55 protein-coding genes and 2 pseudogenes (1 of these 57 cut by a window edge) are annotated in these 57,671 nt (G+C 47.8%); 51 read left to right on the top strand and 6 right to left on the bottom strand.

Going from position 1 to position 57,671, the window contains the following annotated elements:
• Window positions 1-429 precede the first annotated feature (429 nt).
• The 24 genes and pseudogenes from ACE41H_RS03620 (at window position 430) to ACE41H_RS03505 (ending at window position 20,169) form a co-directional block, all read left to right on the top strand.
• Entirely contained in the window at window positions 430-1,206 is a 777-nt protein-coding gene (locus tag ACE41H_RS03620) for a hypothetical protein (RefSeq protein WP_375353428.1), read from the top strand.
• A 99-nt stretch (window positions 1,207-1,305) separates the two neighbouring features.
• On the top strand, window positions 1,306-1,551 hold the full coding sequence (locus ACE41H_RS03615; RefSeq protein ID WP_375353427.1) for a hypothetical protein: 246 nt from the start codon (window positions 1,306-1,308) through the stop codon (window positions 1,549-1,551).
• 72 nt (window positions 1,552-1,623) lie between these two features.
• On the top strand, window positions 1,624-2,244 hold the full coding sequence (locus ACE41H_RS03610) for a hypothetical protein (protein WP_375353426.1): 621 nt from the start codon (window positions 1,624-1,626) through the stop codon (window positions 2,242-2,244).
• Window positions 2,245-2,402: 158 nt separating this feature from the next.
• Complete coding sequence (locus ACE41H_RS03605; RefSeq protein ID WP_375353425.1) at window positions 2,403-3,665, top strand: M20/M25/M40 family metallo-hydrolase; 1,263 nt, start codon at window positions 2,403-2,405, stop codon at window positions 3,663-3,665.
• Between the two features lie 15 nt (window positions 3,666-3,680).
• The gene (locus ACE41H_RS03600) at window positions 3,681-4,478 is read left to right on the top strand and encodes a DUF3100 domain-containing protein (RefSeq protein WP_375353424.1); all 798 of its coding nucleotides are present in this window, start codon (window positions 3,681-3,683) and stop codon (window positions 4,476-4,478) included.
• Window positions 4,475-4,952, top strand: a pseudogene (locus ACE41H_RS03595) (hypothetical protein). The gene ACE41H_RS03600 and the pseudogene ACE41H_RS03595 overlap by 4 nt, the downstream one beginning before the upstream one ends.
• 283 nt (window positions 4,953-5,235) lie before the next feature.
• Complete coding sequence (locus ACE41H_RS03590; RefSeq protein WP_375353603.1) at window positions 5,236-5,856, top strand: helix-turn-helix transcriptional regulator; 621 nt, start codon at window positions 5,236-5,238, stop codon at window positions 5,854-5,856.
• Between the two features lie 13 nt (window positions 5,857-5,869).
• Window positions 5,870-6,679, top strand: a complete 810-nt coding sequence (locus tag ACE41H_RS03585; RefSeq protein ID WP_375353423.1) for a pyruvate, water dikinase regulatory protein — start codon at window positions 5,870-5,872, stop codon at window positions 6,677-6,679.
• A 58-nt stretch (window positions 6,680-6,737) separates the two neighbouring features.
• Window positions 6,738-7,718: a class II fructose-bisphosphatase gene (glpX, locus tag ACE41H_RS03580; RefSeq protein WP_375353422.1), complete on the top strand. Its 981-nt coding sequence runs from the start codon at window positions 6,738-6,740 to the stop codon at window positions 7,716-7,718.
• 215 nt (window positions 7,719-7,933) lie between these two features.
• A complete protein-coding gene (locus ACE41H_RS03575) occupies window positions 7,934-8,653 on the top strand; it encodes a YebC/PmpR family DNA-binding transcriptional regulator (RefSeq protein ID WP_375353421.1) in 720 nt (239 codons plus the stop codon).
• A 124-nt stretch (window positions 8,654-8,777) separates the two neighbouring features.
• Window positions 8,778-9,203 (top strand): hypothetical protein, encoded by a 426-nt coding sequence (locus tag ACE41H_RS03570; protein WP_375353420.1) that lies wholly within the window; start codon window positions 8,778-8,780, stop codon window positions 9,201-9,203.
• A 5-nt stretch (window positions 9,204-9,208) separates the two neighbouring features.
• Window positions 9,209-9,364, top strand: coding sequence for a hypothetical protein (locus tag ACE41H_RS03565; RefSeq protein ID WP_375353419.1), 156 nt, complete (start codon window positions 9,209-9,211; stop codon window positions 9,362-9,364).
• A 40-nt stretch (window positions 9,365-9,404) separates the two neighbouring features.
• Window positions 9,405-9,692, top strand: a complete 288-nt coding sequence (locus tag ACE41H_RS03560; RefSeq protein WP_375353418.1) for a hypothetical protein — start codon at window positions 9,405-9,407, stop codon at window positions 9,690-9,692.
• A 287-nt stretch (window positions 9,693-9,979) separates the two neighbouring features.
• Window positions 9,980-10,558, top strand: a complete 579-nt coding sequence (locus tag ACE41H_RS03555; RefSeq protein WP_375353417.1) for a TetR/AcrR family transcriptional regulator — start codon at window positions 9,980-9,982, stop codon at window positions 10,556-10,558.
• 176 nt (window positions 10,559-10,734) lie between these two features.
• Window positions 10,735-11,520 (top strand): SDR family NAD(P)-dependent oxidoreductase, encoded by a 786-nt coding sequence (locus ACE41H_RS03550; protein ID WP_375353416.1) that lies wholly within the window; start codon window positions 10,735-10,737, stop codon window positions 11,518-11,520.
• 278 nt (window positions 11,521-11,798) lie between these two features.
• Window positions 11,799-12,551: an SDR family NAD(P)-dependent oxidoreductase gene (locus ACE41H_RS03545; protein ID WP_375353414.1), complete on the top strand. Its 753-nt coding sequence runs from the start codon at window positions 11,799-11,801 to the stop codon at window positions 12,549-12,551.
• 56 nt (window positions 12,552-12,607) lie between these two features.
• The gene (locus ACE41H_RS03540) at window positions 12,608-13,690 is read left to right on the top strand and encodes an alkene reductase (RefSeq protein WP_375353413.1); all 1,083 of its coding nucleotides are present in this window, start codon (window positions 12,608-12,610) and stop codon (window positions 13,688-13,690) included.
• A 268-nt stretch (window positions 13,691-13,958) separates the two neighbouring features.
• Window positions 13,959-14,972, top strand: a complete 1,014-nt coding sequence (locus ACE41H_RS03535; protein WP_375353412.1) for an NADP-dependent oxidoreductase — start codon at window positions 13,959-13,961, stop codon at window positions 14,970-14,972.
• Window positions 14,973-14,982: 10 nt separating this feature from the next.
• Complete coding sequence (locus tag ACE41H_RS03530) at window positions 14,983-15,990, top strand: NADP-dependent oxidoreductase (protein WP_375353411.1); 1,008 nt, start codon at window positions 14,983-14,985, stop codon at window positions 15,988-15,990.
• A 98-nt stretch (window positions 15,991-16,088) separates the two neighbouring features.
• Window positions 16,089-16,250, top strand: a pseudogene (locus ACE41H_RS03525) (TetR/AcrR family transcriptional regulator); the annotation flags it as partial.
• A 502-nt stretch (window positions 16,251-16,752) separates the two neighbouring features.
• Window positions 16,753-17,550: a GNAT family N-acetyltransferase gene (locus ACE41H_RS03520; RefSeq protein ID WP_375353410.1), complete on the top strand. Its 798-nt coding sequence runs from the start codon at window positions 16,753-16,755 to the stop codon at window positions 17,548-17,550.
• A gap of 114 nt (window positions 17,551-17,664) precedes the next feature.
• Window positions 17,665-19,164 carry an alkaline phosphatase family protein gene (locus ACE41H_RS03515; RefSeq protein WP_375353409.1) on the top strand — a complete coding sequence of 500 codons (1,500 nt, stop codon included), beginning with the start codon at window positions 17,665-17,667 and terminating at the stop codon, window positions 19,162-19,164.
• A 6-nt stretch (window positions 19,165-19,170) separates the two neighbouring features.
• A complete protein-coding gene (locus ACE41H_RS03510; protein WP_375353408.1) occupies window positions 19,171-19,596 on the top strand; it encodes a DUF3892 domain-containing protein in 426 nt (141 codons plus the stop codon).
• A 171-nt stretch (window positions 19,597-19,767) separates the two neighbouring features.
• A complete protein-coding gene (locus ACE41H_RS03505) occupies window positions 19,768-20,169 on the top strand; it encodes an NUDIX hydrolase (protein ID WP_375353407.1) in 402 nt (133 codons plus the stop codon).
• A gap of 143 nt (window positions 20,170-20,312) precedes the next feature.
• On the opposite strand, the gene hmpA is transcribed toward ACE41H_RS03505, so the two are convergent.
• Window positions 20,313-21,494, bottom strand: coding sequence for an NO-inducible flavohemoprotein (gene hmpA / locus ACE41H_RS03500; protein ID WP_375353406.1), 1,182 nt, complete (start codon window positions 21,492-21,494; stop codon window positions 20,313-20,315).
• 277 nt (window positions 21,495-21,771) lie between these two features.
• Between hmpA and ACE41H_RS03495 the strand changes: the two genes are divergently transcribed.
• The 7 genes from ACE41H_RS03495 to ACE41H_RS03465 all read left to right on the top strand — a co-directional run bounded on the left by ACE41H_RS03495 (window position 21,772) and on the right by ACE41H_RS03465 (window position 27,841).
• Complete coding sequence (locus ACE41H_RS03495; protein WP_375353405.1) at window positions 21,772-22,593, top strand: ABC transporter ATP-binding protein; 822 nt, start codon at window positions 21,772-21,774, stop codon at window positions 22,591-22,593.
• Window positions 22,565-23,341, top strand: coding sequence for an IucA/IucC family C-terminal-domain containing protein (locus ACE41H_RS03490; protein WP_375353404.1), 777 nt, complete (start codon window positions 22,565-22,567; stop codon window positions 23,339-23,341). Before ACE41H_RS03495 ends, ACE41H_RS03490 begins: the two co-directional genes overlap by 29 nt.
• Before the next feature lie 102 nt (window positions 23,342-23,443).
• Window positions 23,444-24,265: a M15 family metallopeptidase gene (locus ACE41H_RS03485; RefSeq protein ID WP_375353403.1), complete on the top strand. Its 822-nt coding sequence runs from the start codon at window positions 23,444-23,446 to the stop codon at window positions 24,263-24,265.
• A 478-nt stretch (window positions 24,266-24,743) separates the two neighbouring features.
• Entirely contained in the window at window positions 24,744-24,947 is a 204-nt protein-coding gene (locus ACE41H_RS03480) for a hypothetical protein (RefSeq protein ID WP_375353402.1), read from the top strand.
• Window positions 24,948-25,111: 164 nt separating this feature from the next.
• Window positions 25,112-26,590: a protein adenylyltransferase SelO gene (locus tag ACE41H_RS03475; RefSeq protein ID WP_375353401.1), complete on the top strand. Its 1,479-nt coding sequence runs from the start codon at window positions 25,112-25,114 to the stop codon at window positions 26,588-26,590.
• Between the two features lie 309 nt (window positions 26,591-26,899).
• On the top strand, window positions 26,900-27,307 hold the full coding sequence (locus ACE41H_RS03470; RefSeq protein ID WP_375353400.1) for a DoxX family protein: 408 nt from the start codon (window positions 26,900-26,902) through the stop codon (window positions 27,305-27,307).
• A gap of 39 nt (window positions 27,308-27,346) precedes the next feature.
• On the top strand, window positions 27,347-27,841 hold the full coding sequence (locus ACE41H_RS03465) for an SRPBCC domain-containing protein (protein WP_375353399.1): 495 nt from the start codon (window positions 27,347-27,349) through the stop codon (window positions 27,839-27,841).
• An 89-nt stretch (window positions 27,842-27,930) separates the two neighbouring features.
• Here ACE41H_RS03465 and ACE41H_RS03460 read toward each other — a convergent pair whose 3' ends face one another.
• From ACE41H_RS03460 to ACE41H_RS03440, 5 genes are all read right to left on the bottom strand, one after another.
• Window positions 27,931-28,068, bottom strand: a complete 138-nt coding sequence (locus ACE41H_RS03460; protein WP_375353398.1) for a hypothetical protein — start codon at window positions 28,066-28,068, stop codon at window positions 27,931-27,933.
• A 153-nt stretch (window positions 28,069-28,221) separates the two neighbouring features.
• Complete coding sequence (gene isdG, locus ACE41H_RS03455; protein ID WP_375353397.1) at window positions 28,222-28,569, bottom strand: heme oxygenase; 348 nt, start codon at window positions 28,567-28,569, stop codon at window positions 28,222-28,224.
• Between the two features lies 1 nt (window position 28,570).
• Window positions 28,571-29,371, bottom strand: a complete 801-nt coding sequence (locus tag ACE41H_RS03450) for an ABC transporter ATP-binding protein (RefSeq protein ID WP_375353396.1) — start codon at window positions 29,369-29,371, stop codon at window positions 28,571-28,573.
• A complete protein-coding gene (locus ACE41H_RS03445) occupies window positions 29,368-30,366 on the bottom strand; it encodes a FecCD family ABC transporter permease (protein WP_375353602.1) in 999 nt (332 codons plus the stop codon). The genes ACE41H_RS03450 and ACE41H_RS03445 overlap by 4 nt, the downstream gene beginning before the upstream one ends.
• A gap of 5 nt (window positions 30,367-30,371) precedes the next feature.
• The gene (locus ACE41H_RS03440; RefSeq protein WP_375353395.1) at window positions 30,372-31,361 is read right to left on the bottom strand and encodes an ABC transporter substrate-binding protein; all 990 of its coding nucleotides are present in this window, start codon (window positions 31,359-31,361) and stop codon (window positions 30,372-30,374) included.
• 441 nt (window positions 31,362-31,802) lie between these two features.
• Between ACE41H_RS03440 and isdC the strand changes: the two genes are divergently transcribed.
• From isdC to ACE41H_RS03340, 20 genes are all read left to right on the top strand, one after another.
• A complete protein-coding gene (gene isdC / locus ACE41H_RS03435) occupies window positions 31,803-32,570 on the top strand; it encodes a heme uptake protein IsdC (protein ID WP_375353394.1) in 768 nt (255 codons plus the stop codon).
• Between the two features lie 43 nt (window positions 32,571-32,613).
• A complete protein-coding gene (locus tag ACE41H_RS03430; RefSeq protein ID WP_375353393.1) occupies window positions 32,614-33,075 on the top strand; it encodes an NEAT domain-containing protein in 462 nt (153 codons plus the stop codon).
• A gap of 48 nt (window positions 33,076-33,123) precedes the next feature.
• Window positions 33,124-36,216, top strand: coding sequence for an NEAT domain-containing protein (locus ACE41H_RS03425; protein WP_375353391.1), 3,093 nt, complete (start codon window positions 33,124-33,126; stop codon window positions 36,214-36,216).
• Window positions 36,217-36,321: 105 nt separating this feature from the next.
• Window positions 36,322-37,215 carry a heme ABC transporter substrate-binding protein IsdE gene (isdE, locus tag ACE41H_RS03420; RefSeq protein ID WP_375353390.1) on the top strand — a complete coding sequence of 298 codons (894 nt, stop codon included), beginning with the start codon at window positions 36,322-36,324 and terminating at the stop codon, window positions 37,213-37,215.
• A 54-nt stretch (window positions 37,216-37,269) separates the two neighbouring features.
• Complete coding sequence (locus ACE41H_RS03415) at window positions 37,270-38,256, top strand: FecCD family ABC transporter permease (RefSeq protein ID WP_375353388.1); 987 nt, start codon at window positions 37,270-37,272, stop codon at window positions 38,254-38,256.
• Window positions 38,246-39,019, top strand: a complete 774-nt coding sequence (locus tag ACE41H_RS03410; RefSeq protein ID WP_375353386.1) for an ABC transporter ATP-binding protein — start codon at window positions 38,246-38,248, stop codon at window positions 39,017-39,019. Before ACE41H_RS03415 ends, ACE41H_RS03410 begins: the two co-directional genes overlap by 11 nt.
• A complete protein-coding gene (gene srtB / locus ACE41H_RS03405) occupies window positions 39,016-39,831 on the top strand; it encodes a class B sortase (protein WP_375353384.1) in 816 nt (271 codons plus the stop codon). Before ACE41H_RS03410 ends, srtB begins: the two co-directional genes overlap by 4 nt.
• Before the next feature lie 185 nt (window positions 39,832-40,016).
• A complete protein-coding gene (locus ACE41H_RS03400) occupies window positions 40,017-41,918 on the top strand; it encodes a beta-glucoside-specific PTS transporter subunit IIABC (RefSeq protein WP_375353382.1) in 1,902 nt (633 codons plus the stop codon).
• A 91-nt stretch (window positions 41,919-42,009) separates the two neighbouring features.
• Window positions 42,010-42,417, top strand: a complete 408-nt coding sequence (locus ACE41H_RS03395) for a VOC family protein (RefSeq protein ID WP_375353381.1) — start codon at window positions 42,010-42,012, stop codon at window positions 42,415-42,417.
• A gap of 105 nt (window positions 42,418-42,522) precedes the next feature.
• Window positions 42,523-43,044, top strand: coding sequence for a DinB family protein (locus tag ACE41H_RS03390; protein WP_375353379.1), 522 nt, complete (start codon window positions 42,523-42,525; stop codon window positions 43,042-43,044).
• A gap of 243 nt (window positions 43,045-43,287) precedes the next feature.
• Window positions 43,288-43,875: a TetR/AcrR family transcriptional regulator gene (locus tag ACE41H_RS03385; protein WP_375353377.1), complete on the top strand. Its 588-nt coding sequence runs from the start codon at window positions 43,288-43,290 to the stop codon at window positions 43,873-43,875.
• A gap of 53 nt (window positions 43,876-43,928) precedes the next feature.
• Window positions 43,929-45,410 (top strand): DHA2 family efflux MFS transporter permease subunit, encoded by a 1,482-nt coding sequence (locus ACE41H_RS03380; protein ID WP_375353601.1) that lies wholly within the window; start codon window positions 43,929-43,931, stop codon window positions 45,408-45,410.
• Window positions 45,411-45,654: 244 nt separating this feature from the next.
• Window positions 45,655-47,430 (top strand): sensor histidine kinase, encoded by a 1,776-nt coding sequence (locus ACE41H_RS03375; RefSeq protein ID WP_375353375.1) that lies wholly within the window; start codon window positions 45,655-45,657, stop codon window positions 47,428-47,430.
• Window positions 47,408-49,045, top strand: a complete 1,638-nt coding sequence (locus ACE41H_RS03370) for a response regulator (protein WP_375353373.1) — start codon at window positions 47,408-47,410, stop codon at window positions 49,043-49,045. Before ACE41H_RS03375 ends, ACE41H_RS03370 begins: the two co-directional genes overlap by 23 nt.
• 100 nt (window positions 49,046-49,145) lie before the next feature.
• Complete coding sequence (locus ACE41H_RS03365) at window positions 49,146-50,825, top strand: type 2 periplasmic-binding domain-containing protein (RefSeq protein ID WP_375353371.1); 1,680 nt, start codon at window positions 49,146-49,148, stop codon at window positions 50,823-50,825.
• A gap of 327 nt (window positions 50,826-51,152) precedes the next feature.
• Entirely contained in the window at window positions 51,153-52,043 is an 891-nt protein-coding gene (locus ACE41H_RS03360; protein ID WP_375353370.1) for an ABC transporter permease, read from the top strand.
• Window positions 52,044-52,100: 57 nt separating this feature from the next.
• Complete coding sequence (locus ACE41H_RS03355) at window positions 52,101-52,979, top strand: carbohydrate ABC transporter permease (RefSeq protein ID WP_375353369.1); 879 nt, start codon at window positions 52,101-52,103, stop codon at window positions 52,977-52,979.
• Window positions 52,980-53,147: 168 nt separating this feature from the next.
• Complete coding sequence (locus ACE41H_RS03350) at window positions 53,148-54,149, top strand: glycoside hydrolase family 53 protein (protein WP_375353600.1); 1,002 nt, start codon at window positions 53,148-53,150, stop codon at window positions 54,147-54,149.
• 23 nt (window positions 54,150-54,172) lie between these two features.
• Window positions 54,173-55,471: a galactokinase gene (locus tag ACE41H_RS03345; RefSeq protein ID WP_375353368.1), complete on the top strand. Its 1,299-nt coding sequence runs from the start codon at window positions 54,173-54,175 to the stop codon at window positions 55,469-55,471.
• A 273-nt stretch (window positions 55,472-55,744) separates the two neighbouring features.
• Window positions 55,745-57,671: the 5' portion of a beta-galactosidase gene (locus ACE41H_RS03340; RefSeq protein ID WP_375353599.1), read on the top strand. Its footprint extends 80 nt past the window's final position; 1,927 of the gene's 2,007 nt are visible here — the first part of the coding sequence; the start codon lies at window positions 55,745-55,747; its stop codon lies beyond the right edge, outside the window.

The raw sequence follows: 57,671 nt of genomic DNA, 5'->3' as shown, positions 1-57,671 counted from the left end.
GCCTGTCCGTTGTGATCACGGCTGCTAAAGAATTGAAGTTCTGTTCCCACTTGGGCCACTTTTTTTCGTATCTCGTTTCTCGGTTCTCTTTCCTTCCCCTAAGCCCCCTATATCCCAACCCTCAACCCCCGCATTCTGATCGAAAGGGATAATCATGCAAGGCTGTATGAAGAGGCAACAGTCTTCAGGTAACGGACATCAGCATCAAGCGACGGAAGGTTGTAAGGACCTGCATTCGCATCGGTTAGCAGCCGGATAGAGATATGAAAACTATTGAAAATTGAGGGAGTTCCAGTAATGTATAAATGCTATAGAAGGTACCCTTTTCATATTTTATGCATAAAAATAGAAAATTCGTTTTTTGTAATTGACCAGTGGGAAAAAATGCTATATTATCGATGTATATGGAACGGATAGGAGGGAGTAGCATTGGATGATTTACATTTAGACGGTCTAAAAATTGACTCCTTAGTAGACTTACTTAAAGCAGCGTATATTTTAGAAGATTATGATCATATGATTGAGATTGCTGATAAACTTCTTATATCAGCAGAAAGGGTGTATTCAAAGCGAAAACAATCTTTAGAGTTAGGGAAACGATACGTTTATTTGGATGGAAAGCGCCACATCGTCTATTATTTCGGATTCAGCCAACTAATGAAGGGTATTGCATTGGGAAAGAAGGAATTGTACGAAGAATCATTGGCCTGCATAAAAGACTATGCCGATCTGTCTTGGTTAGACGATGGGAGCAAAGAAGCAGGTGAAGAAATATCCGCCTTTAAAATGTTCGCTAAAGCCAATACATTCTCTGTTTCCCTTCTAGATGGAAAGCAGGAATACCTCGACCCTTATGTCCAATTCCTTAAAGAGTCCAGAGTTGAAGAGCTGCTGCCAGGGTTAATGACGATCCTTATTTCAGCAATTAACCACGGTTTTCATGTTGATTCAGTTTTCGATCACTTCAAGGGTAAAATCGGTGAGGCTATCGAGATTTGCAGCAAAAGTGGCGAAGCAATTTACATAACAAAGTTCTTTTATACGCTGTTATCGTATCATTTAAAAATGAAACAACATCATGTTGTATTACATAATGTATTGCAAGCTTTAGAAGCATCTAATAACTTTAAAGATGTAAGTGGATATAAAGTAAATATCTCTGTGAAGGATATCATCGCCATATGTTCCTATGATGGAACAAAGTAAGTTACAAATACTGGAGCAGGTACCCAATCAATAACGCGTATTGTTGCTATTGAGAAATTTGGACAGGTGTCGGTAGGTGCAGAGACGGAGTTCAATATCATGGCCCAAAAAGTTAAAGCAAGTGGTTCATTCTCCGGTGGGAAGAAAACCACTAAGACAACTGCTATCACTTGGACGGTTCCTGCGAAAAGTGTTTATACGCTTCGGGCAGGAAGTGTAACCATTAAAACTAATGGGTACATGGAAGTCGCTAATAGTGCTGGAGTAGTTGTGAAAAGAACTTATAATTCAGGTCATTGGACGACAGCGGATTTTTCAGATTCTATTTTTGTGAAGAAATTATAATTTGCGTATATAAAACTCAAGGAACTCTTATTGCATAAGAGTTCCTTATATCAGTTTGCAGGGGGAGAAAAATTGAAATTTTGGTCTAAATCAATAATTATCTTTAGCATAATGATAGCCGTCTCAGCTTGTTCAAACGGGAAAAATACCGATTCGGAAAATAATCAATCTGAATCAAATAATAGTACACAGGCTGTTAATAATTCCGAAGAACAAAAAAGTCAAATTGAAGGGGCAGAGGAGGAATTTTTAACAGGTGTACATTTTCCGGACACTAATGATTTTTTGGTCCACAAATTCGATATTACTTATGACTCGGCAGCTAACACAATAAATTATGATGTAGTCTATAGTTTTGGAGAGATACCAAAAAAGTATTTATTACAGGGAGAGCATTCGTACTATCTATATTTAGACATCCCGCAAGAATATGCTAAGTTTTTCACTTCTGAATTAACAACGCCTGTAAAAGGAGAGACCCTAATTCAGGGAGATGATAGTTATCGTACTGATAGATATCAGATAAGTATAAAGGCTCCTTTACAGGGGAAATTAACAAACGATATTATTGATTCAATAGTACAACATCCCCAAGGTTACTCTATAACTGTATTTGAAAAACCAGATTATCCTGCCAAGCGAATCGTGGGGGTTTATGAATTCATTGACTACTTGCCTCCAAATTTAAAATAAATGGGGTAACTCCAAATAGGGCTTAACGCTGATTGATAAAAGGCGTTGAGCCTTTTCATTTCTTTATTTCAGAAAGAAAAAATATTGACATATTTTATCACGTTAAAGTAACATCAAATTCATGAAAATGAATAAATAAGCTGAAAACAGGAGGAAATATGGCATTCACAGAGTATTATGACGAAATTTATAGTGTGGCGCGTGATATTTTCGAACATCCAGAGCTGGGTTATAAGGAAAATCGCACCAGCGCGCTGATTGCTGAATTCCTTCGCAAGGTGAACCCGGACATTGAATTGGAGTCGTTCAGCACCACCGGGTTGAAAACGTACTTGGGTGAGGGAAAAACGCTCACTGTCGGATTTATTGCAGAGCTGGACGCCGTTTATGCTCCGACCCATTGGCGTGCCGATCCGGTGACAGGTGCTGCGCATAATTGCGGACATTACAGTCAGGTTGCCATCGCACTGGCCTTGTACAAGCACTTTTACGCGACAGGGCTGTATAAAGCGTTGGACTATAATGTAGCGTTTGTCTTTGTGCCTGCCGAAGAATACCTGGATCTGGAATACCGGCAAAAGCTGCTGGATGAAGGCATGATTTCCTATTTCGGAGGCAAGCCTGAGGCCATGAAGTTGGGTATTTTTGACGATATTGATGTGGGGATATGTGTTCACGCCATGGGCGGAGAATATCCGGTGAGAACGGTGGAGATCAACTGCGACCTGGCCGGATTTTTATACAAAAAGTATACATTCCGGGGTAAAGCCTCGCATGCGGGCTTCGATCCTTTTTCAGGCAAAAATGCGTACAGCATGTCTACACTATTCAACGTTGCGCTGGGGCTGGCGCGTCAGCAAATGAAGGATGCGGAGAAGGTGCGCATGAATCCGATTGTCATGCATTCGGATATGTCCACCAACGTCATCCCTAACCACATTACGGTGGGAACGGATCTGCGCACCCAGACGGTCGAATATATGAAAGAGGCAGCTGCTAAAATGGACGCCGCCGCCGAAGGCAGCGCGATTGCGCTCCAAGGTGAGGTTGAGATCGCCACGCAGATGGGGTATCTTCCTTTCGTGCAGAACCGCTATCTGTCCACGTTTGTTATGGAGGCATTTGAAGCAAGCGGGGAGATTCAGGACATCCTGAACAACAACGCCATCAGTGCGGCGGGCGATATCGGAGATTTATCGTATATGATTCCCTGTATACAAATCGGCTACAGCGGTTTTTTCGGCACGATTCACGGCGACGACTTCAAGGAAATCGACCCCGAATTCATATATGAGGTATTTCCGCGTTTTCTGACCGATGTTTTCGAGCGCATGAAGGGCCGCATTGACCGTGAGCAGCTGTATCGCCGAAGCTTTGCCGCGTATGAAGAACTGTTGGCCTCCATTATGAAAACCGAATAGGAGAAGAGACAACCGATGAAATTTAAAGCTACATATATATACTTGCTTGCTTTCGTGCTTTTGGTCATTGCCGCGTCAGAGTTTATAGGTATTCAATCCTTTATGGTCGGAAATATCCGCATCAATCTGCTGCCGCTTGTGTTTGCGATCCTGATCACGATGGTGCTGGGGGTGCCGGTGTTCCGCAAAGGGCTGCTCAAAAAAATTTACAGTCCCGACAATGTGGGCTTTGCGGGAAAATATCTGATCTTTATCATGCTGCCGCTTATGGCCAGATACGGAGCGGATGTGGCTCCCAAGCTGCAGGATATTTTCGCCGTGGGCTGGGTGTTTCTGATCCAGGAGATTGGCAACCTCGGTACCGTTGTGTTGGGGCTTCCTATAGCCATTTTGCTTGGTCTGAGACGTGAAGCGATTGGCGCGACTCTGGGGTTGGGCCGTGAAGGAGAGCTGGCGTATATTTCGGAGAAGTACACCCTGAATTCTGACGAAGGTCGTGGTGTGCTGTCCCTGTACATTATTGGCACGCTGTTTGGCACTTTGTTCTTCAGCATTATTGCGCCGGTGCTGCACGGTTTGGGCTTTTCCATCGAAGCCTTGGCGATGTCGTCCGGGGTAGGCTCGGCCAGCATGATGACAGCTGCGTCGTCGGCGTTAGTGTCACAGCAGCCGGATATGGCGGAAACAATTAATGCATACGCGGCTGCCAGCCAGCTGCTGACAAGCTTCCTGGGCACGTATACGATGGTATTCCTGGCCGTTCCGCTGCAGCGTTTGATGTACAAACTTTTCGTAAGAGGTGGAAACAAGTGAGTAAAGGCTTGAATCAATACGTTAAATATGCACTAATTCTTCTGCTGAGTGTCTCGCTCATTTTGTTTACGGAGCAAATGAAGTTCTTGAAGGCCGGCGAGGGTGGACATGTAACCTGGGGCACGATCAGCGGTCTTGCTGTTCTGTGGCTGTTTTCCTTTATCGGCATTTTAATATCACAGCTTATGAAAAAACAGCCCCTCAAATTTCTCGCCGAATTCCCGGTGCTGGGCTGGGTATCGATCACGTCCCTTGTATTCTGTCTGATTTCCGATGTGTTTGTTAACGCGATTGCACAGGTGAATTTCCTGTCGATCACGACACCGATTCTGGCCTTCGCCGGTATTTCTGTCGTGGATCGTCTGGCGGATCTGCGCAAAACGTCCTGGCGGGTCGCCATCGTTGCCATTTTTGTATTTACAGGCACCTAGCGCGATTCTGTCGGAAATCGGATTGGCACTGTCAAGCAAATAGTCATTTATGTTACCCAAGCGAAGGAGTGCCCGGAAAGGTCTATTGACCTGGGGCACTTCTTTCTTTTGTTGTGCGTTCTGCGAACAAATCATTCCTCTAATTGCTGTTGTCCTCCACCTTAACCCCTATTTATGGTGTTAATACACCTATAGGAATTATTTATGACGTTATATATGCTGTAATATGTTGCGTTATCATTATTTATGACGTATTATATGTTTAAGTTAATTGTTGGAAAGTGGAACAAAGCGGAGGGATCAACATCGAACTAACGCCAAGACAGATGGAAATCGTAAAAATTGTGCAAAAGCATGCCCCAATCACAGGGGAACAGATCGCAGAGATGCTGAAAGTGAGCAGGCCGACACTGCGCTCGGATCTGTCGAAGCTCGTCATTCTGAATTATATCGACGCCAAACCGAAGGTTGGCTACTTCCTCGGCCAGAAGGGCAATACGAGACAGGAAGAAAAGTTTAAAATGCTGCAAAAGAAGGTCGGGGAAATTCACAGTGTTCCCGTCATTGTGAGAGAAATGACAACTATCCAGGATGCGGTGGTGTCGCTGTTCCTCGCCAATGTAGGCAATCTGATCGTTACGGATGAGAAAGGGAACCTGGCGGGAGTAGCTTCAAGAAAGGATCTGCTGAAGGTGACGCTGGGCAACCCGACGGCCGGGTCTATTCCGGTCAGCATGGTCATGACCAGACAGCCCAATGTCGTAACCGTATCCCCGGAGGATACCATCCTGGAGGCGGCGCGCAAAATTATTGCCCACCAAATCGACAGTCTTCCGGTCGTCATACCGTCCGACTCCGAGAAGCCGGGGTCCCATTGGAAGGTCGTGGGCCGGATTACGAAAACCAACATTATCAAAATGCTGCTCGACATGGTTGCCGAGGATTAACGGGAGGAATGAAATGGTACAGTCGTTAAGTCACTTTATTGCGATATGCTCGGACTCGATCGGGGAAACTGCAGAGGCCGTCGTGCAAGCGACGATGCGGCAGTTCGATTTGCCAAACACGGAAATCAAACGTTACATGAATGTCAGAGATGAAGAGGAATTAAGGCAGATGATGGAGGAGGTTGCGGAAAGAGGCGGCTTGGTCGCCTATACATTGGCCCTTCCGGAGCTGCGGGAAGCGATTAAGGAAGAAGCGGTGCGTTTGAATGTGCGTGTGGTGGACGTGATGGGGCCGATGATGCAGGCGGTTGCCGATACGTTCAATAACGATCCCTTCGAGAAGCCTGGACTTCTTCACCGTATGGATGAACCTTATTTCAAAAGGGTGGAGGCGATGGATTTCGCCGTACAATACGATGATGGCAAGGATGTCAGCGCGATTCTGAAGGCGGATATTATTCTGCTTGGCGTATCACGCATATCCAAAACCCCGCTGTCCATGTTCCTGGCTCATAAAGGCTACAAAACCGTCAATTATCCGCTCGTTCCCGAGCTTACGCCGCCGGCTCAATTATATGAAAGGCTGGAGGGCAAAATATTCGGCCTGACCATTAACGCAGAGCATTTGCTCAAGATCCGCAGCGAGCGCCTCAAGGTGATGGGACTGCCGAATAATGCCCAGTATGCTTCAATGGAACGTATTCAGGAAGAGCTTGCATATGCCAACCGCATTTTCGGGGAGCTGGGTTGCCCGGTTATCGATGTGACGGATAAAGCGATTGAGGAAACCGCGGGTCTGATTCTAAATGACCTATTAAGATAAATTATACAAATGAGATAAATTGTACAAACAAAACAATATTAATTTGGAGGGATGAGGAATGGAGAGTCAACTGGCATTGGAATTGGTGCGAATTACGGAAGCGGCAGCATTGGAATCGGCAAGATGGATCGGCAGGGGAGACAAAAACAGCGCCGACGATGCAGCGACGACTGCCATTCGCAGCCATTTTAACACCGTTCCGATGGATGGCACCGTGGTCATCGGCGAAGGAGAAATGGACGAAGCGCCCATGCTATATATCGGTGAGAGGGTCGGCAACCGCAAGGGACCGAAAATGGATATCGCTGTGGATCCGCTGGAGGGAACTGAAACCGTCGCGAAGGGGCTGAATAATGCCATCTCGGTTATTGCAGCGGCTCCCCAAGGAAGTCTGCTTCATGCGCCAGATATGTATATGCAAAAGCTGGCCGTCGGACCCAAGCTGGCAGGCAGTCTGTCACTCGACGATCCTCTCGAGCAGACCCTGGCCAAAGCGGCGCTGCTACTGGATCGTCCTTTGACAGATCTGACGGTATCCATCCTGGATCGTGAACGTCATCGCTCCATCATTGAAGTGCTGAGACAAGCGGGTGTACGCATCAAGCTGCTCGGACATGGGGATGTCATGGCAGCCATCGACACCTGCACAGAAGACAGCGGCGTTGATCTATATATTGGCTCTGGAGGCGCCCCGGAAGGTGTGCTTGCCGCCGCGGCTATGAAGTGCATGGGCGGTGATATCCAGGGCCGACTGCTACCCGACTCGGATGAAGATATCGAGCGCTGCAAGCGGATGGGGATCGAGCAGCCGGAGCGCCTGCTGACCATGGACGATATGGTAGGACGGCAAGGCGTGCTGTTTGTGGCTACAGGCGTGACGTCCGGCGATTTCCTGCAAGGAGTTCGCTACCTGCCGGGAAGCCGTGCGGAAACCCACTCGGTAGTCATGTATTCCGAAACGAAAACCGTCCGTTTCGTGCGGAGTGTTCATCAGTTGAAAGAGCAGCTTGGCACATTGGCTCAAGCCGTTTCATTTTGAATAATTTGTAAGACTCACTGCAAATGCGAGCCGGCCTGAAAATGAAGGCCGGCTTCTTTATTTTCGAAGCTTCATAGTGTAAAACGAGTTGGCGCACAGTGTCTGTGAGTCTAATGGAGCTTGTTCAAGCGCTTTTTAGGAGCTATAATATAAAAGGTTATGTTTGAAACGAAAATGAAGTTTCTAGATTCAATATAGAAAGAGAGCGGAACAGTATGGGTCGTAAATGGAATAATATCAAAGAAAAGAAGGCGTCCAAGGACGCCAATACGAGTAAAGTATATGCGAAGTTCGGCGTAGAAATCTACGTGGCTGCCAAGAAAGGCGAACCGGATCCGGAATCCAACCGTGCTCTGAAGGTGGTACTGGAACGCGCTAAAACTTATAATGTACCTAAAGCCATTATTGACCGTGCGCTGGAGAAGGCCAAAGGCAGTGCGGATGAAAATTATGAAGAGCTGCGGTACGAAGGCTTTGGTCCTAACGGCTCCATGATTATCGTGGACGCGCTGACGAATAACGTGAACCGCACGGCGCCTGCTGTACGTGCTGTATTCAGCAAAAACGGCGGCAACATGGGTGTAAGCGGCTCGGTGGCATATATGTTTGACGCAACGGCCATCATCGGCCTCGAAGGAAAAACGGTCGACGACGTTATCGAAGTTATGCTTGAAGCGGATGTGGATGTGCGTGACGTGCTGCAGGAGGACGAGGCTGTCATCGTCTACGCGGAACCGGATCAATTCCATGCCGTGCAGGAAGCGTTGAAAAATGCCGGAGTTAACGAGTTTACCGTTGCGGAGCTGACAATGCTTCCACAGACGTATGTAACGATTCCGGAAGACGGACAGGCACAGTTTGAGAAGCTCATTGATTCTCTGGAAGACCTGGAGGATGTGCAGCAGGTTTATCATAATGTGGAGTTTGAAGAGTAATATTTAAATAGTATAGTTATTAAGCGAACTCGCTTTTTGTATGGATTTATTCATATAAAAAGCGAGTTTTTTTGTTGATCACTTTGTTATAATCTTGTCAAACAAATGAGAGGAGGAAAAAACCTTGATTCGCATTGAAAAAATGACGTCATGCACCATTGATGAGGCCGTGCAGGCCTGGAACGACGGCTTTGAAGGGTATTATTTTAATGCTGCCACCACACCGGAGGCGTTTTTGAAAAGAATGGTCGCAGAGGACTTGTCGCCCGCGCTTACATTGCTCGCGTTTGACGGAAACCAGCCCGTCGGGATCATAATGCATGGTACACGCACCGTGCAGGGCAGTTGCCATTTTACCGTATCTCCCATCCCTGGCAAACGCACTGGCAGAGTGCAAAGGATGGCGAGGCGGTCATCCTCCGCAGCGGGCAGGGAGAAGCGACGGGATATGCCTATTACCGTAAAGCATTTAATCCGGATGGCGATCACATATCCACCACTTTGTATCAGTGTGAAGTGCTTCCTGACCACCCTGATAGTGAATATTTGATACATATGATGTTAAGCCATGTGTTTGGCAAATTTGCAGAAAATATTAACCGTATCGTTCCCAATCTGCCCAAAGGTGCGAGCCCCCTGACCGGGGCAACCCTGAAGCAAATCGGATTTTCCGTGTATGCCGAACAGGTGCAGATGAGCCGTCAGCTCTGATCTGCGCCCCAAAATTCTATACAAAATTAGCAGTATGGATTTGGAGGACTACACGACGGAAGAGGTAAAGGCCAAATATCCTAATCTTCCGATTGGCGGCAAGCTTCCGAACCCGCTGGCTGATCTCGTAAGTAAGGGGACCATTACAAAAGCCCAACAGAATGCCATTGATCAGGCGCTCAGCCAAGACAAACAAAAAGCCATCGCAATCGGCCTTGATGAACATAAAAGCAACGAAGAAGGGCTGAGAGAAGCCCTGGCCGGTATTGTAGCCGATGGCACGATTACGCAGAAACAGGCAGATATCATCGTTAATTTGTTTAAATAAAGCGGTTTGAGGGGCAGCCAAAGGTCTCAGTGACCCTAGGCTGCCTCTTTGTATCCATCCTTATTATTTTGCTTTCGGAACATTTCATGTTTACAGTTCTAAGGTGACATGGTATGTTATATGAAATTTTCCAACGACAGGGGGAGCGTTGTATGATTCGCAAGCTGACTGAAGCTGACCGTGAGAGAATGTGAGAATACTGGTAAATGGAAAAAAAGTGTATTTAGCACGCTTTTTATTTACTGATCGTTCTCAATATGTTAAATTAATTGAAGGAGGGAAATGAAATGTCGAGAAGTAAGGAGTTTGATGAGACCGAGGTATTGGATAAAGCGATGCAGCTTTTTTGGGAACAAGGCTACGAGAAGACCTCAATGACAGACTTGGTTAAGCATATGGGAATCCATCGGAGAAGTTTATATGACACATTTGGAGATAAGCATACCCTTTTTCTAATGGCGTTGGATCGTTATGACAATAAAATCAGTGATGCTCTTTCAAGAGGAGTTAATCGATCCCGAAATGCTAAGGAAGCACTCCAATCTGTTATTAACATTATGATCTGCGGAGAAGAAAACTCGCCAACAGGATGTCTAATGGTAAATTCGGCAGTGGAGTTGGCTGTGCGCGATGCTGCTGTTAATGAAAAATCTATTTGTGCGTTCTTAAAAGTAGAGCAACTCCTCAAGGATATTATTCTTTGGGGGCAGAAAGAAGGTGAATTCACCTCTGAGTACGATGCTGAGGAATTAGCGGAATATCTGCATAATGTAGGAGTCGGGTTAAGAAGTATGTTAAGAACTTCAATTCCTATAGAGAAACTTCAGCGCATAGCCAATATGTCAATGAGGATTTTGGAAACATGAACAGCCCTTTATTTTCTCATTTTTAGAATGAACATTCTTGTATTTTGTGTTATTTTTAGCACAAACTAAGATCCACAAACAAAATTGTACACTTTTTATTGCTAGTATTCGCTGTGACTTAGAAAATGCCATGAACCGATAATTGTTCACACAAAAAATAGAGGTGAAATTGTAGGATGAAAAAAACTGTACTTATTACAGGAGTATCAGGTGGAATTGGGAAAGAGTTAGCGGATCGTTTCGCTAAGGATGGATTTAATTTGGTGTTAGTGGCTCGTAGTAAGGGGAAACTTCTTGAGCTTGCAAAGGAATATCAGAAGAAGCATGGAACCCATGCGGTAGTCATTGCCAAGGATGTTGCGTCACCTGGCGTACCTGAGGAGATTTTTACAGAACTTAAGGAGAAAGGGATCGTAGTTGACTATCTTGTTAATAATGCCGGCTTCGGCTTATATGGAAAATTTTTGGAGACGAGCCTGGAAGAAGAAACGAATATGATTGATGTTAATATTAAGGCTTTGACAATTATGACAAAACTGTTCTTGCCGGACATGGTCAAAAGAGGTCAGGGCGGCGTGATGAATGTAGCTTCCTTGGTGGCTTTCTTTCCGGGACCTATGATGTCCATTTACTACGCAACGAAAGCATATGTTTTATCATTCACCGAAGCTCTTGAAAACGAACTGAGTGGTACGGGAGTGACTGTGACGGCATTATGCCCAGGAGTTACGTCAACCGGCTTTGTAGACCGTTCGGGCATGGGCGATTCAAAATTGATAAAGAATGGTGCAATCATGGAGGCTGGTCAGGTGGCTGAGGAAGGGTATAGGGGCTTCTTGCGTGGCGATACTATCATCATACCTGGGGCTCGCAACCGACTAATGGCCTTTATTCCGCGGTTACTGCCACGCAAATTGGTTACCCGTATGGTTAGATCCACACAAAACAGAACGGGGCATTGATTTCACTTTCTACAAGCTAAATTCACATTCTGCAATAATTATCAAAAGCTTTTTATCAAGTATGAAGAATAATTGTGCTCTGTCGTGGGGAAGATGTAAGTTATCTTAAGAATTTCAACCGCTTAAAAGTTAAAGATACAAGTCAAATTACCTTGATAAAAATACTTTACTGATCGTTCTAAAAATGATAAGATTGCTCTAGGTTAAAAAATGTTCATTATGATAAAAATAGAACGATCATTCTCTAATGGTCGCTCAAATTAAAAGGAGAGAATTGCATGAAGTATACAGTAATTACTGGAGCAAGTTCAGGAATTGGTTATGAGACTGCGTTGGCGTTTGCTGCTCGGGGAAAAAACTTGATCATTGTTGCCAGAAGATTAGATAAGTTAGAAGAACTTAAATCAAAGGTTAAGGAGATAAATTCAGATCTTGATGTTGTTGTTGTTACAAGTGATCTCTCGGTTACTGATCAGGCATACAATTTATATAAGGATTTGAAGAAATATCCGATTGAAACATGGATTAATAACGCAGGGCTTGGAGAAGGAGCCTTTGTTGCTGATCAAAAATTGGAAAAAGTAGAGAATATGCTGAGAGTGAACATTGAATCCTTGACAATTCTTTCTACGCTCTATGTTAGAGACTATGCTGATGTAGAAGGCGCTCAGTTGATTAACGTATCTTCAGCACTTGGATATGCTATCGCTGTAGGCAGTGTCACATACTCTGCATCCAAATATTATGTTAGTGCCTTTACTGAAGGGCTTGCTAAAGAATTGGAACTAAAAGGTGCAAAATTAAAGGCGAAAATTCTAGCACCAGCTATTACGGAGTCAGAATTTGCACAAAAATCAATAGATGCTGAAGCTTTTGATTTTAAAGCAAACTTGCCTAAATATCATACTGCTAAGGAAATGGCTGGTTTCATGGTGGAGCTGTATGATAGCAACGAAGTGGTAGGCATTGTAGATCAAAATTATACTTTCAATTTAAGAGGACAAATTTATCCAGTGATTTCAGAATTTTAAATATAGTTGTAAATCTATCCACTCAATTAATCTGACTTCAATCAGGAGGAATAAAGATGACGAAATTATGGAGTAAAACAAAAATTGGAAACATGGAATTGCCTCATCGACTAGCGATGGCGCCAATGACACGCAGTAGAGCACAAGAAGATGGTACACCTGGAGAGTTGGCTGCACTCTATTATGCTCAACGTGCCTCCTTGGGACTTCTAATTACGGAAGGTGCACAACCATCAGACGATGGTCAAGGATACTTAATGACACCTGGGATCTATACAGAAAAGCATATTGAAGGATGGAAAAAGGTGACCAGTGCCGTACATGAAGCAGGCGGATACATCTATATCCAGTTAATGCATGCTGGTCGTGTGTCACACCCTGACAATACACCGCACCATCGACAACCTGTCGCGCCATCTGCAATTGCTCCGGGGATAGAAACGTTTACAGCTACAGGTATGCAGGAGATCCCGGTACCACGTGAACTAAGTAAAGAAGAAATTCAAACCACCATTCAAGATTATCGAAAAGCCGCGGCTGCAGCTATTGCAGCAGGTGCAGACGGTGTTGAAATTCATGGAGCAAACGGATATTTAATTAACCAATTTATTGGAGAAAATTCAAACACGCGGACTGATGAGTATGGTGGTTCTATAGAAAATCGCGCTCGCTTTGCGATTGAAGTAGCCAAAGCTGTCGTTGATGAGATTGGCCCAGAGAGAACTGGCTTCCGCATTTCTCCAGGGACGCCTCTTGGCGGAATTCAAGATGGTGAACAAGGGCCAGAGCTTTACCGTTACTTGACGAAAGAATTAGCTAAATTGAATTTGGCTTATCTTCACGTCATGCACCTTGGAAATGATGAATTACTTCAAGACATTCGTTCCTTATGGACGAATCCGTTATTAGTCAATCGCGCTGGACGGACACTAGAAAATATCAGCGTTGATATCGATAGTGGTCTTGCAGATCTGGCACCTGTTGGGGTATGGTCATTAGCTAATCCGGATTTTGTGGAACGGCTTAAAGCAGGCGCTCCATTAAATGAAGCAGATCCTGCAACATTTTATGGTGGCGGGAGCAAGGGGTATACGGATTATCCTACATTGAAAGAATTAGAGCACCAGGAAAGTAAGTAATTGGCTTCAAATTAAAATTGAAAATTATAGAAATAGAAATGCTCAAAATGGCGTACAACTGAAAAATTGTACGCCATAAATTTATCTATGAAAAAAACGACTTAAGGAACAATTTTTTTAGAGAAATCCTATTTGGGTTCTATACTAACAAGTATTTGCTGCTTTGATTAACTGATGAATTATGGAAATATCTTTTATCAAGCATTGCTTTTTGCTTTGATCCATTTGCACTTCTATAAGGAAACAAACGGAAGGATGTTAATGAATAATGAAAACACTTATGAAAGCAGCTCAAATTACCAAGTATTCAAAAGAACTCCATGCTCAAGTAAATGATATTCCAATTCCGGAAATTGCTGACAACGAAGTTTTGGTAAAGGTCAAATCCGCCGCCGTCAATCCACTCGAAATGTTAGTTATTACAGGTAGCGTGAAACTGATTCAAGATTATAAATTCCCGCTGACACTTGGTAATGAATTGGCAGGAATTGTTGAAAAAGTAGGGAGAAATGTAAAAGGATTTTATATAGGTGATGAAGTCTACACACGACTACCACTAAATAAAATTGGTGCTTTTGCGGAATATGCTGCGATTGATGCTGACGCAATTGCGCCTATGCCTAAAAATTTGTCCTATGCAGAAGCCGCTGCCGCAGCATTGACCGGGCTTACGGCGTATCAGGGCTTGCATGAAGAACTTGAGGCACAGTCTGGAAAGTCTGTATTTATCCCAGGTGGATCGGGTAGTTTTGGTCAAATGGCTGTCCCGATTGCAAAGGCTATGGGGCTAAAGGTTATTGTTAGCGGCAACTCACAAGCACGCGAGCGTACTTTAGAAATTGGTGCAGACCAATATATAGATTACACCAAGGAAAACTATGTTGATTTGTTGTCAAATATTGATTATATAATTGATACCTTGGGGCCAAGGGAATTCGATAATGAATTGAAAATTATTAAAACAGGCGGAAGACTGCTCTCTCTGAAAACGGGACCAAATAGACGTTTTGCAGAAGATCATCATCTTCCATGGTGGAAACAAAAGCTATTTTCTGCTGTTGGAGCAAAATATGATAAAAAGGCCAAAAAGAAAAATGTGGAATATCGTTTTATCTTCGTTCGTTCTGACGGCGCACAGTTAAAAGAAATTACCAAAATTATTGAAGAAAATAATATTGTTCCGCCGCTGCATCCAAAACAGTTTACGATTAGCGAAATAAATGAAGCGTTAGAATTAGTCGCAAATGGACGTCCAAAAGGGAAGGTGATTATAAATTTCTAAGGAGAACACGATGAAAGCAGTCCAAATAAACGGTTACTCGAAAAATCTGAAGGCTCACATCAATGATATACCCATCCCCAGAATAGACAAGCACCAGGTATTAATAAAAATGTATGCTGCAGGTGTTGATCCACATCTCAAACTAGCGATTAATGGAAAGGTGCGTGTATTTGACCAATATAAGTTCCCATTAACGCTAGGCATTGATGTTTCAGGTGTAATTGAAGCGGTGGGTCAAGACGTTAGAGATTTAATAACAGGTGACAGTGTATATGCGCTACTGCCCCTGAATACAATGGGAGCTTTTGCAGAATACGTTGTTGCTGATGCAAGTATTGTTGCGAAAATGCCCAAAAATCTTTCTTTTGAAGAAGCCGCAGCAGTTCCATTATCAGCTTTGACGGTTGTGCAGGCATTGAATGTACTGAAGGTGAAAGCTGGCTCGAAGCTGTTCATTCCCGGTGGAACGGGGGGCTTCGGACAAATTGCCATTCCGTATGCAAAATCAAAAAAACTTTTTGTAGCTGTCAGTGGTGATGAATCGTCTCGCCATGTAGCATCCTCTATTGGTGCAGACCATTTTATTGATTATCAAAGGCAAGATTATGTTAAGCTACTGAAAGATTTCGATTACGTGATTGACACCCGAGGTGCAAGCGAGTTCAGGAAAGAATTAAGTATATTAAAATCTGGTGGGAAATTGTTATCATTGATTGCTGGGCCCAATGCACGTTTTGCAGCTCGACAAGGTGGATTTTCAACGATACAGAAATTTATTTTTAGTGCGATTGGAATGCCATTTGACATAGCGGCGTATCTTCAGCATAAAACATATGATTTTTTATATGTTCAGCCCAATGGCGTTCAATTAAAAAATATTACTCAATGGATCGATGAAACAGGTGTGAAACCAATAATTGATTCGACATTTCCATTTTCACAAGTGAATGAAGCTATTGCAAAAATCGCACAAGGAACAGCCAAAGGGAAAATTCTTTTAACTATACCCAGGAGGTAGAAACAATGTTATCCATGGCTCAGATCTCCCAAGATCGGTATTTCACGTTATACCTACAAGTTTGCTGAATGCTCACTTCAATGTAAAATGAAAGAGCTATTCATCTTTTTTGGGTGCAAGGTTATGAAAAAACTTCGATGCAAGAATTGGTTGAGTATATGGGCATTCACAGAAGAAGCATCTATGATACTTTTGGAGATAAGCATGCCTTATTTATGAGGGCACTTAAACGATATGAGACTATCCAAAAAAAAATGAGGTTACTAGGGCGTGTCTGAAAACTAGCTATTGCTTCAAAAGCGAAGCTGTAGCATAATTTTACCAAAATGAAATCATAAAGGAAGAGGTAAAGGCCAAATATCCTAATCTTCCGATTGGCGGCAAGCTCCCGAACCCGCTGGCTGATCTCGTAAGTAAGGGGACCATACACAAGCCCAACAGAATGCCATTGATCAGGCGCTCAGCCAAGACAAACAAAAAGCCATCGCAATCCGGCCTTGATGAACATAAAAGCAACGAAGAAGGGCTGAGAGAAGCCCTGGCCGGTATTGTAGCCGATGGCACGATTACGCAGAAACAGGCAGATATCATCGTTAATTTGTTTAAATAAAGCGGTTTGAGGGGTAGCCAAAGGTCTCAGTGACCCTAGGCTGCCTCTTTGTATCCATCCTTATTATTTTGCTTTCGGAACATTTCATGTTTACAGTTCTAAAGTGACATGGTATGTTAGATGAAATTTTCCAACGACAGGGGGAGCGTTGTATGATTCGCAAGCTGACTGAAGCTGACCGTGAGAGAGTGATGATGCTGGTGGGCCGGGAGCCGTCTCTCAATTTGTTTATTATTGCGGACGTGGAGAATTTCGGCTTTGAAAGTGATTTCCAGGAGCTGTGGGGAGAATTTGATGTGGTTGACGGCCGCCTAAAGGCTGTGCTGCTGCGGTATGATGGCAGCTACCTTCCTTATGCGGAGGGAGAATTTGATGTGCAGGGCTTTGCGGAGCTTGTGTTATCCGGCAAGAAAAAGGAAATGGTATCCGGCTCATCGCCAATTGTGGACCGTTTGGCCCAAGAGATCAGCTTTACGAAGGAGAAACGCCTGTTTTTTGCAGAGCTTATCACTCTGCAGGAAAAAGGCGAGACAGAAACGGGTATTAATTTTCAGATCAACCAAGCCGGTGTAGAGGATGTGGAAGCGGTCTGTTCCCTGCTCGACCAGATTCCGGAGTTCAGCTCAAGTGGGGAATCCATGCGGAGCGGCATGCGACGCACGTTGGAAAGCCGTACGGGCCGCAGCTATTTCGTTGAAAAGGACGGGAAGGTTATCGCGGTTGTATCGTCCACGGCGGAAAACTCGCTGTCTGCGATGATTGTCGGGGTGGCTACACATCCCGAATACAGAGGACAAGGGCTGGCTTCGTACCTGATGCGGCGCCTTTGCGCTGACCTTTTGGCAGAAAGCAGGACCGTCTGTTTGTTTTATGACAATCCGGTTGCAGGTGCCATTTACAAGCGGCTTGGCTTTAAGGATATCGGCGGCTGGTCCATGATGTACATATAGTAGTTTTATTTTTATCCATCCAAAGAAATGACATCCACAGCTGGCTGATAATTAACGGTAAAGTGGACCACACTAATAGCTGTATCCCGAATACAGTCATGGTGGGTGAAGCAGTTGTTGACGCAAAATGGCAAGAGCGTTATTTATCTGTTGATTGATTCGCTGCTGGCTTCGGCCATTGACCGGGGTGTGGCACAAAAGAAGCTGCCTGCTCTGCAATTTTTGATTGAACACGGTCAATATTACCGTGATGTGGTCACTTCTTTTCCGACGATGTCCGTTACGATTGACTGCTCGCTGGTGACGGGCACCTATCCGGATCAACATTCTGTCCCCGGCCTGACTTGGTATGATTCGGATGCCGAAAGGGTGATCAATTACGGAACAGGTCCCATGGAAGTGATTCGGCAAGGCATACCGGCGGTGCTTGAGGATGCGGTCATTCGGTTGAACCGGGATCACTTGAATCCCGACGTACCGACCATTTATGAAGATCTGGCACGGCTGGGCTTTACCTGCGGAACGATCAACGGACTTGTATACCGTGGTTCCGTTCAGCACACGATGACGATTCCGTTCTGGATGCGCATGCTTACTTCATGGCCCGACCGGGTTCAAGTTGCAGGCCCGAACTGGTTCAGTCTGGGCGGTTTATCCAACCCGTTAAACGGTAAAATACAAGCACCGCAAAGCATATTTCACCGTTTGGGTCTGAATGATACATATTCGGTGGAGACACTAAAGCACATGATCCGGACGGATCAGCTGCCTGATTTTGTATACGTCTACATGCCCAGTATGGACAAGCTGCTGCATAAAAAAGGACCGTCCGTTCTGAAAGGAGCCGTGGAAGCGGACAGGCAGGTTCAAGACGTGCTGGAGGCTTTCGGCTCTCCGGAACAGGCACTGCAGCGGGCGGTATTTGTCGTTTCGGGGGATAGCGGAGTCAGCCAAATCAGGCCGGCCCAGGATCAGCCGATCATCCAACTGCACAAGCTGCTTGAAGGATATAATGTGCTGCATCCGGGTTATAAGGTAGGTGCTCATACCGAAATCGTATTGGCTGTCAACGAAACAATGGCCTATGTTTACTGCCTGAAGGAGACACTGGATTTACGGCATATTGCAGAGCCGCTGAGTGCAGATAACCGGATCGATTTTATCGCCTGGAAGGAAGAAGGATGGATCACGGCAGCGAGAAATGGACAGGAGCTGCGTTTCAAAGCAGGTGGGACATGGACGGATGGTTATCAGCAGAAATGGACGATTGAGGGGCAGATGGAGCTGCTGGATCTGGAGCCGGATGAGTTCGCCTATGAAATCCGGTACGGGAAATATCCGGACGTCCTGCAGCGGATATACGGCTCCCTGAACTCCCACCGGGGGCGGTATCTGATCGTGGGAGCCAAGCCCGGGTATGAGCTGGCTGACCGAAGTTCCCCAACGCATAAGGGAGGGGGAGCACATGGCTCTTTGAGCCTGAAGGAGTCGCTGATCCCGCTTATTATCGCCGGAACGGACCTGAAGCCTTCCAGGCTGCGCCTTGTTGATCTAAAAGCCTACCTGATGGAAGTGGTTTCATCCGAACGCAGGACACTACAGGTTAAGGAGTGAACCGGGTTGAAGCAACCTGAACAAGGAACAAGCGAGAATCTGTCAACACATAACGCCAACTTTGCCTGGAACGGTCAGCCTCTCCCTCATTTTGAGCCCACGAACGGGCAAAGCTCCGGGCAAGGTAAAGATGCGCAGCAATCTGAAGCAAACGGGACTTTTATGCAGGAAGGGACCCGATATGGAGCCGGCCCGCACACGATTGATCCGCGCAAGGCACAAATCGAGGCCGTGCATTACGAAAACGGAGCGATTGCCGCCGTCCGCCTGAACAACGGGCAGGTGGTTGACATTGCAACAGCCATCGGAATGGCGGAAGCAGAGCTGATCGAGGATGTGAATACAGGCTTAAACCGAGAAGGCCAAAAAACGTTAAGGTCATACCCGGACGGGAATCCGGACAACAATCTGTCCAATCTGCCGCGGTTCTGAACAAATTGGCAGCATAAACTGGCAGCCTGGCATTAGCCGAGGCTGCTTTGTTCTATTTGCATACTTGACAGAAGGCGCTTTTGCGGCAATTATCATTAAATGAAGCTGTATCAGCTCATTGTAACGGGATGATGGTCCACAACCCACAAAATTGTATAGCAGGTGAACAATGTGAGCAATATCATTGATAAGATTGCATGGATTTACATTGAAAATGGCCGCATCCTCGGCGCACGTTCGCAAGGGAAAGAAATATGCTATATCCCGGGAGGAAAAAGAGAGCCTGGCGAGACGGATGGGCAAACCCTTATCCGGGAAATTAAAGAGGAACTGTCTGTTAACATTTTGCCGGAGACCATCTCTTATGCCGGAACCTTTGCGGCGCAGGCGGATGGCAAGCCGGAAGGCGTGAGCGTGCAAATGACCTGTTATACCGCAGAGTTTAGCGGCGAATTACAGCCTGATGCGGAAATTGCCGAACTGGTGTGGCTGACCTATCAGGATCGTGAACGCGTTTCTCCAGTGAGCCGGATTATTTTTGATAAGCTACATGAGGAAAAGTTGCTGGTGTGAATTTTTCTAACGGAGTACGACTCTCCAGGCAATTGAGCTGCTGCGCGAGGAAGTACAGGCTAGAATAAAATGAAATAAATAAACAGCGGACTCTTCCTGCCGTCGTGGAAGAAGCCGCTGTTATTTAATAACGGTTAATGTAATTATGCATTTGCCAATTGCATAGCCGGACCAAAAAACTCATAGTGAATTCGCTCTTCATTCATTCCCATGGCCCGCAGCTCACGAATGATGCTTTCCATGAAAGACACCGGTCCGCATACATAAGTGTCGCCCGTAATATCAACATACTTTTCCAGCACGGCCCGGTTGATAAAACCGTCCGGCTGACTGGAATAAAAGGTATTGTACTTAACATTGCTCATGCCCGCAGCTTTCTCCTCAATATCGCCTTGGAAGGCGGCGAGCTCTTCATTCCGGGCGGCATGCAGAAATACCGTCGGCCGGTCAGGTGTCAGATTGGCGACAGTCTCGAACATGCTCATCATTGGCGTGATGCCGACTCCGCCCGAGATGAATGCAACCGGGGTTGTTTTTGTTGTATCGAGCACAAATTCACCGGCTGGCGGGCTCACTTCAACTGTGTCACCTTCATTCACCTGTGTATGCAGATACACAGAGACAACTCCGTTTGGATCATTGTCCGCTTCCCGTTTCACGGAAATACGGAATTCACCCGGGGTTGGTGCCTGGGACAAGCTGTATTGACGGATCATCATATATTTCTCGCCCGGAATCTTAACACGGACGGAAATATACTGTCCCGGCTGATACGCAGGCACGTTCAAGCCATCTGCCGGCTTCAGATAGAATGACATGATATTCTCGCTTTCTTTCACTTTCCGCACTACAGTAAACGGCTTGAAGAAATTCCATCCGTTTTCCTGCTCCCTTGCTTCCTGGTACATTTTTGCTTCAACCCCGATAAATGCAGCGGCAATGACGCCGTATGCCTCCTTCCAAGCGTCAAGGATTTCATCGGTCGCGGCATCGCCGAGCACCTCTTTGATTGCCTTCAGCAGATGTTCACCTACAATCGGGTAATGCTCAGGCTTGATGCCGAGGCTCACATGCTTATGAGCAATCTGCACGACGGCGGGCAGAATATTTTCAAGATTGTCGATATGGACGGCGGCTGCATACACGGCGTTGGCAAGCGCCGTCTGCTGCCGGCCCTTGGCCTGATTGGCATGGTTGAAGATATGCAAAAGCTCCGGATGGGTTTCAAACAAATTCCGATAAAAGACCTTAGTAATTGTGGTGCCGTGTTCCTCCAGAACAGGGGCCGTTGATTTGACGATTTTTCGTTGTTCCACAGTTAGCATACTTGAAGAAGCCTCCTTCATTAAAAATTTAGTTAATAAAATGATTGTATTTAAAAGATCAGGGTTAATTTGTGATTGCACTCACAACATTTCAATTTTTAATGATTATGCTTGGGTAGCCAAATCAGGGAAAGCGCATCATGGGAAATGTAATTTCAACCAAGGATTTTATTGACTTTGTCTTAAGGCTATGGTTAACTGACCATTATGGTAATGATAATCAGTATCATTATTTGGATTGGATAAATAATTTGGCAGCTTTAAAGGGGATGGACCTGTGCCTTTACTGGAAACTCAAGCATTAACCCTGTCCTACGGGGACAGCCTTATCATAGATGAGCTTCATTTGCAAATTCCCGAAGGGGAAATCACCGTCTTCGTCGGAAGCAACGGATGCGGAAAGTCCACCTTGCTTCGTTCGTTGGCACGCTTGCTCAAACCGCAAAAAGGGGCGGTATTGCTTGACGGAAAAGCCATCGCCAAGTCACCGACGAAAGAGGTAGCCAGAAGTATTTCCATTTTACCCCAAGGACCGATTGCCCCTGAAGGATTAACCGTGCTGCAGTTAGTGAAGCAGGGAAGATATCCGCATCAAAACTGGCTTCAGCAATGGTCGGAGGAAGATGAGCGGATGGTGGTGAAAGCCATGGAGGCGACGAAAATCAAGGAATTTGCGGATAGGCCGGTTGACTCCCTCTCCGGCGGGCAGCGGCAAAGAGCCTGGATTGCTATGACTCTTGCTCAAGGGACGGATATCCTGCTCCTGGATGAACCGACGACCTATTTGGATTTGGCCCATCAGATCGAAATTCTTGATTTGCTGTTTGAACTGAACGAGCAGGAACAACGGACCATTGTAATGGTGCTGCATGATTTAAATCTGGCTGCCCGTTATGCGCATCATATGGTCGCCATTCACAACAAGCAGGTATATATGCAAGGCAAACCAGAGGATATTATTACACGTAAAATGGTTCAGGCCGTATTTGGCATGAGCTGTGAAATCACCATTGATCCGCTGTTCGGGACACCTGCGTGTATTCCGCATGGAAGGGGGAGGAAGATCACCGATGCAAAACGTGCAAATGCCGTATTTTAGTCCGAATGAATTGCAAATATTAACGGATCATTTTCGCCTATCCCCAGGCAGGCAGGCTGACAGTCCATTATTCGTGCCAGCGGTGGAGCTGCTGGATTTGGAGAAATGCCGGGTTTATCTGGAGCAGGCTGCCGCCATTTTTCAAACCCCTGCCATTGCAGCTGCGGCATCACAGTTTTCAAAACGGTATGCCTACCTGACGATGTCATCCGGTTTATACGCAATGACCATGTTTAATAAAGGAATGACTTATGAGATTACAAATTGCCGTATTGAGTCCGTATTCCAAGGCAATTCCTGGCTGCCAGAAGTATGTCTGACCGACCGGCAGGTCACCCAGCCCACAGTAGAAGAACGGAATGAATGGCGTGATCGCATGATCAGCAGCATTTTCGCTGAAAATATTGCAAAGGTATGGCGCTCGATTTCCAAAGCTGCGAGAATCCCCGCTTCAACTTTGTGGGAGAATGTGGCGATTTCCGTGTATTGGCTGTATGAGCAGCGAATGGCGAAGGAAGCTACAGAGGAGCAGAAGCTGCAAATCCAGGCTGATTTTTATTATTTGCTGCATGAAGCACCGGCACACTTATTCGGAGAGGAGCATAATCCGCTCACCAGATACAACAATTCTGAAATGGTTATCACCGCTTCCAATATCCCCAAGCGCAAACGTAAAACATGCTGTCTGCTTTACAAAATTTCTCAGGAACATAACTACTGCACCACCTGCCCTTTGAGAAAGGAATAGTTTCTATATTGGTAAACGGCAGCGTTAATCCACAGCTAAAATAATCCTTAACATGGTGAAGTTAAAAGGATAAAATGTAGGATGTGGATTGGAGGTACATATGTGTTGAAAAGAAATGGAATGTTTTATGTGGGGTTGCTGCTTGTCTGTACAGGATTGGCGCTTCTGTTGTCGGCGTGTGAGCAAAGGGAGACCCCACAGCCTCAGGAAGCCAACACAAACAAGGCAGGCACTTCTCAGCAAGAGGGAGTGAAGACAGAACTGGCACCTGTTACGGATGGACAGACCAGCAAGCCGGACAGCCCGGATAATGACTCGCTGCCTGTGGTTGCCGATCCGGATGCGGTTACCGTACTGGTGAATAAACAGATCCGTCTTCCGGAAAATTACATCCCCGCAGATTTGGTTTATCCGGATGTCCGTTTCGTCTTTAAAGAAAAGATCGAGAAACGGATGCTGCGTAAAGAAGCCGCGCAAGCGCTTGAGACGATGTTTGCTGCCGCCGGGAAGGACGGAATCAATCTCGCAGGGGTGTCCGGCTATCGGTCGGAGGCGAGACAGAAGGTTATTTTTAATCAATATGCTGCCAAGGACGGCGAAGAAAAAGCTAAAACCTACAGCGCCTATCCGGGAACGAGCGAGCATCAAACCGGACTGGCTATCGATGTTTCGGGCAGTGACGGAAAGTGTGCGGCAGAGTCCTGTTTTGCAGGCACGCCGGAAGCTGAATGGCTGGCAGCACATGCGGCTGAATCCGGATTTATTATCCGCTACCCGGAAGGCAAGGAAGGCATTACCGGTTATAAATACGAGCCATGGCATATCCGGTACGTAGGTGTTGAGCTTGCTAAAGAGATCAGCGCAAAGGGAATCACGCTGGAGGAATACTTTGGGGATGCCGTGCCTGTGACGACTCAGCCTTGATCAACGGTTCATGTAAGACATATTCAGTGAAATATTTTACGATCAGGTGCAAATTTATCCTGGCTCCAGAAAGAAATAATCACGGATGCTGCTTTTGATCGGGATATGGACAGCTTGTAATTATCCGCCCAATACAATAATCGAACGGCAGGGCTTTTTCAGTATCAGATGGAGACAGGGCAGAAGCTTGCGTATACTGCGATAAATGAAAGAGGGGTTACCGAACTTTACGGAATGTATATGGACCAGAAACACGGAAAGGAGCCGCGCGGGCATTCTCTGTTATACAGCAATCTGCCCAATGTGCAGGCTCTCGCATGGGCGGATAATCGGCTGTTATGTTTAAACCGCCAGCCAACCGGAAGCTACCAACTGTACAGGTTTACGTTGAAGAATGAATAGTCGAAAATGTTATGAATAAGGCAAGCCTGCTGCTGTATATATCTTTCTTAACTAACAGCAATTTGCGGGGTGGGGTATGAAACCGGCATCTGAACGTCCTTTTCAAGTGTATGTGGTAGAGATGTCCTCGATTAAAATGTTTATTCTGATCGAAATCGGATTGGGAACGCTGATTTATAACCTGTGGCTGGTGCTGCTTCATAATGCCTTGCTTGCAGGATCAAGCGGTTGGGCGACGACAGAAGTCATCAAGCGCACGCTCAAGCTGCTCAAGTTGTAACTGCAAAAGGTCAAGATCAGGAGTAAGTTTTCCTGTTCTTGACCTTTGTTTTTTTAAAAGGCCAATTTTGGTCATAGCTTGAAGCAGGGGGATGTGGTTAGGGTATAATACACGAAGAGAAGTGAAAAATAAGCGGCGAAAATTTAATGAAAATAGGTGCTGTTATGACGGAAAATAAAACAATTCGGAAAGCGGGCTGGAATTTAGACAACAGTTATGCAGAACTGCCCGAATTATTCTATAGCAGGCTTCAGCCCACTTCTGTTCGCTCCCCAAGGCTTGTTCTATTTAATCATTCCTTGGCGGAAGCTCTTGGATTAAATGGCCAAGCTCTGCAAAACGCAGAGGGTGCTGCCATATTTGCAGGAAATCATTTGCCCGAGGCAGCGTTTCCTATTGCTCAGGCCTATGCAGGGCATCAATTTGGTCATTTTACGATGCTGGGGGACGGGCGGGCGATTCTGCTCGGTGAGCAAATTACCCCTGGGGGCGGAAGGTTCGATATTCAGCTTAAAGGTGCTGGCCGCACGCCTTACTCGCGGGGCGGTGATGGACGGGCGGCCCTTGGTCCGATGCTGCGTGAATACATCATCAGCGAAGCGATGCATGCTCTTGGAATTCCCACAACTCGCAGCCTTGCGGTAGTTACAACCGGGGAAACGATACTCCGGGAAACGGATTTGCCGGGTGCAATTTTAACCCGCGTTGCCGCCAGCCATTTGCGTGTAGGCACCTTCCAATATGCAGCCAATCGGGGGACAAGAGAGGGGCTGCGCACGCTGGCGGATTATACGCTGCAGAGACATTTTTCGGATGCTGCTGATGACGAAGATAACCGTTATTTGCTTCTGTTACGGGAAGTAATCCGCCGGCAGGCAGCGCTAATCGCGAAGTGGCAGCTTGTCGGTTTTATCCACGGCGTTATGAACACGGACAATATGGCGCTTAGTGGAGAGACGATTGATTACGGTCCGTGTGCTTTCATGGATGTATATAACCCGGGCACGGTGTTCAGTTCAATCGATGTTCAGGGACGTTATGCTTATGGCAATCAGCCTCATATTGGGGCCTGGAATATGGCCAGATTTGCTGAAACCCTTCTGCCACTCTTGCATGACGAGCAGAAGGAGGCGATTCGTTTGGCCGAGAATGAAATCGCAAATTTCCATGAGCTGTTCGAGCAACAATGGCTTTCGGGTATGAGGGCGAAGCTCGGATTGTTCAATGAAGAAGAGCAGGACCATTCGCTTGTGGATGACCTGCTTCGTTTGATGGAACAGCACCAGGCGGATTATACCAATACGTTTCTGGCGTTAACTTTTGATAACCGGGAGGGCCATGGGCTGTTCGACTCCTCTGAATTTATCCGTTGGCATGAACGGTGGCAGGAGAGATGCGGCAGACAGCACGAGTCTCTTGACTCTTCGCAGGAGCTGATGCGAAACAGCAATCCGGCTCTGATTGCCCGTAATCATCGAGTGGAGGAAGCGCTTGAGGCTGCCGTGCAGCGTGATGACCTGAGTGTGCTGCAGCGACTGCTGGCCGCTCTAGCCAATCCATTCAAGCATTCACCCGAGCAAGCGGAGTATTGCCAGCCGCCTGCCCCATCAAGCCGTCCTTACCGCACCTTCTGCGGGACTTGATCTGATATATAGCCGATGGATTTCGGTCTTAAAAGACAGGGTGCCTCGAAAGGTCTGCGACCAGGGGGCACCTTTTTCTGCAGAAAATAATATTCCTTGACAGGAATATTCCCTAAAGGGTATATTTAATTCATAGTTAAATCACATCCTAAGAAGGGAAGTGAGAGCTGGGAATTAACAGTAGCCCAGTAAGAAGCTTTGAAGCCATAAAGTATAAAAATTAAGGAGACAGGTTATGATGGAATATTCCAAGGTATTTGGTAATACAATCATCTCTGTTGACAACTGTTACAGGAGGTTGATGTTTGAATGAAAAAACTAGCGATTCCATATTGGATATTCACGGTGCTGCTGGCAGCACTCATGGGATTGGGGGCGATTCCTAATATGATGTCCTCCCCCGAGGGGCTTGCTGTATTCGAGCACTTGGGTTATCCTGCCTACCTGCTTCCTTTTATCGGGGCCGCCAAATTATTGGGTGTCATCGCGATCCTGGTTCCAGGCTTTCCACGAATCAAGGAGTGGGCGTATGCCGGATTGTTCTTTGATTTGACGGGTGCGATGTACTCGAATATCATGGTAGACGGATTTTCCGGTGCGATGATCATTTTCCTTATCGGTTATCTGTTAATCGCAGGTTCTTATGTTTATTACCATAAAAGACTGAGAATACGCACACCGAATGCAACGAACCAGCTCTCAGGCCGGGCACTTTAAGCAAAATAAATACCAATTTTATATCCCAGGAGGAGCATCATGTCCAAAACTGTTGAACTAGTCGTTACACGCACAATTAACGCTCCGCAAGAGCTTGTATTCGAAGCATTTGCGCAAAAGGAGCATCTGAAGCATTGGTGGGGTCCTGCGGGTTGGGAGATGGAAGTGGTCAAGCTGGATTTTCATCCAGGAGGGATCTGTCATTTCCGTCTGCAAGCCGATGGAAATGTGATGTGGAGCAAGTTCGTTTACCGGGAAATTTCCGCACCTGAGAAGGTGGTATATGTCAGTTCCTTTGCTGATGAAGAAGGCAATATCAACCGGGGGCCGTTCAGCGAGACGTGGCCGCTTGAGGTTCTGAATACGCTGACGTTCTCGGAGCAAGACGGAAAGACGTTACTTTCCTTACACGCAGTACCTTTATCCGCATCAGAGGAAGAGGTTGCGACCTTCAGCTCGATGAATGAAGGCATGCAGCAAGGCTTCGGGGCAGCCTTTGATCAATTGGAGCAGTATCTGGCAGCGAAGCAGTAATGCGAAAAAAAGTGAAACGGCAGCCGTAGTGCCAAATTCGGGGAGCAACAGGTGTAAAGCCTGCTGATCCCCTTTTTCAATTAGGCTGGTCAGATGGACGGACGGTTGGGAATATGGAATTTGCCCATATTGGTGTTTGTTGTTGGATGCTCTTTGCCGCTTTGCACATTGCTGCTTTTGTCGGCCGTTGACTGCATTTTTTGCTTCAAGGATTTCTTTTTATCCAAAATGATTACCTCCAGGGAAGTTGTAGTGTTACATTAACAGTATGCATGCTATTACAAAATCCCATTCAATTTGTACCAAAGATAAAACGACTGCCCCACCTGTAAAGTACAGAGAAGCAGTCGTAGTATATTGAACAAGCTCTGAGTTCTGGCTTATGCCCGCAGATCCGTCAACTGAGGGGCCTCGATGTCGGTGAGCGGTTGTCTGACAATTTTCACATCATAAAAAGTAATCTTGTTGTCCAGGATATAGTCCGGCATCTCGCGGTGGGAATGAGATTCCCGGAAAGCTTCACTGCGCGTCCAGGCTTGAAAATGCTCCTTCGACAGCCAGCGTGTGCTGATTGTGACCTCATCATGGTCCTTGGTATTCTCCGTCAGCAGTACTTCCAGTCCCAGAAAACCTTCCATTGCTTCTACTTGCCCCGTTTTGTTAAAACGTTCGATCAGTTTATCGGCATTACCCTTCGTGATTTGTGATGTGTTGGTTACAATAATCATGTTATATTCCTCCCGAATGGTGTATTCCCGCTGTTGGTATAATAAGCGGGTATCCGTCGATGACGGTTATTTTTGCATCAATCTCATAGATTTCCTTCAGAAATGCAGGCGTAAGCAAATCTCGCGGGCTGCCCGCTGCAGCGATGACTCCCCGCTTCATGGCGATCATATGATGGCTGTAAGCGGCTGCTTGCTGCAGGTCATGAAGAACCATCACAATTGTGATTCCCCATTGCTCATTGATGCGCTTCAGCATGTTCAAAATGTCCAACTGGTGCGCGATGTCCAAATAGGTTGTCGGTTCATCCAGCAATAAAATATCTGTTCCTTGCGCCAGCGTCAGCGCAATTCTGGCCCGTTGTTGCTCACCTCCTGACAGAGTGTAAAACAGTCTGTCCGCGAGTTTGCCCATACCTGCCGCTTCAAGGGCAAATTCGACGGCTTGATAGTCTTCCTTGGTCTGCCGCTGCTGGAATAGCTTCTTGTAAGGAGCACGTCCATATGCGGCAAGCTCTCTTACCGTCAGATCAGGCATGAAGTCCTTGGTCTGCGGAAGCATGGAAATACACTGCGCCAGCTGTCTGGGTGAAAAAGAGGCAGCAGATTTTCCGTGAATGAGAATTTCTCCAGAGTCGATGTCAAGCAGGCGGGTCATCGTTTTTAATAAAGTGGACTTGCCGGAACCGTTGGGACCAACAATCGCCGTGATGCGCCCTGACGGAAAGTCAGCGTTAATACGCTTGAGCTGAAAACCTTGCCTGTGCAGCGAAATATTTTGAACGACAAGTGCCTCTTCCTTCATCGGATATTCCCCCGTCTCCTGAGAAGCATTAAAAAGAAGGGGGCTCCCAAAGCGGCCAGCAGAATTCCGACAGGAAGCTCAATCGGATCAAACCAGGATCTGGCGATCGTATCCGCCAGGACGACCAAAGATGCGCCGCCCATAATGGATAATGGGAGCAGAAAGCGATAATCGTCTCCAATAACAAGCCGGATGGCATGTGGAACGACAAGACCCACAAATCCGATCAATCCGGCTACACTGACGGCCGTACCGGCAAGGAAGGACGCAAGCAGCATGAGCAAGAGCCGTTGTACTTCAACCCTTTGCCCAAGCAGCCGTGCAGAGTCGTCCCCCAACTGCATCAGATTAGCCGGACGTATCGCTGGAATCGTCAGGACGAGACCCATCAGCGCATAGGGAGCCATGAAGGAGAGATGGTGCCAGCTTCTCCCGTTCAACCCGCCAGACAACCATGCGAGTACCGCCTGCACACGATCGCTGTAAACGACCATAACGCCATTCATAACAGCGCCGAGCAGGGCATTCACAGCCACACCGGCCAGAATGATTTTGACTGGTGAAGCACCTTTGTCCCATGCCATTCCATAGATCACAAGCGAGGTGGCAAAAGCGCCGGCAAACGCCGCTGCTGGCAGCAGATAGCTGAATTGTGGAAGCGCCACCATGCAGATGACAGCAGCCAAGCCCCCACCGGAAGACACGCCGATAATGCCCGGATCTGCCAGCGGATTCTTCATCACTCCTTGCAGCAAAGCCCCCGAAGCTGCAAGACAGGCACCCACCAGCATTCCCGTCAGTATCCGTGGCAGCCGTAAATCCATAATAATCGTTCCATAAGCAGAGCCGTCCCGTCCGAGCATGGCGGACCAAATGTCCGAAAGCGAGATCGGAATTGAACCATAGGTTAGTCCATATACACTTGCTGCAATAAGAAGCAGGGGGGAGACGAGCAGCATGAGATTGCGTCTGTTCATTCTTTGTTGAACATTAATCGCACTCATTGCGCTTCCTCCAGCAAGCTGCGAAGCTCATCAAGCGCTTTGGTCACCTTGGTTCCAGGATTGGTTCCAAACAGGTCGGAAGGCAGCACATGAACTTGACCGTCCTTGACCGCGCTTATCCCGTTCCAGGCCGCGTTCACCTGCATTTCCTTGAAGAATCCCTCTTTAACCGCCTCTGGTTGGCCATGCGTCATGATTAAAATCAGCTCAGGATCGGATTCGACAATCCGTTCTGTGTTCAATTGAGCGTAGTGGGGAAAGCTGTCCAGTTCAGGGTAGTCAGATGCGATATTTACTCCACCGGCCAGCTCAAGCAAATTACCGCTAAGGGAATTGGGAAGTGCCGCCAAATACGTTCCGGGCGCTCCATAGATGATCAGGACCCTTGGCTGGGAAGAAAGCTTCGCATTCTGCATTTCGCGGATCTTGCCGTCAATAGACTGTACCAGTTCTTCCGCTTTGTCATTTTGATCGAGCACTTTACCCAGCAGGCGAATCTGATTCTGGATATCAGAAGCTGAATTCGCTTCGGTCAAAATCATATGTGATCCGATGCTTTCGATCATCGCGGTATCCTTGGTGTTCAGTACAGCATTGCCCAGCACGAGATCAGGCTTGAGAAAGGTAATTTTCTCAAGATCAAGCTCATGAGTTGTGCCAACCTCTTCAATATCCGCTAAATTTTCTTCTGCTGCAGAGGAGGTTGGTCTTCCGACCAGATGGCCTCCGAGTGCATGGACAATATCCATATCCCCGTTGCTTAACGCCACAATTCGCGCAGGGGGATAGGGTACCGTCACCTCTCTTCCTGCAAAATCTGTCACCGTAATCGTGGCAGCTTCGGATGTCTCCTTTGCAGAAGCAAATTGAGATGCAGGTACTTGTCCTTCCCATGGGTCGCTGCCGGCCCCGCATCCTGTCAAGAGAAGCGGGATCAAGGCGCATGCCATTACAGCTTTATTAAGATTGTAGAAATTATAATTCATAGTATACTCCTGTTCCTGAGAGGGAGAAGGAAGAATGAGGAAGAAAATGTTGTATAGAAAGATGATAATGAAAATCATTATCACTGTCAATCCGAATTCCGAGTTATAAAAAAATATATATTTTTTGATTGACACCCCCCTGAAGAGTGGGATAATATCAAATCGCAACCACACCTAATTTTGTCACGAGGGAGGGGTGCCATGGATTACTGGTCTGGTTAGCCGGTTGCCGACAGGTTAATTGCTTGTTAGAAACCGAGGGGGAGAGTTCACGGTTGCAGGAAAGCAAGAAGGTGAGGAAGAAGTGTACTGTAACAATATACAAGCTGCAAGGATCATTTTTTTTTAAGTTTTAATTGAGAATGATAATCAATGAGAAAATTGTTCCTGCACTTGTAATGATTCATTCTATGAGAGATTGAGAGGAGGAAAAGGGGTTCCATGAAGAGGTGGAAAGTCGTTCCCATCCTTTTCTTCACTGCGGTTTTAGGCCTGGTTTTATGTATTTCACCGAAAGCCCAGGCAGAAGCCATTGCATTGCAGGATGGAGAATACACCGTAGACTATAACATTTTAAAGGCTGAGAATGATTCAGTCTCTATGGCAAACGATTATTTTGAAAAGCCGGCTGTGATCCATGTGAACAACGGGAAGATAGAGGCTGAAATTCGGTTGAACCATAGCGCCTGGATCACGGAGTTCAAGGTCCCGCATGGCGGTGGATATATCGACACAACTACGGTCAGCAGTAACAGTGCCACTGATACACGGATAGCCCGCTTCCCGCTTCAGAGCCTGGAATCACCGCTTGCGGCCCAAATCCATGTAACTGTTCCATCCGTGGATTATGACCATGATTATACGATCCGCTTTGCTTTTGACAACAGCAGTTTAACTCCAGTGAAAACTGAAAAGTCTGCGGCTGCCCAAAATAAGGAGACTGAATCGCCTTCCGCTCAGGCGGGAAGCACGGCCGGGAAAGCTGCAAGCAATGCCGCTTCCGGAGCGAATGACAGTCCAGTGAGCCGGGATGAGGCAAGTGTGAAAAAAGTAAGTTCTAATAACAACGATTTGAAGAGTTCAGAAGCGAGTGAGCAGGTGATTAACCCGCCGACAGCGGACACGGCTCCCCTTGCAGTATGGATGGCTTTTTTTGTGGTATCGTTGTTATTTTTGGCCCGGCGCTGGTTTGTTTCCAAGGCTAAATAACTTTGGCTAAATCATTTAAAAAACAAAGGAGATTGTGATAATCATGAAAAAAAATCTGCTGCTTAAATGGTCTTTGATGGCGTTTGTCGTGTTTGCTTTACTGCTGCCTTACGGTGTTGCTGGTGCTACTCCTGCCGACGGGAAGTATACGTTCAATTACACCGTACTGAAGGATGGAACAGACAGCACTTCCATGATGGACAGCTATACGGTGAAACCGGCTAATTTGACGGTTACCGGTGGCCAGGCTTATGTGACATTGACACTGAAAAACAGCTCCTGGATTACCAAATTCCAAACCGAACAAAATGGTCAGTATGTTGACGCTGATGTAGTCAGCAGCAACACGGCAGCTAACACCAGAGTGGTTGGTTTCCCGGTTGCTAACCTGGACGCCAAGCTTAACGCGTATACAGAAGTAGTTATTCCTGTCCTGGGCTATAACGGCAAATATGATGTGCAGTTGAAGTTTGATACAGCAAGCATCACTCCTGTAGCCCCTTGATCAGACAGCTAACAACGTAAAATTGAGGGTTGAGGAGAGCTGAATGAATTGAATAGTTTATTTAAAAAAGCGGCATTGATGTTTACCATCCTCTGCTTGTTACTGGGTACATCGCAAGTCCCGGCGCTCATGGGCTCGGCATTTGCTGCTGAGAACACACCGCTGGCGGCATTGACTGGCAACGCAACGGCAAAGGCCGGTGATTCCTTGCAGGTGAAGCTGAAAATCAGCGGTGTTGCCGACAGCGTATATCAGAATGTGTACGAGCTGGAATCAACGATCTCGTTCGACGACGAGCGATTTGAACTGATTTCGGTTGCAACCCCACTGGATAACTATACATGGTCTTACAACCAGACTGCAAAGGATCAGCTACGTTTATCCGTATCGGCGGATTCAGAACAAGACGTTGCCAATGCGAATAACGAGTTTGCCCTTATAACCTTTAAAGTGAAGCCGCTGAATCAGCCAACCACTGCAGAGGTAGCTGTGGTCTCCGCGTCGATTGCCAATAAAACCGGAGATACATATCATTTTAGCCAAACCTCTGCTTACCAGGTGCAACTACAGCCGGAAAAGCCGGCATCTGCCGGGGTGATTCCTGATGGAGAATATCCGATTGGTTTCACGATACTAAAAGACGGTACAGATGAAGCTTCAATGATGTACACGTATGTAGATCCCGAAAGCGGTAAACTGACCGTGAGCGGCGGCAAGCAGTTTGTTTCATTCAAACTGAAGCAAAACGCGGAAATTACCAGCTTTAAAACGGAAGTGGACGGACAGTTGAAGGAAACGGAAACAGTTAGTGAGGATACTGCTGCCAACTCCCGTATCGTGCGTTTTGAGGTTGCTGATCTGTCTTCCAAACTAAACGGCTGGGTGAAAATCTACTGGGATTTAACAGAAGTGATGGGCTATCCCTTTGTCTATGATGAGGAATATGCCGTTGATCTGGCTTTTGATATCTCCGGTGTACCGGTTGAATATCCGACAGTTCCGGAAACACCTGTAGGAACACCAGATAAGGAATATGCCATTGACCTTGCGTTTTTAAAAGATGGAACAGATACAACGTCTTCGATGAACAGATATGTTGAGCCTTCGAGCAGCAAGGTTTCTATCTATGGAGACAGAAAATTCGTTACGTTCACGCTGACTGACAGCAGTTCAATCACCGGTTTCAAAACAGAGCAGGATGGTGTGCTGACCGACGCTGAAGTGATCGGTGAAGATGCTGCCAAGAACACCCGTACTCTGAGGTTCGAAGTTGCCGACTTGACGGAACGGATGAATGCGTTGGTTCAGGTTCGTGTAGATATGGGCAATGGTCAGGTATACAGCGCTGAATATCAGGTCGATATTCAACTGACTGCCGCTGAAAATCCTGGCGGCGGGCCTGTCGATCCCGGGATTCCAGGGCCGACAAATCCTGGAACCCCTTCTACTCCAGGGACACCTGCACCGGCTCCAGGCGGGGGCGGTGGTGCACCGGTTGGAACCGAGGACGGAACTTACAGCATTCGTTTCGGAGCATTTTACCCGGATGGTGTGCAAAAGTCGCGCATGGCCGATTATCTGGTCAGCCCGGCCACACTCATCAGGGAAAATGGAGTCAACCGGATCAACATGACGGTGAAGGACAGCTCCTCCATTACCAGTCTACAGGTTTATCATGATGGTTCATACGATGAGGTATCGACCATCAGTGTCGACCCGGGGCAGAACACCCGTGAAATCAGCTTTGAGGTGCCTGATTTGAGCGTGCCTGTAGATGCGAAGGTCAAGGTTGAGATTCCGGCGTTGAATTACAATGGAGATTATGATTTTATTATCAAATTTTACCCTTCCACGATTGAAGCTGGAGCTCCGGATCCTTATGTAGGCGGATCACCGACGATAAGCCTTCTGGAAGACGGGGAATATTCCGTTCCATTCGAGGTTAAGGAAGAAGATGGTAAAAAGATCTCTTCTGTCAGCGACAAATTCGTCAGTCCTGCAGGTCTGATCGTGAAAAACAAGGTTAATACCATGAGCATGACGATCCGGAATAGCTCTTCTGTGACCGATCTGCAGGTGGATGGAGGGCAGTCCTATAAGGACGTCACCGTTGCATCACACGACGAGAAGCAGGACACCAGAGTGGTCACATTCACAGTGACAGACTTGACCAAGCCGGTATTTGCCAAAGTGAATGTATCCGGAAAAGAATATGCTCTTCAGTTTGTTTTCAATATTGGTGAACTGGAGGAAGGCTTACCGAAGCCTTATGTTGAAGCCCCTCCTGCAAGTGAGCCGGTATTGAAGGATGGAGCCTATACTGTGGATTTCAGTCTCAAAGCGCCGGAAGGAGTAGAGCAATTCTTCAGCAAGGGTGCAGGCATAAAGGTGAAAGACAACAAAGTCTATGCCCAGCTGCTGCTCAATCACAGCTCATCCATTAGCACATTTGAGGTGGAGCTTGACGGTCAATTTGTCAGCACCGATGCGGTGAGCTCTGATCCGGTATCCGACACCCGTGTTGCAGGATTTGCACCGCGAAGTCTGATCAATCCTGTTAAGGCCAAGCTTCATATTGCACATCCCGAGGTTACTGCGGCTGCAGCCTATCAGCTTCCTCTGTTCCTCAGCTCTAACAACGGCGTTACAGCTGTTGGTACAGAAGCACCTGCTGCGGTGGCCGAAGCTCAGGCTGTGGAAATCGCAGAAGCACCAGCTCTGCCTGCCGATGGCGAGTATGAGGTTGAAATTACTTTCGATGCTTCGAGCATTACTGCTGTTGATGAAACAGCTGCAAGCAGTTCGGAAAGCGGATCTGACAGCAGTGGCACTTCCAGCGCTGCAGTGCCCGATGCCAGCCTGCCGGAAGTAGAAGGGGCGGCTCCTGCTGCAACGGCGGCAACCGATACGGATGTGGATCAGAAACCTGAAGCTGCAAAAGAGGGAATGCCAGGCTTTGACCGTAATGCCGATAAACCAGTACAGGCAGGGCTTACGGAAACTGACTCTGTCGTTGCTGAAAAGAGAAGCATAGGGCAAAATCCGGCTACAGCTGATACTGCACCTCTGGCCATTTACGCGCTGCTGCTCGCAGGCTCGGCATGGATGCTGTTCCGGCACCGTAAGGCCATCAGAAGGTAGATAGAGTATCCCAATAGTGTTGATTCAATTTTAAAACGGGTCTTGATGCGCTTAACCGTGCGCATCAAGACTTGCTTTTTAGGTAACAGAATAAGGAGATGGCTAATGTTAAAACCGATCTGGCTTACACTGATTGGCATGCTGCTGTTGTTTGGCATGACGGCATGCGTATCCGGCAGCCCCGAGCCGTCCGTGTCGGCATCTGCAGAAAGCGCTGGCAATGAACCGCGAATTATATCCACAACAGTGGCAATTACGGAAATTATGGCTGCTTTGGAGCTGGATCTCGTCGGGATCCCTACAAGCAGCAAAGAGCTTCCTGAACGATACAAGGATGCTGTTCCGGTAGGCAATCCGATGAGTCCCGATCTGGAAAGAATTCGTGCGCTGCGGCCAACCGATGTGCTGTCCGTCACGACCCTTGAGTACGATCTTGAGCCCAAATTTGACGGAGCCGGTATCCCATCAGATTTTCTCAATTTGCAAAGCGTAGCCGACATGCAGCAGACGATCCGTAGGCTTGGTGAAAAGTACGGACGCGAGCAGCAGGCGGCAGCGATTACGGAGCAGATAGACGCGAAGCTGGCGGACATCAGACAGAAGGTTGAAGGAAAGAAGCAGCCAACGGTACTGATTCTGCTTGGGGTGCCCGGCAGCTATCTGGTTGCGACGGAGCATTCGTTTATCGGCGACCTGGTGAAGCAGTGCGGGGGCATCAATATTGTCCAGGGGGAAAAGATCGAGTATCTTGCGTCGAACACCGAGTATTTGCAGCAGGCTAACCCGGACATTATTTTGCGGGCGGCTCACGGCATGCCGGAAGAAGTCGTCAAAATGTTTGATAAGGAATTTAAGCAAAACGATATCTGGAAGCATTTTGATGCTGTCAAAAATGGCCGTGTCTACGATCTGGAGGAGCGTTTGTTCGGAACGACCGCCAATCTGGAAGCAGGCGAGGCGCTGGATGAACTGATGGGTATGTTGTATCCCGAGGGCTGAAGATTCAAAGTCATTCACAGCAGCTGAATACTGAGTGAGATAGGAAGTAATCTAATGAATAAAAAAATATGGAGCTTTACGATCGTCATTGTACTTTTGATTTATATGATTGTACTGTCGGCCGTGACAGGCAGTCTGAAAATCGGCATGCTTGATTTTGTGCGCGGACTGTTTACAGGCGGGAATGACACCGTAGAGGTAATCAAGGATCTGCGGCTGCCACGGCTTATTGTCGCACTATTCGCCGGGGCATGCTTTGCGGTATCCGGTGCGCTGCTGCAGGCCGTCATGCGCAATCCGCTGGCTGATGCGGGCGTCATCGGCATTGCATCAGGTGCCAGCTTCTTTCCTACGGTGATGATTGTGCTGCTGCCGCAGCTGTATTATTGGTCCCCGCTCTTTGCTTTTCTGGGCGGTGCTCTGGCGTGCTTTCTCGTCTATACCCTTTCATGGAAGTCAGGACTGAGCCCCATCCGCATCGTGCTGGTCGGCATTGCGGTAAACGCTATGTTCACTGGATTAAATGAAGCTTTCATGATCAGCTGCAGCTATCTGCTCGGCACCAATCCCGATGCATCGGTATCCTCCAACATTTCCATGGAGACCTGGAAGGATGTGCAGATGATTTCGACATACGGCTCGGCCGGACTGATTATCTCTCTCATGCTTGTTACCTGGTGCAACATGCTGGCGCTGCAGGACAAGACGGCGGCTAATCTGGGGCTGCGCGTAACGCGGGCCAGACTTGTTATCTCGGCGGCGGCGGTGCTGCTTGCAGGCGTGGCGACGGCTGTTGCGGGAGTCATTTCGTTCGTCGGGCTGCTCATTCCGCATATTGCGCGGCTGCTGGTGGGCTCGGATTACAGAGCAGTGATCCCGTTCTCCGCCCTGCTCGGTGCACTGCTGATTCTTACGGCAGACACCTTGGGACGGACGCTGGTGGCCCCGCTGGAAATTCCCGCATCCACCATTATGGCTGTCATTGGCGGTCCTTTCCTGATTTTTATGCTGAGGAGAGGAGACAGGGTGTATGGAAATTAAGCAGGTTACATTCGCTTATGACCGTAAAATAAACCGCCTGCATGATATCGTTGCGGATATCCCGGCAGGAAAGACCACGACGATCATCGGACCGAACGGATGCGGAAAATCGACGCTGCTTGGTGTGATGTCCAGAAATTATCTTCCATTGCAGGGTGAGGTTGTGCTCGACGGTAAAGCCATTCATCAATATACCCCAAAGGAATTTGCACGGAAGCTGGCAATTGTTCATCAGCATAATGAGGCTCCTTCCGACCTGACCGTGGAGAAGCTGGTTAGCTACGGACGGTTGCCGCACCGGGGCTGGTTTACGCCGGACCGCGATACGGAAGGGGCTGCAATTGAGCGGGCGCTGGAAAGCACGAATTTGCTGTCCAAACGGGAGCTTGCGATTGACAGCCTGTCCGGCGGAGAACGGCAGCGGGTGTGGATTGCCATGGCGCTGGCCCAGGATACGCAGGTGCTCTTTCTTGACGAGCCGACGACTTATCTGGACATGTACTATCAGATCGAAATCCTGGAACTGGTAAGGCGGTTAACCACAGAATTCGGGATGACGGTGGTCATGGTTCTGCATGATATTAATCAGGCTATAAGGTACAGCGATCATATTATCGTGATGAATGGAGGGCGAATCGTTGCTCAGGGAACAGCGCCCGATGTGGTGACAGAGGAAATGCTCTTTTCCGTTTATGGTGTCCGTGTGCATTTGCGGAGCGATGCTGAGGCGGGATTGTATGTCCTGCCGGCAGGCATAGGATGAGAATGAATGAAGCTATGTTGTCACGTATGACTGCTATGTACCGGAAGCCAATTGTGCAAAAGGGGATATGGCTGCTTTGGGCGGCTGTCTTCCTGTTCGCCGCATGCAAGCTGACTGCCTATACAGCCGACTATTATACGAACCGCCGGATTTTGGCGGAAGTGAGCCGGATTTACCATCAGGAAACGGCAGTCTTCGTCCCGGATTCAAGTGGGACAGAGCAAAATAAGCCTGGGTCTGACGGTAAGGCTAGACCGCAATTTCAGCCTCTTTTGGTTATCAATCAAGATATTGTGGGATGGCTGACGATAGACGGAACAGCGGTGGATTACCCGATTCTTCAGGCTGAAGATAACGAGTTCTACCTGTCCAGAAATTACAAAAAGGAGCAGACAAGGGCAGGCAGTATTTTCATGGACTTCAGGAACCGGATTGATGGGACAGATCAAAATACCGTCATTTATGGTCACCGGATGAAGGACAATTCCATGTTTGGCAGCTTGAAAAAGTATCTCGATAAAGATTATTTCAAAGCCCATCCGGTGATCTACTATGACACGCTGTATGGTAGCTATGATCTGGAGATTTTTTCGGTGTACCGCACAACGGCCGATGTGAATTATATAAGGACCTCTTTTAATTCAGAATTTGATTATGCCGAGTTTATTGAGCAGTCTCAGCAGCGCTCCGAATATGAGACTGGTGTCCATGTCAATACCACTGACCGTATTGTTACGTTATCGACATGCGATTATGTATTGGATCCTGAAGAGGGCAGGCTGGTTGTGCAGGCCAGGTTGACAAACAAATGAAACCGTTATATTCTAAACACATCAAACAGAATAACAACCTAGGATTGTTACTGGTTATGCAGGCAAAACCTAAGTCGTGATGAATAGTGGGGCAGAAATGCGAACCCTATGATCATGGCTTAGGTTTTTTGTTTGTCTTGATTTCCTGTAATGTACTTTTCGACCACAAAATGGGGGTAATAGCTGTGAGCTACGAAAAATTAGCCAAAGAGATTGTGGAGGGCGTTGGCGGCGAAAAAAACGTCGACTCGCTTGTCCACTGTGCAACACGGCTGCGCTTTGTCCTCAAGGACAATGCCAAAGCAGACAAAGCCAAGCTGGAGAAGACTGACGGAATTATTACGGTAAAGGAAAATGGCGGACAGTTTCAGGTTGTCATCGGAAATACCGTTCCCGAGGTGTACGCAGCCATCGGCAAGGTTAGTGGCATTCTCGACGAATCCGGCTCCGGCGCAAAGGAAAAATCGGACAGCGGTAAAAAAGGGCTTGGAAACGTCATCGAGGTGATCTCCAGTATCTTTGCCCCGCTGATGGGAGTAATGGCCGGCGCCGGTATTCTTAAAGGTTTGCTGCTCATTGCCAGCAATTTTGGCTGGCTGGACAAGGTCGGCTCGACTTATACGATCCTGTACGCTGCGGCAGATGCCTTATTTTACTTCCTGCCTATAATGTTAGCGGTTACTACAGCCAGAAAATTCGGCGGCAATACGTTTACTGCCGTAACGATTGCAGGCGCCTTGCTTTATCCTTCGGTCATTGAGCTGAAAAATGCAGGGCCGGCAGCAGACTTCTTCGGTATTCCTGTTATCATGATGAGTTACTCGTCCACGGTTATTCCGATCATCCTGGCGGTCATCGTCATGAGCAAACTGGAGAAATTCTGCAACCGTGTCATCCACGAGAGCGTTAAGAACTTCGTCACACCACTGATCTCACTGGTCGTAATGGTGCCGCTTACTTTGATGGTTTTTGGACCATTCGGGGTTTATGTCGGAAACGGCATTGCAGCTGCATTGCTTGCAGCATTTTCCTTCAGCCCGCTTATAGCGGGGGCCATTTTGGGCGCTACCTGGCAGATGCTCGTTATTTTCGGCGTTCACTGGGGCCTTATTCCGGTGTTCATTAACAACATCGCAGTATATGGCAAAGACGGCATCAAGCCGGCGGCAACCGCTTCCGTCTTTGCCCAGGCAGGCGCTTCTTTAGGTGTCATGCTGAGAACGAAAAATAAGAAACTGAGAACACTTGCGGGTTCCACTACACTGTCAGCCCTGTTCGGTATTACCGAACCGGCCGTTTACGGGGTAACCCTGCCGCTTAAGCGCCCGTTCATCGCAGGCATTATTGGCGGCGCTGTTGGCGGCGCCATCATCGGCCAGGCCGGTACGCAGGCGTTTGCTTCCGGGGCTCCGGGACTGCTGACCCTGCCGATTTTCTACGGCCCAGGCGGACAGGGCTTCCCGGGTTTGATCATGGGGATCACGGCATCATTCGTGGTCTCGGCCGTCCTGACTTACATTCTGGGCTTTAAGGATCCTGTCGAAGAAGAGCATACAGCTAAAACCGCTGCCGATAAAGGCAATAATCCAGCCCATACCGACGGTAAAGCCAGTGATAAGGCGCTTAGTCCGCTGAGCGGAACTGTAGTGCCATTGACGGAGGTTCCCGACCCGGCCTTCGCTTCAGAAGCCATGGGCAAAGGGGTTGCAATTGAGCCGGCTACCGGACGAATCGTCGCCCCGTTTGACGGAACGGTAACGGTTGCGTTTAAGAAAAAGCATGCTTTGGCTGTCGTTTCGGATAAAGGCGCGGAAATTCTGGTTCATGTCGGGATTGATACGGTGAAGCTGGATGGTCAGTATTTCACGTCCCACATTCAGGAAGGCGACCGTGTTAAAGCAGGACAATTGCTGCTTGAATTTGATGTGGAAAAAATCAAGGCTGCCGGTTATGACACAGTTACGCCGATCATTGTAACTAACAGCCATGATTACACAGATGTGCTCCCACTTCAGCAAGGAAAGGTACGCGAGGGGGATGAACTGCTGCAGATCATTGGCGGCGGAGATGAAACTGACGTCCAATAAACATGTGTGATTCGTTAAGAATATAAGCTTATTTTTTAGCAAAAACTATTATAATAGGACGGTAAGACATTCCGACGTTGAGGTGATGATATTGGCATTAACATCCGAGCACATCTTTGTAAATCTTCCGGTAAAGGATTTGCAAGTGTCCATGCAATTTTTTAGGAACCTCGGCTTCGAGTTCAATCCGCAGTTTACCGATGATAATGCAGCGTGCCTCATCATCGGCCAAAACATATTTGCGATGCTGCTGGTTGAACAATATTTTAAAACCTTTACGAAGAAGGAATTAACGGATACCCATAACACCACAGAGGTGATCCTGGCTATTTCCGCCGCAAGCCGGGAACAGGTGGATGAGATCGTGAATAAGGCACTCGAAGGCGGTGGCAAGCCTTTCAATGATCCTGTCGATCATGGTTTCATGTACAACGGCAGCTTTCAGGACCCTGATGGGCATCTTTGGGAAGTTGTCTATATGGAAGCAGGAGAGCAGTGATCAGGATTGCCGCAGAGATCGGTCCTTTAAGAGAGGGCCGATTTTTTCATGCTATGTATGCAGCCGTAGTAGTTTACTCTGAACAAAAGAGGGGAGTTCATCGAAATGGAAGCTAATGCAAACGAAAGCAGGCCTTTTTTTACCAATTATATCAACCAGGTTCCGGAGGGAAATATCATTGAGATTCTGGCGGCACAGATCGAAGAGACGCTTTCCATTCTGCAGCCTCTGAACGAGGAACAAGCGAACTTCAAATACGCCAGCGGCAAATGGAGCATTAAAGAAGTGGTCGGTCATATAACGGACAATGAGCGGGTATGGACTTATCGGCTGCTTCGGATCGCGCGCGGCGACAATCTGGTCTATCCGGGATATGAGCAGAATCAGTTTGTTAAAGAAGCGCAGTTTGATCATGTTCCTTTTAAGGATTTGCTCGAAGAGTTTGAATCACTCAGAAAATCTACGGTTTTCATGCTTAAAGGGCTTCCGGCAGAAGCATGGCAGCGGCAGGGCGTGCTCAATCAAGACCCTCTGACGGCAAAGCAGGCGGCTTACGTCATTGCCGGCCATGAGATTCATCACCAGACCATTCTTAAAGAGCGTTATCTGCCTGGAATCAAAAATTAAGTATATCTGTTGCATTGGAAGCTTGTATTCACAACAAAATATATGAATACAGTTGTATCCGTTTAGGAAATCATAAGACCCCTGTCTATTGTTTATTTAAACAAGTCAGACAGGGGTAATTTTATCTCTCCGTAACCAAATCCGGTGCTCATACGTCTTCTATATATCCGCTATTGACATGCTTTAATGGAACTGCTTTAATTATGTAGACCAGTTGTTATAATTTTAAGGGATGTGGTTCCATTGGGCGAAAAATCCAACCCCAAAGAAGCGATTGTCACTACAGCGGCAAGGCTTTTCTTTTCCCAGGGATATCATGCTACCGGCCTTAATCAGATCATCAAGGAAAGCTGTACGCCGAAGGGGTCGTTGTATCATTATTTTCCGGACGGCAAAGAGGAGCTCGCGCATGTGTGCATCGGGAAGGCGAATGAGCATATTGTTCACAAATTTCGGGACACATTTGCCGCATATGACAATACAGGGGATGCGATCCGGTATTTTATTCATGAGACGGCAGATGAGGCGGAGGCTGCCGGTTTTACCGGATTTTTGCCATTCAGCTTCTGGGCGGCAGTTGAAACTTCCTGCATAAGCGACAGGCTGCGCAAAGCTTGTCAGGAAGTGTTTACAGCCTGGCAGGAGATCGTAGCGGAGCGGCTTCGTTTGGACGGTTTTCATGAAACAAAGGCTTATGAGCTGGCGCTGCTGATCATTTCCATGATGGAAGGCGCGTTGATTATCAGCCTGACCCATCAGACCAAAGAACCGATGCTGAATGCTGCAGATTATTTATCAGTTCTGACGAAGAATGCTGATTTGATGAATTAAAACAACTAGAAAGAGATAGACAAACCAAGGAGGATGGAAACGTGGAGGCAACCATGAAAGCTGGTTCTGCAAAGGATCAGCAAGCATCAAAACAATACAAAGTTATTCCGATATTATTTGCAATGCTGCTGAGCGGGTTTATCGGCCTGTTCAGTGAAACGGCCCTTAATGTGGCCATGACACCATTGATGGGCATCTTGCAGGTAGGGCCAACAACGATTCAATGGCTCACTACCGGCTATTTGCTGGTGATGGGCATACTGGTGCCGGTTTCGGGACTGCTGCTGCAGTGGTTCACGACCCGGCAGCTGTTTACTGCATCATTGGTATTCTCAATTGCAGGAACTTTGGTTGCTGCGATGGCGCCGAATTTTGAGCTGCTGATGGTCGCTCGGGTGCTGCAGGCGGCAGGTACGGCGCTGCTGCTTCCTTTGCTGTTTAACACCATACTGGTCATTTTCCCGATTGAAAAGCGCGGCTCCGCGATGGGATTAATCGGTCTCGTCATCATGTTCGCTCCAGCCAGCGGACCGACGATTTCCGGATTGATTCTTGCCAATCTGACCTGGCACTGGATTTTCTGGATTTCACTGCCGTTTTTCGTTATTTCTCTGATCTTCGGCTTAATGTTTTTGCCCAATATTTCAAATCTGACCAAGCCTAAAATTGATATTGTGTCCATCATTCTGTCTACAATTGGCTTTGGCGGAATCGTATATGGATTCAGCAGCGCCGGCGGTCATGGTGAAGGCGGAGGCGGCTGGTCAAGTCCGGTTGTTATTGCCACCGTGGTCATTGGCGGGGTGGCGCTGCTGCTGTTCAGTATTCGCCAGCTGAGAATGAAAGAACCCATGATGGATCTTCGTGCATTCAAATATCCGATGTTCACGATTGGTCTGGTCCTGATCTTTATCTGTATGATGATGATGCTGTCATCCATGCTGATGCTGCCTATGTATTTGCAGCAAGGTCTTGCTCTGAGCGCTCTCACCGCCGGTCTGGTGCTGCTGCCCGGCAGCTTGCTGAACGGATTTCTATCTCCGGTGATGGGGCGTCTGTTTGACAAGTTCGGTCCTAGATGGCTGGTCATTAGCGGCATGGTCATCGTATCGGTTATTCTGTTTGTGTACTCCAGAATCCAGCCGACAACGCCTTATGGATTGATCATTGCCATGCATGTGCTTATGATGATCGGCATCTCGATGATTATGATGCCCGCTCAAACCAATGGCTTGAATCAGCTTCCGCCCGCGTATTATCCTCACGGTACGGCGATCATGAACACGCTGCAGCAGGTAGCGGGAGCGATTGGTACAGCGGTTGCGGTTAGCATTCTCAGCGCTGGCCAGACGAATTATCTGAGAAGTGTAGCCAATCCTGAAAGTGCTGAAAGCAAGCTGGCGGCCTTTACTGCCGGTGTACAGAACGCGTTCACTTTTGCCTTGATTCTGGCATTGATCGGGCTGGTATGCTCGTTCTTTGTAAAACGGGTTAAAGTAAACAAGCAAATGGGCCAGCAGGGCTCCATGCATTAAAATAATCATATATCTGCATAGAGCATCTTAGCTGTGACAAAAGGCACCCCTCAGAACGAACATCTGCTTCCTAGAAGCATGATTGCCATTCTGAGGGGTATTTTTGTTTTGCTTTGCATACCATCCTAAATCTTCTTACATTCCCCTGTACGGATTCTTTGAAAGCGGTTATAATTGTGCCCACGCAGCCGGAGTTTTACAGGTTTTACCGGAAAATATAAAGAATACAGGTGTGAAGTTCAGTATGATAAAACTTAATTTTTATACAAAAATCGTCACATTGGCCGTCATTATGATGATTCCCATTATGCTGCTCTATTTTTATTCGAATAAAATCACGACCGATGTTCTTAGCGAAGAACTGGGCACCTCCAACATCAACCAGCTGGTGTTTTTTCAAAATCAGGTGAACACGAATATTGAGCTGGTGTCCTCCTGGCCCAATCTGCTTATCCATGACCCTGATATCCTGAGCTTTCAGGATATTTTTCTGGAGGACGAGTACCTGAATCTGGATGCTATCAATTTGGTCAAGCGCATTCAGACCAAGCTGAGCCTTCAGGAAAGCTCGTCCAATTGGGACAGCAGCATTTCCATTTATTCGCCATCGCTGGGCAGGGTGGTGACCGAGCGGGATGCGCAAAGGTATGAAGCAAGCGACTTAAACAAGGAGATCAGACCGGGCTGGCAGGTCGAAAAAGTCATGGGAGATGAGGGCGAACGGTTCGTGTTTTCCTGGTATACCGTCTCTCCATTCTCGGCGGAGCGGCATCCGGAAACTGCCAATACGATTATTAAAGTCGAGTTCGACAGCAGCAACATTCAGGATATGCTGGACCGCTTTAAAAGCGACGGGCGTGGTGATCCCTTTTATTTCAGAAAGGACATGGGGGTCATCTATAACCGTACTGCAAATCATGAGCTTATTGGTCGGCTGCTGCACGGGCTGGAAGCCGATGAGCTTAAGGATGGTGAAAAGCGCATATTGGAGGTGAATGGCAAACAGTATATGGTCAGCCTCGTTTTATCTGAGGATACCGGATGGTACTTGATCGACTACATGCCTCTCTCTGAAATTATGGCTCCTATCGATCAATCCAACCGTTTGTTCTATGTATCCGCTGGCGGATTGCTGCTGCTCAGTTTCCTTGCCGCTTACATGCTGTATTCGCAGGTGCAGGTTCCCATCCGCCAATTGGTTGCCGGCTTCAAGAGGCTTGCGGCCGGAGATTACGCTGTGCGCATGCAGCGCAAGGGCAGCCATGAGTTCAGCTTCCTGGCAGACCGGTTCAATCAGATGGTGGAACAGATTCAGCAGCTTTTTGAGAAGGTATATGTGGAGAAGATTCATGTGCGGGAAGCACGGCTGAAGCAGCTGCAGTCGCAGATTAATCCCCATTTCTTCTATAACTGCTTCTCATTCATGACCAGCATGGCGAAGCTGAAGAAGCACGAAGCGGTGATTGCCATGTCCCATCATCTGTCGAGATATTACCGCTATACGACAAGACAGGAGCGGGAGCTTGTGCCCTTGGAAGAGGAGATTGAATTTGTCACCCACTATCTGGAGATCCAGAATATGCGCATGCCCCGCCTCAGCTACAGCATCGATCTGCCGCAGCGGATGGGCAGGCTATCCGTTCCGCCGCTCATGCTTCAGCCTCTTGTGGAAAATGCGGTCATCCATGGCATCGAGCAGAATGCCGAGAATGGTCTGATTCGCGTTACGGCGGAATTCGATCAAGGCTGTATAAGAGTACATGTGGATGACAACGGCAAAGGCATGAGCGGGATGGACATCTTCGCGCTGGAACAGAAGCTGCACCGACAAATGGACGAAAATATGGGGTGTGGCGTGTGGAATGTATACCAGCGCATGCGGCTGCGGTTCGGCGAAAGCGCAGGTCTCGCTTTTTCCCGCTCTGTATACGGCGGCTTAAGAGCAACCCTGTACTGGACTGATCCAGAGTTTATAAATGTATTGGAGGAAGATAGAAGTGATCAACATATTGCTGGTTGATGATGAAACCTATGTAACGGAAAGTCTGGCCCTTACTCTTCCGTGGGAGGAAATGGGCATCAGCGGGGTTTTACAGGCGGCTTCGGGCCTGGAGGCGCTCACCGTTATGGAGGAGCAGGATATCGATATTCTCGTTACGGATATTCGCATGCCAGGCATGACAGGGCTGGAGTTAATCGAAACGGCAGGCAGCCGCTGGCCGCATATCCGTTACATTTTGCTGACAGGCCATTCGGATTTTGATTATGCGAAGAAGGCGATCCAACTGCAGGCCGTCGATTACATACTGAAGCCGGTCAATGACGATGAACTGATAGAGAGTGTAACAAGTGCCGTAGCTTCCTTAAAGGAAGAGTGGGAGGCCTTCGACAAAATGCATAAGCTGATGTACAGCCACAAAGCGGAGATCGGCATTTTGCGGACCCAGCTAATGCATGATCTGATGCTGGGCAGGCAGCTGTCAATGAGGAGTATTCAGGATAAATTGAGCGCTTATGAGATTTCCTTTTATACCGATGCTCCCGCCGTCATGCTATTGATCCAGCTTGGCAGACATTTTACGGATATGGACCATCATTCGGTTTCTCTCATTGAATATGCGATCGGCAATATTGCGGAGGAGGTTTTTGCAGGTGGTTTTCATGTGTGGCACTGCAAAGCCCCGCATGACTGTCTCGTTATGCTGGCGCAGCCGAAGGAGGGGGATTGGAGCAGCACAGATTGGGGTACGGACGATGCCCGGACACGCCGGGAGTGGCTGGAGCAGGATGTCGAAATTTTTCGCAAGCATGTCAGCAGCTATCTGAAAGGGAACATTACCGTGTTAATTACAGACTGGTTCAACTTTCCGGGAGAGCTGCCGGCGGCTTACCGGGCAGGATTGAGCCCGCTGTATTTGTCGCAGCATGCTGAAGCGGGGGCTGTGCTCTTTCTTAAAGATCAGCCGAAGCGGCCCGCAGCAGTAAAACCCCTGGAAGCCTTATATAAACCGCCGACGCTCATACACCTGCTGGAATCGATGCAGTGGGAGGCGGCGGGCAGCAAAATGGAACAGGTTTTTGCGGAGATGGCGAACAACGCCTATTCACGCGAGCATCTGTATGAGATGTATTTGTCCGTAACCAATGCATTTATGTACATATCTCACAAACAGGGACGCCTGTTCTACCAGCTTGATCAAACCGGGATTGATCCGCTGGCTGTTCAAGAGGTGATTCATTCGCTGCCAAAGCTGAAGGAGTGGACACGTGCGGTCATGGACAAGCTGAAGGCGGAGCTGGCGGCGAATGAGCATCAGTCCAAGCGTTTTGTGATCAAGCAGGTGCAGGAGCTTGTGTCCAACGACAACGGTCAGGAGCTATCCGTCAAGACCATTGCCGATCAGGTATATCTGCATCCTGTATATTTGTCCAAAATTTATAAAGCGGAAACGGGCGAGGGATTGGGGGACTACATCATCCGTTTGCGTATGGAAAAGGCGCTGTATCTGCTGAAGCATTCGAACAAGAAAATCTATGAAATTACAACCGAGTTGGGTTACCAAAATCCGCAATATTTCAGCAAAATGTTCAAAAAGCATTACGGAATGACGCCAAATGAGTTCAGAGATCAATGATGTTGGCAAAGGTGCAGAAATGTTCGTTTAATGACATAGGACTGTGAGACCAGGCCCTCTATAATGACATTGTAGAAACTTGAATGAAGGGGGAACATTCATGCAAGCCTTTTCAAGAAAACGCTTCCTGCCCATACTTGCCGCCACCCTGGTACTAGGAGCAGGTCTTGCCGGATGCTCGGGGAAGGAAGCCGAAAGCAATTCATCCAGCGCGGTAAATACTGAAAACGTGTACAAAGAGAAGTACGACCCGGAAGTTACGATTAAAACGGTATGGGGAGTAGACCCTCAATTGAAGTTCAAGAATGGCGAAACGATCGAGAATAATGTCGCCACTCAATGGGCCAAGGAGAAGTTCGGCATTAATATCCAATCGCTTTGGTCGGTAACGGATACGAACGGCGCATTTGCCACCAAGCTGCGGCTGGCGATGTCTTCCGGACAGGAAATGCCGGACGTGGTGACCATCGGTACGGAGAACAATACGCTGGCACAGGACTTGATCGATTCAGGCATGTATGCGGAAGTGGGGCCGTTGTTTGACAAATATGCCTCCGATACCTGGAAGGAAGCGATGAACCAGGACCCGCAGGTATGGAATCAGTACACCCGTGACGGCAAGAGAATGGGCATCCCGGTGCTGGATTTTGCCTACAACCACGATTATGTGCTGTGGATTCGCCAGGACTGGCTCGACAAGCTCGGTTTGACACCGCCGAAAACGATGGACGAGCTGGAAAAAGTAATGGATGCCTTCAAAAACCGGAACCCGGACGGCTTGTCACCGGGCAAGGTGATTCCGCTCAGCATCGGCTTTAAAACATCCATGAATACCTGGATGGGTGATCCGTCATGGGTATTCGGTGCTTACGGTACTTTGCCGCAGCAGTGGAATGCCGGAGCAGACGGCCAGCTGGAGTACGGCTCTATTCATCCAGGGATGAAGCAGGGGCTTGAGAAGCTCAAGGATTGGATGAGCAAAGGTTATATTCCTAAGGAAGCCGCGCTCTGGGACGAAAATAAAACAGCGGAGCCTACTGTTGCAGGTACGGCAGGCATTATCCCGGGACCTTACTGGATGAGCGGCTGGCCGCTGCAGGACACGGTGAAGAACGCTCCGAACGCCGTGTGGAAACCGATTACGATTCCGACAGGGCCAGACGGAACGGCTATGCGCCATGGCACCCAGTTTACGAACGGCGTTGTGCTGATCAATAAAAAGATGGAGCATCCCGAAGCCCTGTTCACGTACCAGAACTATCTTTTTGATCATTTCGCGACCTCCGACCCGGACAGCGAATTTAAGAACGGCATTTTTAAAGGGTATGACTATGATCTTGACGCGAACGGGCAAATGGTTCCCATGGATCAGATTGAAGGCGGATATGTGAATGTAGTGCGCTATTTGCTCGTCCGAGACGGAGCTCGTATTCCGGACGCTCAAATGAAAGCTCTGCTCAAGCTGGCTGAAGGAGGCAAACCGGCAACACGCCTGGAAAAAGACGTAGCTGTAAACTACGGAAAGGATACGCCTGAAGCGGCTCAAGTGCTGCTCCAGCAGGAGAATATTTCCCAAAAGAACATGTTCACAGGACCGACTACAGAAACGATGAAATCCAAGCTGGATTATCTGAACAAAATTGAAAGCCAGACTTTTAATGAAATCATTTATGGCAGACAGGGACTCGACACATTCGATACCTTCGTTCAGACCTGGAAGGCAGGCGGCGGCGACCAGATTACGGAGGAAGTCAATGAGTGGTATAACAGTGTAAAATAATGTTTGTACTTCCTCCGGGGATAGCTGCCGGACAGGGAGCGGCCGAAAATCCCGGCCGCTTTTTTTAATTAGTTGAAGTCATGTAAGCAGCAGCGGAGAGAACGAAGCGATTCCGGAAAATCGGAGCGGTCGCCTTTGGCCCGAAGGGTCAACAGCGATTGTAGGAATGCTTCGTTTTCGGAGCGTCTCCCAACAGACAAAAGCTTCTCCGCGAAATAGAAAAAGAAGTTGCTTTTGTACCATTTATATTGGTTTTAAGCGCTGTTTCGGGCGGACTGGCCGTTGCTACAATTGATGTATAGATTTGAGTTTACAGGAGGACCTCTCATGAGAAGTTTGCGTAAAACATGGCCGTTTCACGTCATGCTGCTGCCTGCGATCATCTTTCTGATCATTTTCAGTTACATCCCGATGGGCGGCATTATTATGGCCTTTCAGGATTATAAACCCTGGCTGGGGATTGGCGGCTCGGGATGGATCGGCCTGGATAATTTCCGGTACTTGTTTGAACGTGAGGACAGCGTCCAGGTTATCTGGAACACCCTGATTATTGCCGTCCTCAAAATGCTGTTCAACCTGCTGGTTCCGTTCGGATTTGCCATATTGCTGAACGAGATCCGGCAGGTCGGTCTGCAGCGCTCCATCCAGACGCTCGTATATTTGCCGCACTTCCTGTCCTGGGTCATTCTTGGCGGCATTCTGATTGATCTGCTGGCAGCCGACGGATTTGCCAACAGGGTGTTGGGCATGGTCGGTATCGACCCTATATTTTTCCTTGGGGATAACAACTGGTTCCGCTTTACGGTCATCGTATCGGATGTCTGGAAGGAATTCGGCTATAACACGATCATTTTCCTGGCCGCGCTGGCCGGTATCAATCCTTCCCTGTATGAGGCGGCTGAAATGGATGGAGCCGGCCGCTGGAAGCAGACCCTGCACATCACGGTGCCTTCCTTGCTGCCAATGGTGATTGTCGTCGGTACGCTGGCGCTTGGCAATGTGCTCAACGCAGGCTTTGACCAGATCTTCAACCTGTATAATCCGCTTGTGTATGAGAAGGGCGACATCATCGATACATTCGTGTACAGAACGGCGATTCTGAACGGGGAAATGGGCTTCGGCACCGCAATCGGACTGTTCAAATCAGTCATCAGCATGATTCTGATTCTGGTGTCCTACCGACTAGCCTACAAGTGGGCCGGCTACCGGATATTTTAAGAGGTAGTTCAAAAAGTCATCTTTTGATCACGTACTTTAAAGCAAAGAGGGAGAGCTATGTATCAAAAAACAGTGCCTTACCGTATTTTTAATGTGTTCAATACCTGCTTTCTGATCCTGCTGGCCGTTATGTGCATCATTCCGCTCATTCACGTGCTGGCGGTGTCGTTCAGCGCCAAGGCGGCGGCGGACGCCAATCTCGTCGGTTTGTGGCCGGTCAATTTTTCGCTGGAGGCTTACAAGAAAACGATTGATAATCCGGTTTTTCTGCATTCCATCTGGGTGTCTGTCAAACGGACGGTGCTCGGTACGGCACTGACGCTGTTCGTGACCTTCCTGGCCGCATACCCGCTCTCCAAGGAAACGGCCGTATTTCGCAGCAGAAACATCTATTCCTGGCTGTTCGTATTCAGCATGGTGTTCAGCGGCGGGCTTGTGCCTTTTTACATCATCATTCAAAAGCTCGGCCTGATCGACAGCTTCTGGGTGCTGGTGCTGCCAAGCGCAGTGAATACATTCCTCATCATTCTGATGCTGAACTTTTTCCGCGGGATCCCGAAGGAGTTGGAGGAAGCTTCCCTCATTGACGGGGCGGGACATTTCCGCACGCTGTTCAGTATATACCTGCCGGTGTCCTTGCCGTCGATCGCCACCATCGGCCTGTTCAGTATGGTATATCATTGGAATTCCTGGTTTGATGGACTTTTGTATCTCAGCAACTCCAAGGACTACCCGTTAGCTACATTTCTGCAAACCGTAATCATCCAGCGGGACATGAGCTCCATGAGCATGAGCCCGACGGAGATGGAACTGCTGTCGCAGACAACGGTGAATGCTGCGCAAATCTTTATCGGGGCAGCGCCGGTGCTGATCGTATATCCTTTCCTGCAAAAATATTTTGTCAAAGGAATGACGCTGGGCTCTGTTAAAGAATAATAGCGGCTTCATGGTTGTAAAAGTATCCAAAATATTTCCAAAACGTCCTGTTTTCTCATAAGTGAGACAAATACAATTAGCTGCATAGACATTTATCTACATGAGAAGGAGGATATGATCTTGAAAAACAAGCCAAGATTGTTCATGCTGCTCGTTCTTTGTGCTTCTATGATTATGTTTGCGCCAGGTCCGCAGGGAAATCACAGGGTGTCTGCTGCGCCCGCTTTTGCTAAAGGCGCGGATATCAGCTGGGTTGCAGGCATGGAAAAGCAGGGGTATACTTGGAAAGACAAACGTGGTGTACAGAAGGATGTGCTGCAAATTTTACGGGATGACTACCAGATCAACTCGGTACGCATCAGAGTGTGGGTCAATCCCAATATGAATGATTATGCAAACGGATACATGAATGCGGACAAGGCCGCCGAGCTCGCAGCCCGTGCCAAAAAGCTGGGCATGAGTATCATGCTGACGCTTCATTACAGCGACTCCTGGGCGGATCCGGGACAGCAGAACAAACCGTATGCGTGGAGAAATTTTACCTTCCAGCAGCTGATGGACGCGGTGTGGGCACATACGGTATATGTCATGAACACGATGAAGCAGCATGGGGTAACGCCGGATTGGGTGCAAATTGGCAATGAAACGAATAACGGCATGCTGTGGGAAGATGGCAAGGCCTCGGTCAATATGAAAAACTATGCCTGGCTGGTGAATACAGGTCATAATGCGGTAAAGTCGGTAAGCAGCAGCACTAAGACCATTGTTCACTTGGCCAATGGCTTCGATAATTCTCTATTTCAATGGAACATCGGTGGTCTGGTGAATAACGGGGCCAATTTCGATATTATCGGCATGTCGCTTTATCCGTTCGCATCCGACTGGTCCACCAAAGTAACACAGACGGTAAGCAATGCCAATAATATGATCGCCACTTACGGGAAGCCGGTGATGATCACGGAAATTGGCATGGATTATAATGAGCCTGCCGCAGCCAAAAGCTTCATTTCCGATATGAAGTCAAAAATACGCGGCATCGCCGGAGGCAAAGGGTTGGGCGTGTTCTACTGGGAACCGGAAGCCGTACCCGGCTACAATGACGGCTACAACAAAGGAGCCTGGCAGGCGGACGGCAAGCCGACAATCGCCCTGGAAGGATTTCTTAACTAACAAGAACATATTTGGAGGAGACTATGGGAACGATTCGCCATATGAACAAAATTCAGGCTCCGCCCTTGCAGAATGTATTGTGCAAGCTGTACGGTCCTGATCAACTGACTTTGCAGACAGATCGTTATCAGCTGCTGTTTGCGAACTACCGGGAGCAATACGGTGAGGAGAGCGCCGTGAGCCTGTTCAGCTCCCCGGGACGAACCGAAATCGGCGGTAATCATACCGATCATAATCATGGCAGGGTGCTGGCGGCAAGCATTGATCTGGATACGATTGCAGCGGCTGCTCCGACAGAAGAGGCCGTGATTACCATTGTGTCAGAGGGTTACCCTGAGCAATACCGGATTGATCTTGCCAATCTGGAGCCAAAGCCGGAGGAAACAGGAACACTGGCGCTGCTGCGTGGTATTGCGGCAGGATTTGTGCAGCATGGTTATAAAATTGGCGGCTTTAATGCCTATGTCAGCAGCAATGTACTTTCCGCATCAGGCTTGAGCTCATCCGCCTCGTTTGAAATGCTGATCTGTGCAATTTTGAATGCATTTTATAATCAAGGGATGCTGGATACGGTTGTGATGGCGAAAATTGGCCAGTATGCTGAAAATCATTTCTGGAACAAGCCTTCAGGACTGCTTGATCAAATGGCCTGCGCTTATGGCGGATTGATCACCATTGATTTTAAAGATCCGGAGCAGCCCTTCATCGAACCTGTACCGTCAAAATTTCGGAATAGAGGTTATTCACTCGTAATTGTCGGCACAGGGGGCAATCATGCTGACCTGACGGAGGATTACGCTTCGGTTCCGGGAGAAATGAAGGCCGTTGCAAGAGCGCTTGGCGGTGAAGTGGTCCGTGATTTGACCTTGGAGCAAATCTACGGCAACTTGCAAATGCTGCGAGAGCAGGCGGGAGACCGGGCGGTACTGCGGGCGCTGCATTTTCTGGAGGAAAACGAGCGGGTAGGCGAGGAGATTGCGGCCCTGCAGGCAGGCCGTTTCGAGGATTTTCTCCAGCTCGTAACCGCGTCGGGGAATTCTTCGTGGAAATGGCTGCAGAACGTATACCGGAATTCGGAAGTACGGGAACAGGGCATTTCCATTGCGCTTTCCTTAACGGAGCTTTTCCTGAAGCGTATCGGTGATGGCGCTTGCCGGGTGCATGGAGGGGGCTTTGCGGGTGTCATTCTGGCAATTGTGCCGGATGAGCATGTGTCGGAGTATGCCGCTTTTATGGAGGGTATGCTCGCAACTCCTGTTTTTAACATTCAAATCCGAGACTACGGTGCCGTTTGTCTTAATGATATGATCGAACAAGAGTAACGCATAAAATATTATGTAAACCAAGGGGATGTCCGCATATCGCCGCTATTTAAACAAGGAGCTCCTGCCTATCTGGAGCTCCTTGTTCCAAATAGATAAGAACGGTAAGGGTCGAATCTTTATGACAAAAAAAGAAAGCCGAGCGCAATTCCTCACACGACTTAAATCGCTTGTGTCCATGCGCGGTTATGAACAAAGGTGACCACCTTGGATTAGGGCAAATTTGACCTGTTTTTGCGTATCTTTTCAGGATTTGGAGGAAGCTCATTTATGATGAAAAAATTATTATACGGTGTCGCTTATTATGACGAATACATGCCTTATGACCGGCTGGATCAGGATATTCGGATGATGAAGGAGGCCGGCATTAACGTTGTTCGTATTGCGGAATCCACCTGGAGTACGCACGAACCGCAAAATGGGGTATTCGATTTCACATCTGTTGATAGGGTGCTGAACGCCATGCATGAAGCGGGTATCCACGTCATTGTTGGAACACCGACTTACGCCGTTCCCACCTGGATGGTCAAGCAGCATCCTGACATTTTGGCCACAACAGAGAAGGGGGCCGGAAAATACGGTGCAAGACAGATTATGGACATCACGCATCCTGCCTACCTGTTTTACGCCGAGCGGATTATCCGCAAACTGATTTCAAGAGTCTGTAAGCATCCGGCCGTCATCGGCTACCAGACCGACAATGAAACGAAGCATTATCACACAGCGGGATCTAATGTACAGCTGCAATTTGTGAAATATATAAGAGAAAAATTCAAATCACTGGATGAGCTCAACAAAGCCTTCGGGTTGGATTATTGGAGCAACCGGATTAATAGCTGGGAGGATTTCCCCTCTGTTGTTGGCACCATTAATGGCAGTCTCGGCGCGGAATTTGCCAAGTTTCAGCGTAAGCTGGTCACGGACTTCCTGAGCTGGCAGGTATCAATTGTAAATGAGTATAAACAGCCGCATCAGTTTGTTACGCAAAATTTCGATTTTGAATGGCGCGGCCATTCCTACGGGGTGCAGCCGGACGTTGACCATTTCACCGCATCGAAGCCGTTTGACATTACCGGTGTGGACATCTATCATCCTTCCCAGGATGATTTAACAGGCATTGAAATTTCCTTTGGCGGTGATATGGCTCGTTCCACGAAAGGCACCAATTATCTGGTGCTGGAAACCGAAGCTCAGGCCTTCCTGAATTGGGTGCCTTATCCCGGACAGCTCAGACTGCAGGCTTTCAGCCATCTGGCATCAGGGGCAAACATGGTTGCTTATTGGCACTGGCACTCTATACACAATTCGTTCGAGACATACTGGAAGGGACTGCTGAGCCATGACTTCGAGCCGAACCCTGTTTATAATGAAGCGAAAACGGTTGGAAGGGATTTTGCCAGACTTTCGGATAAGCTGGTGAATTTGCAAAAGACAAATAAGACGGCCATTCTGGTCAGCAATGAATCGTTAACGGCGCTGGAGTGGTTCAAATTCAGCTTTACATCTAATAAAAACTATAATGACGTGGTACGACTGGTCTACGACGAGCTTTACCGCATGAATGTCGGCTGTGATATGGTCGATCCGTCCGTTGCGGACCTGGATGGCTATGATTTGCTTGTCGTTCCAGCATTATATACGGCTTCGGACCGGCTGCTGGAGCGCCTGAATGATTTTGTGCGCCGCGGCGGCTATATCGTATATACCTTCAAAAGTGGCTTTACCGACGAGAACGTAAAAGTAAGAACCGCCCAGCAGCCGGGAATCATCAGCGAGGCTTGCGGGATTAGTTACCAAATATTTGTTGAACCGAAGCGGGTAACCCTGAAGGATAACCCGTTTAATGTAGAGCCGGAACACAACGAGGTCCATACCTGGATGGAATTGATCACCCCGGACACCGCAGAAGTTCTTGCTTATTATGACCATCCGCATTGGGGGCAATATGCCGCAATTACGCAAAATACGTACGGCAGGGGCCAGGCCATCTACATTGGCTGCATGGTAAGTCCGCAGGTGATGAATAAAATACTGGCACATGCGGTCATACAGGCGGGGCTGTGGGGAGTGGACCAGAAATTGTCGTTCCCGCTGATCACGAAATCAGGTGTTAACGAGGCAGGTAAAACCATTCGTTATTATTTCAATTACTCGGACCAACCGGCGGAACTTGTATATCCGCATGGACAAGGCACGGAAC

Origin of the sequence: Paenibacillus enshidis (assembly GCF_042136365.1) — a bacterium.
GTDB lineage: Bacteria > Bacillota > Bacilli > Paenibacillales > Paenibacillaceae > Paenibacillus > Paenibacillus enshidis.
This window is presented reverse-complemented; position numbering and strand designations above follow the sequence as displayed.

Excerpts from the sequence above, each read along its gene's own strand:
- ACE41H_RS03615 (WP_375353427.1), top strand. The coding sequence starts at position 1,306 with ATGGCCCAAAAAGTTAAAGCAAGTGGTTCATTCTCCGGTGGGAAGAAA.
- ACE41H_RS03605 (WP_375353425.1), top strand. The coding sequence starts at position 2,403 with ATGGCATTCACAGAGTATTATGACGAAATTTATAGTGTGGCGCGTGAT.
- ACE41H_RS03600 (WP_375353424.1), top strand. The coding sequence starts at position 3,681 with ATGAAATTTAAAGCTACATATATATACTTGCTTGCTTTCGTGCTTTTG.
- ACE41H_RS03590 (WP_375353603.1), top strand. The coding sequence starts at position 5,236 with ATGGAAATCGTAAAAATTGTGCAAAAGCATGCCCCAATCACAGGGGAA.
- ACE41H_RS03585 (WP_375353423.1), top strand. The coding sequence starts at position 5,870 with ATGGTACAGTCGTTAAGTCACTTTATTGCGATATGCTCGGACTCGATC.
- glpX (WP_375353422.1), top strand. The coding sequence starts at position 6,738 with ATGGAGAGTCAACTGGCATTGGAATTGGTGCGAATTACGGAAGCGGCA.
- ACE41H_RS03575 (WP_375353421.1), top strand. The coding sequence starts at position 7,934 with ATGGGTCGTAAATGGAATAATATCAAAGAAAAGAAGGCGTCCAAGGAC.
- ACE41H_RS03565 (WP_375353419.1), top strand. The coding sequence starts at position 9,209 with ATGATGTTAAGCCATGTGTTTGGCAAATTTGCAGAAAATATTAACCGT.
- ACE41H_RS03555 (WP_375353417.1), top strand. The coding sequence starts at position 9,980 with ATGTCGAGAAGTAAGGAGTTTGATGAGACCGAGGTATTGGATAAAGCG.
- ACE41H_RS03550 (WP_375353416.1), top strand. The coding sequence starts at position 10,735 with ATGAAAAAAACTGTACTTATTACAGGAGTATCAGGTGGAATTGGGAAA.
- ACE41H_RS03545 (WP_375353414.1), top strand. The coding sequence starts at position 11,799 with ATGAAGTATACAGTAATTACTGGAGCAAGTTCAGGAATTGGTTATGAG.
- ACE41H_RS03540 (WP_375353413.1), top strand. The coding sequence starts at position 12,608 with ATGACGAAATTATGGAGTAAAACAAAAATTGGAAACATGGAATTGCCT.
- ACE41H_RS03535 (WP_375353412.1), top strand. The coding sequence starts at position 13,959 with ATGAAAACACTTATGAAAGCAGCTCAAATTACCAAGTATTCAAAAGAA.
- ACE41H_RS03530 (WP_375353411.1), top strand. The coding sequence starts at position 14,983 with ATGAAAGCAGTCCAAATAAACGGTTACTCGAAAAATCTGAAGGCTCAC.
- ACE41H_RS03520 (WP_375353410.1), top strand. The coding sequence starts at position 16,753 with ATGATTCGCAAGCTGACTGAAGCTGACCGTGAGAGAGTGATGATGCTG.
- hmpA (WP_375353406.1), bottom strand. The coding sequence starts at position 21,494 with ATGCTAACTGTGGAACAACGAAAAATCGTCAAATCAACGGCCCCTGTT.
- ACE41H_RS03490 (WP_375353404.1), top strand. The coding sequence starts at position 22,565 with ATGCAAAACGTGCAAATGCCGTATTTTAGTCCGAATGAATTGCAAATA.
- ACE41H_RS03480 (WP_375353402.1), top strand. The coding sequence starts at position 24,744 with ATGAAACCGGCATCTGAACGTCCTTTTCAAGTGTATGTGGTAGAGATG.
- ACE41H_RS03475 (WP_375353401.1), top strand. The coding sequence starts at position 25,112 with ATGACGGAAAATAAAACAATTCGGAAAGCGGGCTGGAATTTAGACAAC.
- ACE41H_RS03470 (WP_375353400.1), top strand. The coding sequence starts at position 26,900 with ATGAAAAAACTAGCGATTCCATATTGGATATTCACGGTGCTGCTGGCA.
- ACE41H_RS03465 (WP_375353399.1), top strand. The coding sequence starts at position 27,347 with ATGTCCAAAACTGTTGAACTAGTCGTTACACGCACAATTAACGCTCCG.
- isdG (WP_375353397.1), bottom strand. The coding sequence starts at position 28,569 with ATGATTATTGTAACCAACACATCACAAATCACGAAGGGTAATGCCGAT.
- ACE41H_RS03450 (WP_375353396.1), bottom strand. The coding sequence starts at position 29,371 with ATGAAGGAAGAGGCACTTGTCGTTCAAAATATTTCGCTGCACAGGCAA.
- ACE41H_RS03440 (WP_375353395.1), bottom strand. The coding sequence starts at position 31,361 with ATGAATTATAATTTCTACAATCTTAATAAAGCTGTAATGGCATGCGCC.
- isdC (WP_375353394.1), top strand. The coding sequence starts at position 31,803 with ATGAAGAGGTGGAAAGTCGTTCCCATCCTTTTCTTCACTGCGGTTTTA.
- ACE41H_RS03430 (WP_375353393.1), top strand. The coding sequence starts at position 32,614 with ATGAAAAAAAATCTGCTGCTTAAATGGTCTTTGATGGCGTTTGTCGTG.
- isdE (WP_375353390.1), top strand. The coding sequence starts at position 36,322 with ATGTTAAAACCGATCTGGCTTACACTGATTGGCATGCTGCTGTTGTTT.
- ACE41H_RS03415 (WP_375353388.1), top strand. The coding sequence starts at position 37,270 with ATGAATAAAAAAATATGGAGCTTTACGATCGTCATTGTACTTTTGATT.
- ACE41H_RS03410 (WP_375353386.1), top strand. The coding sequence starts at position 38,246 with ATGGAAATTAAGCAGGTTACATTCGCTTATGACCGTAAAATAAACCGC.
- srtB (WP_375353384.1), top strand. The coding sequence starts at position 39,016 with ATGAGAATGAATGAAGCTATGTTGTCACGTATGACTGCTATGTACCGG.
- ACE41H_RS03390 (WP_375353379.1), top strand. The coding sequence starts at position 42,523 with ATGGAAGCTAATGCAAACGAAAGCAGGCCTTTTTTTACCAATTATATC.
- ACE41H_RS03380 (WP_375353601.1), top strand. The coding sequence starts at position 43,929 with ATGAAAGCTGGTTCTGCAAAGGATCAGCAAGCATCAAAACAATACAAA.
- ACE41H_RS03375 (WP_375353375.1), top strand. The coding sequence starts at position 45,655 with ATGATAAAACTTAATTTTTATACAAAAATCGTCACATTGGCCGTCATT.
- ACE41H_RS03365 (WP_375353371.1), top strand. The coding sequence starts at position 49,146 with ATGCAAGCCTTTTCAAGAAAACGCTTCCTGCCCATACTTGCCGCCACC.
- ACE41H_RS03360 (WP_375353370.1), top strand. The coding sequence starts at position 51,153 with ATGAGAAGTTTGCGTAAAACATGGCCGTTTCACGTCATGCTGCTGCCT.
- ACE41H_RS03355 (WP_375353369.1), top strand. The coding sequence starts at position 52,101 with ATGTATCAAAAAACAGTGCCTTACCGTATTTTTAATGTGTTCAATACC.
- ACE41H_RS03350 (WP_375353600.1), top strand. The coding sequence starts at position 53,148 with ATGATTATGTTTGCGCCAGGTCCGCAGGGAAATCACAGGGTGTCTGCT.
- ACE41H_RS03345 (WP_375353368.1), top strand. The coding sequence starts at position 54,173 with ATGGGAACGATTCGCCATATGAACAAAATTCAGGCTCCGCCCTTGCAG.